48 protein-coding genes, 1 tRNA gene, 1 other RNA gene and 2 pseudogenes (2 of these 52 cut by a window edge) are annotated in these 57,320 nt (G+C 69.9%); 28 read left to right on the forward strand and 24 right to left on the reverse strand.

The annotated features are described in order from the left end of the window. The 5 genes from ACEYYH_RS15320 to ACEYYH_RS15340 all read right to left on the reverse strand — a co-directional run. A protein-coding gene (locus tag ACEYYH_RS15320) for an acetate/propionate family kinase (RefSeq protein ID WP_374975190.1) crosses the window boundary here: on the reverse strand, positions 1-945 show its 5' portion. The gene continues 303 nt to the left of window position 1, outside the view; only the first 945 of its 1,248 coding nucleotides appear in the window; the start codon lies at positions 943-945; the stop codon falls past the left edge of the window. Positions 946-977: 32 nt separating this feature from the next. Then, positions 978-3,152, reverse strand: a complete 2,175-nt coding sequence (pta, locus tag ACEYYH_RS15325) for a phosphate acetyltransferase (RefSeq protein ID WP_374975191.1) — start codon at positions 3,150-3,152, stop codon at positions 978-980. A gap of 139 nt (positions 3,153-3,291) precedes the next feature. Then, positions 3,292-3,388: signal recognition particle sRNA small type (gene ffs / locus ACEYYH_RS15330), an RNA gene on the reverse strand. 32 nt (positions 3,389-3,420) lie between these two features. Next, positions 3,421-4,119 (reverse strand): helix-turn-helix domain-containing protein, encoded by a 699-nt coding sequence (locus tag ACEYYH_RS15335; protein ID WP_374975192.1) that lies wholly within the window; start codon positions 4,117-4,119, stop codon positions 3,421-3,423. Then, positions 4,112-5,611 (reverse strand): APC family permease, encoded by a 1,500-nt coding sequence (locus ACEYYH_RS15340; protein WP_374975193.1) that lies wholly within the window; start codon positions 5,609-5,611, stop codon positions 4,112-4,114. The genes ACEYYH_RS15335 and ACEYYH_RS15340 overlap by 8 nt, the downstream gene beginning before the upstream one ends. Positions 5,612-5,820: 209 nt before the next feature. On the opposite strand from ACEYYH_RS15340, the gene ACEYYH_RS15345 reads away from it, so the two are divergent. The 9 genes from ACEYYH_RS15345 to ACEYYH_RS15385 all read left to right on the forward strand — a co-directional run bounded on the left by ACEYYH_RS15345 (position 5,821) and on the right by ACEYYH_RS15385 (position 16,149). Beyond that, a complete protein-coding gene (locus tag ACEYYH_RS15345) occupies positions 5,821-7,296 on the forward strand; it encodes an APC family permease (RefSeq protein WP_374975194.1) in 1,476 nt (491 codons plus the stop codon). A 44-nt stretch (positions 7,297-7,340) separates the two neighbouring features. Next, the gene (locus ACEYYH_RS15350) at positions 7,341-9,428 is read left to right on the forward strand and encodes a primary-amine oxidase (protein WP_374975195.1); all 2,088 of its coding nucleotides are present in this window, start codon (positions 7,341-7,343) and stop codon (positions 9,426-9,428) included. A 3-nt stretch (positions 9,429-9,431) separates the two neighbouring features. Next, on the forward strand, positions 9,432-9,965 hold the full coding sequence (locus tag ACEYYH_RS15355) for a hypothetical protein (protein WP_374975196.1): 534 nt from the start codon (positions 9,432-9,434) through the stop codon (positions 9,963-9,965). A gap of 147 nt (positions 9,966-10,112) precedes the next feature. Further along, positions 10,113-11,138, forward strand: a complete 1,026-nt coding sequence (locus tag ACEYYH_RS15360; RefSeq protein ID WP_374975197.1) for an AAA family ATPase — start codon at positions 10,113-10,115, stop codon at positions 11,136-11,138. 7 nt (positions 11,139-11,145) lie between these two features. Beyond that, complete coding sequence (locus tag ACEYYH_RS15365) at positions 11,146-12,405, forward strand: DUF58 domain-containing protein (RefSeq protein WP_374975198.1); 1,260 nt, start codon at positions 11,146-11,148, stop codon at positions 12,403-12,405. Continuing rightward, positions 12,392-14,671: a transglutaminaseTgpA domain-containing protein gene (locus tag ACEYYH_RS15370; protein WP_374975199.1), complete on the forward strand. Its 2,280-nt coding sequence runs from the start codon at positions 12,392-12,394 to the stop codon at positions 14,669-14,671. Before ACEYYH_RS15365 ends, ACEYYH_RS15370 begins: the two co-directional genes overlap by 14 nt. A 41-nt stretch (positions 14,672-14,712) precedes the next feature. Beyond that, positions 14,713-14,800, forward strand: a tRNA-Ser gene (locus ACEYYH_RS15375). Between the two features lie 332 nt (positions 14,801-15,132). After that, positions 15,133-15,726 carry a DUF433 domain-containing protein gene (locus tag ACEYYH_RS15380; protein ID WP_374975200.1) on the forward strand — a complete coding sequence of 198 codons (594 nt, stop codon included), beginning with the start codon at positions 15,133-15,135 and terminating at the stop codon, positions 15,724-15,726. Between the two features lie 3 nt (positions 15,727-15,729). Further along, the gene (locus ACEYYH_RS15385; protein WP_374975201.1) at positions 15,730-16,149 is read left to right on the forward strand and encodes a hypothetical protein; all 420 of its coding nucleotides are present in this window, start codon (positions 15,730-15,732) and stop codon (positions 16,147-16,149) included. Here ACEYYH_RS15385 and xerC read toward each other — a convergent pair. Beyond that, a complete protein-coding gene (xerC, locus tag ACEYYH_RS15390) occupies positions 16,146-17,402 on the reverse strand; it encodes a tyrosine recombinase XerC (protein WP_374975202.1) in 1,257 nt (418 codons plus the stop codon). The two genes, ACEYYH_RS15385 and xerC, sit on opposite strands and share 4 nt — an antisense overlap. An 11-nt stretch (positions 17,403-17,413) precedes the next feature. Continuing rightward, positions 17,414-17,995 carry a hypothetical protein gene (locus ACEYYH_RS15395; protein WP_374975203.1) on the reverse strand — a complete coding sequence of 194 codons (582 nt, stop codon included), beginning with the start codon at positions 17,993-17,995 and terminating at the stop codon, positions 17,414-17,416. 134 nt (positions 17,996-18,129) lie between these two features. Between ACEYYH_RS15395 and ACEYYH_RS15400 the strand changes: the two genes are divergently transcribed. Beyond that, positions 18,130-18,309 (forward strand): helix-turn-helix domain-containing protein, encoded by a 180-nt coding sequence (locus tag ACEYYH_RS15400; protein WP_349428261.1) that lies wholly within the window; start codon positions 18,130-18,132, stop codon positions 18,307-18,309. 18 nt (positions 18,310-18,327) lie between these two features. Further along, positions 18,328-19,008, forward strand: a complete 681-nt coding sequence (locus tag ACEYYH_RS15405) for a hypothetical protein (RefSeq protein ID WP_374975204.1) — start codon at positions 18,328-18,330, stop codon at positions 19,006-19,008. A gap of 957 nt (positions 19,009-19,965) precedes the next feature. Here ACEYYH_RS15405 and ACEYYH_RS15410 read toward each other — a convergent pair. Next, positions 19,966-21,474: a YdiU family protein gene (locus tag ACEYYH_RS15410; protein WP_374975205.1), complete on the reverse strand. Its 1,509-nt coding sequence runs from the start codon at positions 21,472-21,474 to the stop codon at positions 19,966-19,968. Positions 21,475-21,528: 54 nt separating this feature from the next. Beyond that, positions 21,529-22,053 carry an NADPH-dependent FMN reductase gene (locus ACEYYH_RS15415; protein WP_374975206.1) on the reverse strand — a complete coding sequence of 175 codons (525 nt, stop codon included), beginning with the start codon at positions 22,051-22,053 and terminating at the stop codon, positions 21,529-21,531. A gap of 130 nt (positions 22,054-22,183) precedes the next feature. Here ACEYYH_RS15415 and ACEYYH_RS15420 point away from each other — a divergent pair, with 130 nt between their 5' ends. The 12 genes from ACEYYH_RS15420 to ACEYYH_RS15475 all read left to right on the forward strand — a co-directional run bounded on the left by ACEYYH_RS15420 (position 22,184) and on the right by ACEYYH_RS15475 (position 37,739). Beyond that, positions 22,184-22,756 carry a flavin reductase family protein gene (locus ACEYYH_RS15420; RefSeq protein ID WP_374975207.1) on the forward strand — a complete coding sequence of 191 codons (573 nt, stop codon included), beginning with the start codon at positions 22,184-22,186 and terminating at the stop codon, positions 22,754-22,756. A 46-nt stretch (positions 22,757-22,802) separates the two neighbouring features. Then, the gene (locus ACEYYH_RS15425; protein ID WP_374975208.1) at positions 22,803-24,026 is read left to right on the forward strand and encodes an LLM class flavin-dependent oxidoreductase; all 1,224 of its coding nucleotides are present in this window, start codon (positions 22,803-22,805) and stop codon (positions 24,024-24,026) included. After that, positions 24,023-25,402, forward strand: a complete 1,380-nt coding sequence (locus ACEYYH_RS15430; protein ID WP_374975209.1) for an NtaA/DmoA family FMN-dependent monooxygenase — start codon at positions 24,023-24,025, stop codon at positions 25,400-25,402. Before ACEYYH_RS15425 ends, ACEYYH_RS15430 begins: the two co-directional genes overlap by 4 nt. Further along, a complete protein-coding gene (locus ACEYYH_RS15435; protein WP_374975210.1) occupies positions 25,399-27,282 on the forward strand; it encodes an FAD/NAD(P)-binding protein in 1,884 nt (627 codons plus the stop codon). The genes ACEYYH_RS15430 and ACEYYH_RS15435 overlap by 4 nt, the downstream gene beginning before the upstream one ends. Positions 27,283-27,622: 340 nt before the next feature. Then, entirely contained in the window at positions 27,623-29,239 is a 1,617-nt protein-coding gene (locus ACEYYH_RS15440; RefSeq protein ID WP_374975211.1) for an ABC transporter substrate-binding protein, read from the forward strand. 38 nt (positions 29,240-29,277) lie between these two features. Then, positions 29,278-30,234 (forward strand): ABC transporter permease, encoded by a 957-nt coding sequence (locus ACEYYH_RS15445; protein WP_374975212.1) that lies wholly within the window; start codon positions 29,278-29,280, stop codon positions 30,232-30,234. Positions 30,235-30,245: 11 nt separating this feature from the next. Continuing rightward, positions 30,246-31,223, forward strand: coding sequence for an ABC transporter permease (locus ACEYYH_RS15450; protein ID WP_374975213.1), 978 nt, complete (start codon positions 30,246-30,248; stop codon positions 31,221-31,223). Then, positions 31,220-32,863 (forward strand): dipeptide ABC transporter ATP-binding protein, encoded by a 1,644-nt coding sequence (locus tag ACEYYH_RS15455; protein WP_374975214.1) that lies wholly within the window; start codon positions 31,220-31,222, stop codon positions 32,861-32,863. Before ACEYYH_RS15450 ends, ACEYYH_RS15455 begins: the two co-directional genes overlap by 4 nt. Beyond that, complete coding sequence (locus ACEYYH_RS15460) at positions 32,860-34,239, forward strand: M20/M25/M40 family metallo-hydrolase (protein WP_374975215.1); 1,380 nt, start codon at positions 32,860-32,862, stop codon at positions 34,237-34,239. Before ACEYYH_RS15455 ends, ACEYYH_RS15460 begins: the two co-directional genes overlap by 4 nt. Positions 34,240-34,295: 56 nt before the next feature. After that, positions 34,296-35,168 (forward strand): DUF1684 domain-containing protein, encoded by an 873-nt coding sequence (locus ACEYYH_RS15465; protein ID WP_374975216.1) that lies wholly within the window; start codon positions 34,296-34,298, stop codon positions 35,166-35,168. Next, positions 35,165-36,250 carry an LLM class flavin-dependent oxidoreductase gene (locus ACEYYH_RS15470; RefSeq protein ID WP_374975217.1) on the forward strand — a complete coding sequence of 362 codons (1,086 nt, stop codon included), beginning with the start codon at positions 35,165-35,167 and terminating at the stop codon, positions 36,248-36,250. The genes ACEYYH_RS15465 and ACEYYH_RS15470 overlap by 4 nt, the downstream gene beginning before the upstream one ends. 13 nt (positions 36,251-36,263) lie before the next feature. Further along, positions 36,264-37,739, forward strand: a complete 1,476-nt coding sequence (locus tag ACEYYH_RS15475) for an MFS transporter (RefSeq protein WP_374975218.1) — start codon at positions 36,264-36,266, stop codon at positions 37,737-37,739. A gap of 15 nt (positions 37,740-37,754) precedes the next feature. Here ACEYYH_RS15475 and ACEYYH_RS15480 read toward each other — a convergent pair whose 3' ends face one another. From ACEYYH_RS15480 to ACEYYH_RS15500, 5 genes are all read right to left on the reverse strand, one after another. Then, positions 37,755-38,849: a GNAT family N-acetyltransferase gene (locus ACEYYH_RS15480; protein ID WP_374975219.1), complete on the reverse strand. Its 1,095-nt coding sequence runs from the start codon at positions 38,847-38,849 to the stop codon at positions 37,755-37,757. Continuing rightward, entirely contained in the window at positions 38,846-40,000 is a 1,155-nt protein-coding gene (locus tag ACEYYH_RS15485) for an LLM class flavin-dependent oxidoreductase (RefSeq protein ID WP_374975220.1), read from the reverse strand. Before ACEYYH_RS15485 ends, ACEYYH_RS15480 begins: the two co-directional genes overlap by 4 nt. Before the next feature lie 74 nt (positions 40,001-40,074). After that, positions 40,075-41,067: an ABC transporter substrate-binding protein gene (locus tag ACEYYH_RS15490; protein WP_374975221.1), complete on the reverse strand. Its 993-nt coding sequence runs from the start codon at positions 41,065-41,067 to the stop codon at positions 40,075-40,077. A 71-nt stretch (positions 41,068-41,138) separates the two neighbouring features. After that, complete coding sequence (locus tag ACEYYH_RS15495) at positions 41,139-41,927, reverse strand: amino acid ABC transporter ATP-binding protein (protein WP_374975222.1); 789 nt, start codon at positions 41,925-41,927, stop codon at positions 41,139-41,141. A gap of 1 nt (position 41,928) precedes the next feature. After that, entirely contained in the window at positions 41,929-43,011 is a 1,083-nt protein-coding gene (locus ACEYYH_RS15500) for an amino acid ABC transporter permease (RefSeq protein WP_374975223.1), read from the reverse strand. Between the two features lie 205 nt (positions 43,012-43,216). Here ACEYYH_RS15500 and ACEYYH_RS15505 point away from each other — a divergent pair, with 205 nt between their 5' ends. The 3 genes from ACEYYH_RS15505 to ACEYYH_RS15515 all read left to right on the forward strand — a co-directional run bounded on the left by ACEYYH_RS15505 (position 43,217) and on the right by ACEYYH_RS15515 (position 46,275). Next, complete coding sequence (locus ACEYYH_RS15505; RefSeq protein ID WP_374975224.1) at positions 43,217-44,278, forward strand: LLM class flavin-dependent oxidoreductase; 1,062 nt, start codon at positions 43,217-43,219, stop codon at positions 44,276-44,278. Beyond that, positions 44,275-45,588: an LLM class flavin-dependent oxidoreductase gene (locus ACEYYH_RS15510; protein ID WP_374975225.1), complete on the forward strand. Its 1,314-nt coding sequence runs from the start codon at positions 44,275-44,277 to the stop codon at positions 45,586-45,588. The genes ACEYYH_RS15505 and ACEYYH_RS15510 overlap by 4 nt, the downstream gene beginning before the upstream one ends. A 294-nt stretch (positions 45,589-45,882) precedes the next feature. Further along, the gene (locus ACEYYH_RS15515) at positions 45,883-46,275 is read left to right on the forward strand and encodes a rhodanese-like domain-containing protein (protein WP_116195874.1); all 393 of its coding nucleotides are present in this window, start codon (positions 45,883-45,885) and stop codon (positions 46,273-46,275) included. Between the two features lie 68 nt (positions 46,276-46,343). Here the strand turns inward: ACEYYH_RS15515 and ACEYYH_RS15520 are convergent. Next, positions 46,344-47,669: pseudogene (locus ACEYYH_RS15520) on the reverse strand (M20/M25/M40 family metallo-hydrolase); the annotation flags it as partial. A 209-nt stretch (positions 47,670-47,878) separates the two neighbouring features. On the opposite strand from ACEYYH_RS15520, the gene ACEYYH_RS15525 reads away from it, so the two are divergent. Continuing rightward, a complete protein-coding gene (locus ACEYYH_RS15525) occupies positions 47,879-48,643 on the forward strand; it encodes a GNAT family N-acetyltransferase (protein ID WP_374975226.1) in 765 nt (254 codons plus the stop codon). Positions 48,644-48,831: 188 nt separating this feature from the next. On the opposite strand, the gene ACEYYH_RS15530 is transcribed toward ACEYYH_RS15525, so the two are convergent. Then, positions 48,832-49,692 carry a sulfurtransferase gene (locus ACEYYH_RS15530; RefSeq protein WP_374975227.1) on the reverse strand — a complete coding sequence of 287 codons (861 nt, stop codon included), beginning with the start codon at positions 49,690-49,692 and terminating at the stop codon, positions 48,832-48,834. Between the two features lie 419 nt (positions 49,693-50,111). Between ACEYYH_RS15530 and ACEYYH_RS15535 the strand changes: the two genes are divergently transcribed. Next, the gene (locus ACEYYH_RS15535; protein WP_374975228.1) at positions 50,112-51,197 is read left to right on the forward strand and encodes an aliphatic sulfonate ABC transporter substrate-binding protein; all 1,086 of its coding nucleotides are present in this window, start codon (positions 50,112-50,114) and stop codon (positions 51,195-51,197) included. Between the two features lie 126 nt (positions 51,198-51,323). Here ACEYYH_RS15535 and ACEYYH_RS15540 read toward each other — a convergent pair. The 8 genes and pseudogenes from ACEYYH_RS15540 to ACEYYH_RS15575 all read right to left on the reverse strand — a co-directional run. Further along, positions 51,324-51,457, reverse strand: a pseudogene (locus ACEYYH_RS15540) (peptide ABC transporter ATP-binding protein); the annotation flags it as partial. Between the two features lie 378 nt (positions 51,458-51,835). Beyond that, a complete protein-coding gene (locus tag ACEYYH_RS15545) occupies positions 51,836-52,246 on the reverse strand; it encodes a low molecular weight phosphatase family protein (protein ID WP_374975229.1) in 411 nt (136 codons plus the stop codon). After that, positions 52,243-53,625 carry an FAD-dependent oxidoreductase gene (locus ACEYYH_RS15550; protein ID WP_374975230.1) on the reverse strand — a complete coding sequence of 461 codons (1,383 nt, stop codon included), beginning with the start codon at positions 53,623-53,625 and terminating at the stop codon, positions 52,243-52,245. The genes ACEYYH_RS15545 and ACEYYH_RS15550 overlap by 4 nt, the downstream gene beginning before the upstream one ends. A 30-nt stretch (positions 53,626-53,655) precedes the next feature. Further along, complete coding sequence (locus tag ACEYYH_RS15555) at positions 53,656-54,603, reverse strand: PstS family phosphate ABC transporter substrate-binding protein (protein ID WP_374975231.1); 948 nt, start codon at positions 54,601-54,603, stop codon at positions 53,656-53,658. Between the two features lie 3 nt (positions 54,604-54,606). Beyond that, positions 54,607-55,020, reverse strand: a complete 414-nt coding sequence (locus tag ACEYYH_RS15560) for an arsenate reductase ArsC (protein WP_374975232.1) — start codon at positions 55,018-55,020, stop codon at positions 54,607-54,609. Positions 55,021-55,069: 49 nt separating this feature from the next. After that, positions 55,070-55,963: a metalloregulator ArsR/SmtB family transcription factor gene (locus tag ACEYYH_RS15565; protein ID WP_374975233.1), complete on the reverse strand. Its 894-nt coding sequence runs from the start codon at positions 55,961-55,963 to the stop codon at positions 55,070-55,072. Positions 55,964-56,053: 90 nt separating this feature from the next. Beyond that, positions 56,054-56,566 carry a GNAT family N-acetyltransferase gene (locus ACEYYH_RS15570; protein WP_374975234.1) on the reverse strand — a complete coding sequence of 171 codons (513 nt, stop codon included), beginning with the start codon at positions 56,564-56,566 and terminating at the stop codon, positions 56,054-56,056. Then, positions 56,566-57,320, reverse strand: the 3' portion of a protein-coding gene (locus tag ACEYYH_RS15575; protein ID WP_374975235.1) for an FAD-dependent oxidoreductase. 559 nt of this gene lie beyond the right edge of the window; only the last 755 of its 1,314 coding nucleotides appear in the window; its start codon lies beyond the right edge, outside the window; the stop codon is at positions 56,566-56,568. Before ACEYYH_RS15575 ends, ACEYYH_RS15570 begins: the two co-directional genes overlap by 1 nt.

Here is a 57,320-nt window from a genome sequence, read left to right on the forward strand (position 1 = left end):
GATCGCGCGCTCCTCGCCGCGCTCGATGGCGGCGCGGATGTCGCGCAGATCGTTCGAGCCCGCGAGCCCTAGCAGACCGCTGCGCTTGTTGAGCAGCTCGTCGAGGTCGTCCACCGACATGCCGGCGCGCCGCTCGAGCTGGAACAGCACGGCGGGATCGATGTCGCCCGAGCGCGTCCCCATCACGAGCCCCTCGAGCGGCGTGAACCCCATCGACGTGTCGACCGAGCGGCCGCCGTCGATCGCGGTGACCGACGCCCCGTTGCCGAGGTGGAACACGATCTGCTTCAGCTCGGCGAGCGGACGCCCGACGAAGGCGGCGGCCGCTTCGCTCACGAACTTGTGCGACGTGCCGTGGAAGCCGTAGCGGCGGATCCGATGGGATGCTGCGACCTCCGCGTCGATCGCGTACGTATACGCCGCAGGCGCCAGGGTCTGATGGAACGCGGTGTCGAAGACCGCCACATGCGGTACGTCGGGGAACGCGTGCCTGGCGGCGACGATCCCGGCGAGGTTGGCGGGGTTGTGCAGTGGGGCGAGCACCGACAGCTCGTCGATGTTGATCTCGACGAGGGGTGTGATGAGCGTCGGCTCGAAGAAGCGCGCGCCGCCGTGCACGACGCGGTGGCCCACGGCGACCGGGGGCGTCTCGGCGAGCGACGGCCCGTCGGAGGCGAACGCGTCGAGCATCACCCCGAAGCCCGCGGTGTGATCCGGGATCGGAAGCTCGCGCGTGCGTGTCGCGTCCAGGAAGGTCGGCGTGCCGGTGACTTCGCCGGTCGCTGAGCCTGTCGAAGCGGTCGCGTACACGGTGTGGCGGGCGATGCCGATCGGGTCGCCGATGCGCTCGACGAGTCCGGACGCGAGCGTGCGCTCGGTGTCCATGTCGAGGAGCTGGTACTTGAACGACGACGAGCCGCTGTTGATCACGAGCACCGGTGTCATCGGACGTTCCCCTTCTTCCTCCGGTCGCCGTCTCAGCGACCGGCCTCCTGTGCCTGGATCGCGGTGATCGCGATCGTGTTGACGATGTCGTCGACCAGCGCGCCGCGCGACAGGTCGTTGATCGGCTTGTTGAGGCCCTGCAGCACCGGTCCGATCGCGACGGCGCCCGCGGAGCGCTGCACCGCCTTGTAGGTGTTGTTGCCGGTGTTGAGGTCGGGGAAGACGAACACCGTCGCACGTCCCGCGACCGCGGACCCGGGCATCTTCGCCGCGGCCACCGCGGCGTCGGCCGCCGCGTCGTACTGGATCGGCCCTTCCACGAGCAGCTCCGGAGCCCGCGAGCGGACGAGGGCGGTCGCATCCCTCACCTTCTCGACATCGGCACCCGATCCCGACTCTCCCGTCGAGTACGACAGCATCGCAACCCGCGGATCGATGCCGAACTGCGCCGCGGTCGCGGCCGACGAGATCGCGATGTCGGCGAGCTGCTCGCTCGTCGGGTCGGGGATGACGGCGCAGTCGCCGTAGACCAGCACGCGGTCGGCGAGGGCCATCAGGAACACGCTCGACACGACCGAGACGCCCGGCTTGGTCTTGATGATCTCGAACGCCGGGCGGATCGTGTGCGCCGTGGTGTGCGCGGCGCCCGACACCATGCCGTCGGCGAGACCCAGGTGCACCATCATCGTGCCGAAGTACGAGACGTCCGTGACGGTGTCGGCCGCCTGCCCCACTGTGACGCCCTTGTGGGCGCGCAGGCGCGCGTACTCCTCGGCGAACTTGTGCACGTGCACCGCGTCCAGGGGCGAGAGCACCTCGGCGCCCTGGATGTCGATGCCGAGCTCGATCGCTCGCGCACGCACCTCGAACGGCTCGCCCAGGATCACGAGGTCGGCGATGCCGCGCTTGAGCACCGTCGCCGCGGCGCGGAGCACCCGGTCGTCGTCGCCCTCGGGCAGCACGATGCGCTTGCGCTCGGCGCGCGCCCGCTCGATGAGCTGGAACTCGAACATGAGCGGCGTGACGACCGTTGCGCGCGCCAGGCCGAACGCGACCAGCAGCTCGTCGGTGTCGACGCTCTGTTCGAAGAGGGCGAGCGCTGTGTCGTAGCGGCGCTGGGAGTCGGCGGCGAGGCGACCGCGCGTGCCCATGATGCGCACCGCGGTCTCGTAGGTGCCGAGCTCGGTCGTGATGATGGGCACGCTCGAGCCGAGACCGTCGATCAGCCGCGTCACCGGCTCGGGAAGCTCGAAGCCGCCGTTGAGCACGATGCCGGAGATCGACGGGAAGGTGCCGGATGCGTTGGCGAGCAGGGTGGCCAGCAGCACTTCGGAGCGATCTGCGGGGATGATGACGACGGCGCCCTCGAGCAGGCGCGGCAGCACGTTCACCATCGACATGCCCGCGACCACCACCGCCAGCGCCTCGCGCGTGAGACGACCGGGATCGCCGGCGAGCATCTCGCCGTCGACGGAGCGCATGATGCCGCGGATCGACGGCGCGACGAGGAAGCGGTCCTCGGGGATCGCCCAGACCGGAACCGAGGCCTGCGGCCCGGAGGCCGGCACCGGCGCGGGCGGAGCGGCGCCGTCGAGGTGCGTCCGGATCGACCGCCGGATGGCCCGGATCGTCTCGTCGGCGCGCTCCGCGTCGGCGCGGTTGGCCACGACGGCGAACAGCTTCGCGCGGCCGTGTGCGAGTTCGGCGAGCGCGAGATCGGCGATCTGCCCCATCTCGGCCGGAGTGCGCGCGAGCGATGAGCCGAGCTGCTCGGGCTGCGTCTGGTTCTGCGCGGAGCGGCCGCCGAGCACCAGCAGCACCGGGGCCCCGAGGTTCGCCGCGATGCGGGCGTTGTAGGCGAGCTCGGCGGGACTGCCGACATCGGTGTAGTCGCTGCCGACGATGACGACGGCGTCGCACTGGGCCTCGACGGCCTTGTAGCGCTCGACGATCGTCGCGAGCGCAGCATCCGGATCATGCCTCACGTCGTCGTAGGTGACGCCGATGCAGTCGTCGTACGGGAGGTCGACGCCGTCGTGGTCGAGCAGCATCTCGAGCACGTAGTCGCGCTCCACGGTCGACCGCGCGATCGCCCGGAACACGCCCACCCGCGGGGTCGCGTGACTCAGCGCGTCGAGCACCCCGAGCGCGACCGTGGACTTCCCCGAATGACCCTCTGCCGACGTGATGTAGATGCTCTGCGCCACACGACCAGCCTATGGGCGGCACGGATGCTGCGGCCAGGCGTGCCACCGGAACACCATGGTCGGCGACGGACGGATCCAGGACGCGAAGACCATCATGCTGCTGCAGTGGGCGGTGCTGGAGGGCCCCTTCGCCCGGGAAAATTAAGACTCTCCGCGAACCCGGCAGAGCCTGGTTACCCTTGCTACGTTTCCGTCCTGGGGGAGTTGGCCTGGATGCCGCCTCGCGGAGAGCTGCGTCAAGTCTAACCCGTCGCGCGGAGACCGGACGTCACACCACCAGCGGACCCAGGCGCACGGCCAGAGGCTGCAGCACCGACAGCACCTGAGACGGGTCGTCGGCACGATGGCGGGGACCGGAGAATCCCACCGCGCCCGCCAGGCTGCCCGTGGCGTCGCGGATCGGCACCGCGACGCAGCCGTACCCCGGAACGAGCTCGCCGAGCTGGCGGGTCGCGCCGAGATCGGCGAGGTCCTGCCGCGCCGCGTCCTCCCCTCTCCCCTGCTCGATCCGCAGCAGGCGTCCGAGCGCGAACCGCTCGGGCTCGCGGGCGAGACGCACCTCGTCCGAGAAGGGGAAGTCGGGGTCGGCGTCGACCACAGAGACACGGCCGTCCACGAACAGCACCACGTGCACGCCGCCGCGCAGCGCCGTGCGGGCCTCGGCCACGACGCCGCGAGCCGCCGACGTCAGGCGCGCGGGTCCCGCCGCCACGGCGGCGAGCTGCACCACCTTCGCCCCGAGGGCGAACCCCGCGAGGTCGGGGGTGCGGACGAGGTACTCGTCCTGCACGAGGAGGTTGAGCAGACGATAGGCGGTCGCACGCGGGAGGCCGAGCTCGAGTGAGATCTCCCGCGCGGTGGCACCCGCACCGAGGTGCGCCACCGCCTCGAGCACCGTCAGCGCGCTGTGCACCGCCTTCGGCTGGCGCGCCGTCAGCGTCGGGCCTGACGCCGGCAGCTCACCCACCGCCGGTTCGCTCCCCGCGGGCGACGCCGCCCAGCACCTGCGACGCGACAGGTTCGTCGTACGAGCCGATGCCGGCGAGAGACGACGGGCCGCGACGAAGCCGACCGAGCACGGCGATCGCTGAGATCACGGCGATCCCCGCCGCGACCCAGACCGCGACGCCACCCGCGGCGGCGTCGACCGCGAAGAATGTGACCAGGGCGCCGGTGAGGACGACCGCCGACACCGTCGCCGCGACGGTCGACCCGAGAGTCAGCTCGCCGATGCGGCGGAGGAATACCGGTGCCGCCACGCACACCAGGGTGTACGCGACGATGTAGCCGGCGCCGCCCACGGCGATCGTGACGTGCATCGCGTCGCGGATGTCGAGCCCTGAGACGAGGAGCAGGAACGGCACTCCCGCGATGACAGGGAACGCCAGCGCCACCGCCCCGATCGGCGTCCCGAAGCGCGGATGGGCGCGACCGGCCGGAGCCGGCAGCACCCCGTCACGACCCATCGTGAACAGCACCCGTGTCAGGGCGGTCGTCGACCCGATGGCGCACGCGATGAAGGATGCCGCGATGCCGATGTCGGCGACGACCCCCCAGCCGCCCAGCCCGTACGCCGCCGCGAGCTCGTTGATCGGCGAGGCGCTTTCGCCGAGCGGCGCCCCGAGCGCATCGAATCCCGCGACCTGGGTCACTGCCGCCAGCACGTAGAGTCCGCCCGACAGCACCACCGTCCACACGATCGCGCGCGGGACGTTGCGCAGCGGCGCCCGCGCCTCGACACCGAGCGTCGAGGCGCTCTCGAACCCGACGAACGCGGTGAGGGCGATGACCGACCCGGCGGCGAGCGCCGCTGGATCGGCGTCCCCGACGCCGAGCACCCGCCACGGGTCGATCGGACCGATCCGGACCAGCAGCACCACCAGCAGCACCGCGATCAGCGCGACCGAGAGCACCTCGACGAGGAGCGCGATGCGCGATGAGATGCGGATGCCGCGCACCAGCACGACGGCCACGAACGCGGACTCGGCGGCCAGGACGCCGGCGAGGGTGCCGGGGCCGCCCGCCGCAGGCCACACGGACTCGAGCAGGAACGTGACGTAGTACGCGCCGCCGAGCAGCGCGAACATCGCGATGGCGCCGTAGCCGACGAGGATCGCGGCACCGGATGCGAGGCCGGCGCCCGAGCCGAGGCCGCGCGCCGTGTAGGTGTAGGTCGAGCCGGCCGCGGCGAGCCGGCGCGCGAACTGAGTGATCGTCCGGGCGACCAGAAGGCTGAGCACCGCCGCCAGGAGGATGGACAGCACGGTCGCCGACGGCGAGATGCCTGCCACGAGCAGCACGACGGTGGTCGCCGCGGCGGCGGGCGCGACCGCCGCCACGGACTGCGCGAGCACGTCGAAGAACCCGACGCTGCGGCGGTCGAGTCCGTCGAGCGGCGAACGCGCTCCGAAGTCGTGGACGGGGTCGGGTCGCGCGATCGCGCGCTCGAGTGCGGTCATGTCGCCTCCGGTGGTGCGAGCCAGACGATACGCGCGCGCGGTTGCCGCGCCGCTTCCCCCGTGTTTCGCCCGTGTGTCGCCCGAATGAGACACGTCTGCCCGCCGATCTCACTCGGCGTGCGCGAGGTTTCACAGGGGTGAAGCGGCCGTGCAATCCGCCGGAGCCAGGCTCGCAGCATCCCGTTCCCCATCCGTCCGGAGGTCCCGCCATGACCCAGCTCGAATCGAAGGGGGTCGAGGCGTCCGCCAAGCGGACGCTCACCGGCTCGCTCGGAGTCACCGCCATCGTCTTCATGGTGGTCGCCGCCGCATCCCCGCTCACCGTGATCGGCGGCGCCGCGCCGCTGGGCATGCTGCTGGGCAACGGGATCGGCTTCCCTGCGCTGTACGCGATCAGCGCGGTGATCCTGCTGCTGTTCTCGGTGGGCCTGGCGACGATGACCCGCCATGTGCCCAAGCCCGGCGCCTTCTTCACCTACGTCGGCTACGGCCTCGGCCGATCGACCGGCCTCGCCAGCGCATGGATCGCGATGCTCACCTACACGACCATCCAGGTGTCGGTGTACGGCTACATCGGCTACATCCTGTCGGTCACGCTGCAGTCCCTCGGCGGTCCCGCCCTGCCGTGGTGGCTCATGTCGCTGGCGACCATCGCCGTCGTCGGCGTGCTCGGCTACCGCCACATCGACCTGTCGAGCAAGGTGCTCGGCGTGCTCCTCGTCGCCGAGGTCGGGATCGTGGTCGCGATGGTGGTCGTGGTCGTCGCGACGGGAGGTGCCGAGGGGCTCAGCCTCGCGCCGTTCGAGCCGGCCAACGTCTCGAGCGGCTCCCCCGGTGTCGGGCTCATGTTCGCGATCGCCGCCTTCATCGGCTTCGAGGCGACGGCGATCTTCCGCGACGAGGCGAAGGATCCGAACCGCACGATCCCGCGCGCCACCTACGCCGCGGTCATCGGCATCGGCGTCTTCTACACGCTCGCCTCGTGGGGGCTCGTCATGGCGTGGGGCCCGAGCGGCGTCATCGACAAGATCGCCGAGGATCCCGGCACGTTCATCATCGCGACGATGGCCCGCTACCTCGGCCCGTTCGGCGAGGTCGCGGTCAACATCCTCCTCATCACCGCGATGTTCGCGTGCGTGCTGTCGTTCCACAACGTCGTCACCCGCTACCAGCACTCGATGGCGAACGCCGGCGTGCTGCCCGACACGCTCGGCGCGGTGCACGCCAAGCACCTCTCGCCGCACGTGTCGTCGCTCGTCCAGACGGCCACCGCCGTCGTCTTGATCGCGGCGTTCGCGGTGCTCGGCCTCGACCCCGTCCTGCAGGTGTTCACGTGGTTCGCCGGCGTGGCGACACTCGCCATCGCGATCCTGATGGCGGTGACGTCCGTGGCCGTGATGGTCTACTTCGTCAAGACGAAGAAGGACGGCCGAGTGTGGAACACGGTGGTCGCGCCCGCCCTCGGATTCATCGGGCTCGTGCTGTCGGCGGCGCTCATCGTCGCCTACTTCCCGATCATGGTCGGCGACGTCGACGCGGACGGCAACCCGGTGTTCGGCACCGTCAGCTGGTTCCTCCTGGGCCTCGTGGTGGTCGTGCCGGCCATCGGCTACGCGCAGGCTGCGTGGATCAAGAACCGGCGCCCCGCCGCCTACGCGAAGCTCACCGACTCGATCGCCGGCTGACGGCCGCCGATCCATCCCCGCAACACCCGCAACAAAGGAGAACCATGACCATCACCGATGTCGCCGCCGCTTCGGGCTTCGCCGCACCGCCGGCGCCGCAGCATCCGCTCGCCTCGCTCACGCCCGCCGAGATCCAGGCCGTGCGCGCGATCGTCCTCGGGCTCGACAGCACGACCGACGCCACGCGGTTCGCGTACGTCGGGCTCGAGGAGGCACCCAAGCCCGAGGTGCTCGCGTGGGAGGCCGGCACCGGCGCCCTGCCGGAGCGCCGCGCGCGTGTGCAGCTGCTCGACATGAAGACCGCACTGTCGCTGGACCTGGTCGTGTCGCTCGCCACCGGCGTGGTGCTGTCGAGCGTCGAGCTCGACGGCACCGCCGGTCAGCTGCCGATCCTCGACGCCGAGTTCGAGGAGGTCGGCGTCATCGCGAACGAGAGTGAGGAGTGGGTCGCCGCCCTCGCCGCTCGCGGTCTCGCGCCCGACGATGTCGTTCTCGTGCCGCTGTCGGCCGGCAACTACGGGTACGAGGACGAGGCCGGGCGCCGCATTCTGCGCACGTTCGCGTTCCAGCAGTTCCACGCCGCGGATCACCCGTGGGCGCACCCCGTCGACGGCCTGACCGCATACATCGACGTCGCCGCGCGGACGGTGATCAAGATCGTCGACAACCCCGGGTTCGACATCCCGCAGACGAGCGGCAACTACGACGACCCCGAGCTGCAGGGCGCGCCGCTCGAGGGACTCACGCCCATCGTGATCACCCAGCCCGAGGGGTCGAGCTTCCGCGTCGACGACGAGCACGTGACGTGGGGCGAGTGGGACTTCCGCATCGGCTTCGACACGCGCGAGGGCCTCATCCTGCGTCAGCTCTCGTTCGCCGGGCGCCCGGTGATGTACCGCGGGTCGATCAGCGAGATGGTGGTGCCCTACGCCGACCCGCAGCCGAACCGGTTCTGGCAGAACTACTTCGACACCGGCGAGTACCTCTTCGGCCGCTACACGAACGAGCTCGAGCTCGGCTGCGACTGCGTCGGCGACATCACGTACGTCGATGCGATCCTCGCGGACGAACTCGGGATGCCTCGCACCGTGCGCAACGGCGTGTGCATGCACGAGGAGGACTTCGGGTCGCTGTGGAAGCACACCGACCTCTTCACCGGAGCGTCCGAGGTGCGCCGGTCCCGGCGGCTCGTGATCTCGTTCTTCACCACCGTCGGCAACTACGACTACGGGTTCTTCTGGTACCTCTACCTCGACGGCACGATCGAGTGCGAGGCGAAGCTCACGGGCATCCTCTTCACGTCCGCCTATCCGGGTCTGAACGAGGACGGATCGCCGTACCCCTTCGCATCGGAGGTGGCCCCAGGACTCGGGGCGCCATACCACCAGCACCTGTTCTCGGCACGGCTCGACATGACCGTCGACGGTATCGCGAACGTGGTCAACGAGATCGACGCGGTGCGCGTGCCGATCTCGCCCGCGAACCCCGCCGGCAACGCCTTCACGAAGAGCGTCACGCCGATCGCGTCGGAGAAGGAGTCGGGCCGGCTCGCCGACGGCGCCCGCAACCGGGTGTGGCAGATCGCCTCGACCGACAAGACCACGTCGATGGGCCAGCCGACCTCGTATGTGCTGTTCCCGACCGAGACCCCCGTGCTGCTCGCCGACGACGAGTCCTCGATCGCCTCGCGCGCCGCGTTCGCCACGAAGAACCTCTTCGTCACCAAGTACGACCCCGCCGAGCGCTATGCGGCGGGCGACTTCGTGAACCAGCATCCGGGCGGCGGCGGCATCCCCGCCTTCATCGCCGGCGACGAGCCGCTGATCGGCGAGGACGTCGTGCTGTGGCACACGTTCGGACTCACACACTTCCCCCGCAACGAGGACTGGCCGGTCATGCCCATGGACTACGCCAAGTTCACGCTGAAGCCGTACAACTTCTTCGAGCGCAACCCCACGCTCAACGTGCCTGCCCCCGAGTCCGCGCACTGCTCGGCAGGGACCGGGCACGTGCACGGCGCGACCGGCGGCTACGGACCGACGGCTGGCGCGCACGCGCACGATTCGAGCACGCACGGGCATGACCCCGACGCGCACGGTCACGTGCACGGCGCGCATCACCACCACGGTTGATCCGTGACCGAACTGCTCCACGCCTGGGCCATCGCCCCGGCCGCGATCGGCGCCTGCTGTGTGGCAGCCGACCGCGGACGGGCGCGATGGCCCGACTCCGTCGCGTCGGCGCTCATGCTGATCGCGATGCTGGACGCGGCGCTCACCGGGCTGGTGGCACCGGTGTACTGGGCGGCGGTGCTCCTCGGCGCGGCGATGGCCCTCGCAGCCTGGCAGCGCCCCCGACGGTCGCCCGGCGGCAGCGAAGCGTCGACCCCAGGCCCGATGACGGTCCACACCGGGCTCGGGCTGGTCGCGATGGCCGCATTGCAGGTCGGCATGGTCCCCCAGCCCGCCGCGACGACCGCCGCGACGGCACACGCCCACGGGGGTGCCGGCGGCGGGCCGCTCCTCGCCGTGCTCCTGCTCGGCGGTGCTGTCGCATACGCCGCACTGTCGGCGCTCCTCGTTCTCCGCGCTCATCGGCGACTGGACCGCGCGCAGCTGATCTGCATGGGCGTCTCGGTGCTGCTCATGGCGGTGGGAGTGTCGGTGTAGCCGCGGACGGCGGGTCGCGGCATCCCAGTGTTCTCCCAGCACCATCGATACCGAACCGATATCTGCGCGGTTAGGATCGGTCGCGTGGGCGAGGGAGCCCGCGCCCACCCCCGACCCGCTCGTTCGAGGGCGGAACAGGAGCCCGCGATGGTCGATACCGCGATGACGGATGCTGCATCAGGAGGCTCGGGTGTGCTCGGCGCCCTCACGGCCGAGGGATTCGCCCGCGTCACCGATGCCATCCTGGACGCGGTCGGCAGTGTGATCGACGGCAAGCCGGACGCGGTGCGCAGCGCCCTGGTGTGCTTCCTGGCGGAAGGGCACCTCCTCATCGAGGACGTCCCCGGCGTCGGCAAGACCATGCTGGCGCGGGCACTCGCAACCTCCGTGGATGCCACGGTCCGCCGCATCCAGTTCACGCCCGATCTGCTTCCCGGCGACGTGACCGGTGTGAGCGTATTCAACCCGGTCGAGCGCGAATTCGAGTTCAAGCCCGGCGCGATCTTCGCCAACATCGTCATCGCCGACGAGATCAACCGCTCCTCCCCCAAGACGCAATCGGCCCTGCTCGAGGCGATGGAGGAGCGCCAGGTCACCGTCGACGGGCGCACGCACTTCGTGCCCGAGCCGTTCCTGGTCGTCGCGACGCAGAACCCGCTCGAGATGGAGGGCACATACGCCCTCCCCGAGGCGCAACGTGACCGGTTCATGATGCGCATCTCGATGGGCTACCCCGATGCGCGGTCGGAGGCGCTCATGCTGCGCCAGCGCGACACGGTGAACCCGCTCGACCAGCTCGCGCCGGTCGTCTCGGCGGACGAGGTCGCCGGTCTCGTCGCGTGGGCGCGGGCGGTGCACGTCGCGCCAGCCATCGAGGACTACGCCGTCGCCCTGGCACAGGCGACCCGCACGCACACCGACCTGCGCCTGGGTGCCAGCCCCCGCGCGACGCTCCAATTGGTGCGCGCGGCCAAGGTGTGGGCCGCGCTGGACGGGCGCGCGTTCGTCATCCCCGACGACATCACGGCGCTCCTCGCCCCGGTGTTCGCACACCGGCTCATCCCGACCCGCGCAGCGGGCGGCGCCCGCGCGTCGAGCGCCGCAGATGCGATCGCCACGATCCTCGAGCGCATCGCCGCGAGTGTGCGGGTGCCGATCGCCGCACGTCAGTGACAGAGCGATGAAACGCGTGTGGCCGCTGACAGTCCGGGGCACCGGAGCGTTGGTCCTCGCGATCACGTGCTTCATCGTCGCGAACGAGGCGAGCATCGTGGAGCTGATGTACTTCGGCATCCTGCTGCTGGCGGTCGTGGTCGCCAGCATCGCATCGCTGTACGTCGGGCGCCGCTCCGACGCGGTCAGCCGAGCGCTCGTTCCCGACGTCGTCCCGGTCGGACGCGAAGCGCGCGTGTCGGTGCGCGTCGAAGTGCGCACGGCGCTGCCCACCGCCCCGGGAACATGGCGCGACGCGCTGCCGAAGGGGCTGCGCGGCAAAGCCGAGGGCGCTTTCCCCGCGCTCGGTTCGGGATTGCGCGGCGGCGAGCGCGGCGGCGCGCGCAGCATCGACCTCGTGTACTCGGTCACCGGCGCGCGGCGTGGCGTCCACTCGCTCGGACCGCTCACCGTGCGCTCGTCCGATCCGTTCGGTCTCGCGCGGCGCACCGTCGTGTTCAGCCAGCGCACGCCCGTCACCGTGGCACCGGCGGTCATCGATCTGCCGCCGCTCGTCGACTACGCGGGCGCCACCGGCGGGATGCTGCACACCACGACCGACCAGCTCGGTCAGGGCGCCGACAACCTCGTCGCCCGGCCGTACGCCCCGGGCGACTCGATGCGGCGCATCCACTGGCGCGCGACCGCCCACCGCGACGAGCTCATGGTGCGCCAGGAGGAGCAGGAGTCCACGCCCGAAGCCGCGGTCGTGATCGACCGTGCCGCGCTGCGCTGGTCGCCCGAGGCGCTGCGTGGACCCGGAGCCGACCCCGGGTTCGAGGCCGGCATCTCGGCGTGCGTGTCGGCGGTCGCACGGCTCGTCCACGACGGATACGCCGTCGAGGTGCTCGACACCGAGGGCACCGTGCTCGTCGACCGCATCGACGGCGGCGACATGACCGAGGTCGACGCGATGCTGGTGCAGTTCGCGACCGTGACCGCGCACCGCGAAGACGCGCTCCCGCGCCTGTCACGGCTGTTCGCGGGGGCGTCGACGGGTCCGATCGTGCTCATCGTCGGGCGGCTCGACCCGGCAGACGCGGTGGCCATCGGCCCGGTCTCGCACCACAGCACGCTGCCCCTCCTGCTCTCCGCAGCACCGATCGGCGACGCGCTCGACATCGCCGCTGATCACGGCTGGCACGTGGCGGCTGTCGGCCCCGACCGCGACCTGGGTCTCGCGTGGGCGAATGCGATCGGCCGGGGGGTGCATCATGTCTTCGGCTGAATCGGGCCGACCGGTCCGCGCCCGCACCGGCGAGCGGCTACTGACGTTCGCGATCCTCGCCGCTCTGCTGGCGGCACTGCTGCCGGTCGTCCGGGTCGTCGAGCCCGGGTGGTGGCTCGTCGCCGCCCTGGTGCTGTCGGCGATGGTGCTCGCCGCAGGATACACCGCTCGCCTCTACCGCCTCCCCGCCGTCGCGGTGACCCTCATCGAGGTCGCGGTGTGGGTCGTGTTCATGACCCTGATCTTCCTGCGCGACACCGCCATCCTGTGGGCGATCCCCACGCTCGACACCTTCCAGGCGGTGCCGATGCTGGTCGAGGCCGCGATGGAGGAGATCACCGTCGGCGCGGCTCCGCTCGAGCCGACAGTGTCACTGGCGTTCGTCGTGGTGGGGTCGATGGGGCTCCTCACGATCATCGTCGACCACGTCGTCGTGACCGCACGGATGCCGCTGCTCGCCTCCGTCGGCATCGTCGCGGTCTCGCTCATCCCGGCGATCGCCGCGCCGAGCGAGGTGGACGTCATCGGGTTCGTGTTCCTCGCGGTGACGATCCTGTTCCTGCTGCGCTCCGAGACCCGTTCTCGGGAGAAGCCGGTCGAGCGGGAGGCGGAGCGCACCGCCGGAGTGCCGGCGACCGCGCTCGGCATCGGCGCGATCGCGATCGTCGTGGCCGTCGTCGCGACCCCCGTGCTGCCGCAGCCCGGTGTGCGGGCGGGGGCGGGCCTCGGCCCCGGACCGGGGATCGACGCGACGCTGCGGCTCGGCGAGGACCTTCGGCGCCCGCAGGAGACCGAGGTGCTCCGGCTGCGCACCAACGCCCCGTCGGTGCCGTACCTGCGCGTGACGACCGTGACCCGCCTGGACGGCGAAGCCTGGGAGTCCGATCGTTCGCAGACCGTGTCGCTCGACAGCGAGCGTGCGTTCGGGGTCGTCGAGTCCGGCGAGGACGTCCGTATCAGCGAGTACACGGCGAAGGTCGACGTCGTGCGTTTGGATTCCCAGTGGGCGCCAGTGCCCTACCCCGCCGTGGGGATCACAGGCCTCGGTGCAGGCCGGTGGGGCGCGGTTCCTTACAACCACACGGTCGCCACGACCGCTGGATCGACCCAGGGCCAGTCCTACGAGGTCGCCTACAACCTCCCGCGCCCGTCGCTCGAGCAGGTCCGAGCGGCAGTGTCGGTGGGTTCGCAGGTGCGGGAGGAGACGACAGAGCTGCCGGCCGACGTCCCGCCCATCATCGGAGAGCTCGCCCTCCAGGTCACGGCTGACGCCACCTCCGATTACGACAAGCTCGCCGCGCTGCAACGCTGGTTCCGAGGCACCGACTTCCGGTACTCGCTCGAGGCGCCGGTCGAGGACGGGTTCGACGGCACGGGGGCGGAGGCGGTCGCGCGATTCCTCGAGGTGCGCGAGGGGTACTGCATCCACTTCGCGGGAGCGTTCGCGCTCATGGCGCGAACGCTACACATGCCGACGCGCGTCGTTATCGGGTATCTGCCCGGAACCCCGACCACCGACAGCATCGACGACCAGCCGGTCTTCTCGGTGTCGAGCTCGCAGCTTCACGCCTGGCCCGAAGTCTTCTTCGACGGCATCGGCTGGATCGCGTTCGAACCCACCTCCGGGCTCGGCGTTCCGACCACCTTCTCGTCTGAGCTGACGCTGCCCGGCCAGACCACCGACCCCGGCGCGACGACTCCGCAGTCGACCCCCACTCCGACGGCGCGCGGCGACCAGGCCCAGATCGACCTCGAGGAGCAGCGGCAGAACGCGTCCGGCGCGTCTGCCGACGACGCCCTCGACCCGTTGCCGATCCTCGGCGTGGTGGCGGCGATGGTGGTCCTGCTCGCACTCCCGTTCCTCATCCGCGAGCTGCGCCGCCGGCAGCAGGATGCCGCCGCCCGAGGCGGTGATGCTGCCGCCGCGTGGCAGTCCGTCCAGGAGGCCGCGATCGACGTGGGCATCCCGGTGCCGGCCAGCGAGACGCCTCGCGCCTTCGCCGGCCGGCTTGTCGCCGAACACGGAGTCGGCGCATCGGAGATGAACACCGTCCTGCTCGCGATCGAGCGCGCCAGCTATTCGCGCGCCGGCACCCGCTCGTACTGGATGGGAGACGCGGCGGCCGATGCCGCAGCATCCGTCCGCACATCCCTGCTGGCTTCCGTGCCGCCCTCGCGGCGGATTCTCGCGCTGCTTGCGCCGCGTTCGCTCGTGATCCGGCCCGGCAGTGTGTACGCCGGCACCGCCCCGGTTCGAGCAGGGTAGCCGAGCAGGGTAGGATGGTCGGCGGCCCTCCGGGGCCTCCCGGAGGATTCGCCTAGTGGCCTATGGCGCACGCTTGGAAAGCGTGTTGGGTGCAAGCCCTCGGGGGTTCGAATCCCCCATCCTCCGCCACTGTTCTGCCTAGAAAACACTGGGATCGCGACCTCGCCCGATCTTGCGTGACACGCGTACTGGCACAGTTAACTGCCTCAGTGGGGTGTTCTCACCCCCGCCGTCGCTCAACCCTGCCTTCAAGGCGCATCGAAGCCCCGGCCGTGCCTGACCCGACAAGCCTCGCCCTTGCCCGCTTTCGGAGATGCGTCGTCGGGTAAAGCGGCAATCACAACACCGATCCACGTGCGCGGCACGACGCTGGCACGCCGAGGTCCGCGCAATCCGCGAAGATAAGGCAGTCGACTGACACAATTCGCTCGAGGGGGTGGGGCGCGATGTTTACGATTCCGTTGACGTCGAAGTTGAGCGGCACGACGATCGCGCAGCTCGCATACTGGCGCCGCACCGACGTGTTGGTGCCGGAGATCAAGTCGTCCGGGCGCCCGTTGCTGTACTCGTTCCGAGACATCTACGCGTTGCGAACCTTCGCCCGACTGCGGCAGGAACTCCCTCTGCAACAGATTCGCCGCGCCTTGCGCACGCTTCAGGAGCGGGGACCATTCGACCACCCCGCGGACTACAAATGGTTCGGCGACGGAGATTCGATCGTCCTATGGCGAGAGGGAGACAACGCGATGGACGCGGTGAAGCATCCGGGTCAGACGCTTCTCGCCACGTTCGAGGACGTCCTGAGCGAGTTCACCAATCGCGCCGGACAACACGTCGCCGACCTGCGACGCCCTGCCCCATTCCTCGAGGTCGAGCCTGCCAGACTCGGCGGGTGGCCGACGATTGAGGGCACACGCGTTCCGTTCGATGCGGTCGCGGACCTAGTCGCTGACGGTTCCGTACCGGTGGAGGACATCGGGGACTACTACCCCAGCGTCACGCCGGACGCGGCTCGGTCGGCGCTCCGATTTGCGCAAGGCCTCGAGGCAGCGTGACGCATGCGGTTTTACCTAGATGAGTGCCTCAGCCCCAAGGTCTTAGAACCGCTTCGCTCCGTCTTCAAGACCCATGATTTCCTCGATTACATGACCGAGGGTCTCAAGGGGACCAAAGACGTGCCGCTCCTTCGCGAGATCGCGACGCGCGACGTCGACGTATTCATTACGGTCGACCGCGCTCAACTCACCGTCCCCGACGAAGTCAGAGCAATCAAGGCGGGTTCATGCCACTGGGTCGGCCTGAGGCAGGCAACCGGCGGTGGCCTGTCGAAGCTGGCACGCACGGGAGCGACACTCCTGGAAACCGTGGCCTTCATCAGCGACAACGCACCGTCCGCGCCAACGGCTTTCCGCCCGAAGGCATCAGGGCGAGAACACCATCAGCTCTTCAGCGAGGTAGTCCCGATCAGCTCGCTCTAGTGCCCTACGAGGTGCGAGCCATCCGCGGAGTCTGCAGTAGGCGGTTTCCCGATCGGCGCCAGCAGCGTCCCAACCAGATCGGCGGCGCCGCGTTGCAGTGTGCGAACGGCGTGCGAGTAAGTGTTCAGCGTCGTCTGTATGTCGGCGTGCCCGAGCCGCTCGGAGACGATCTTGGGATGCACTCCTGCACGCAGCAGGAGAGTGGCGTGCGTGTGGCGCAGCTCATGCAGGTGCAAGGCATCGAGATCCGGGTGGGCCTCCGCGGCCTTGGCCATACGCTCGCGCCACTGGCGGGAGAACTGGGTCGGGTTGTGCGGCCGGCCGAATCGATTGCAGAAGATGAGCTGCTCGCCTCGCGCCAGTTCCGGCGCCACCGCGCGCAGCATGTCGCGCTTTGAGCGAAGCGTGGTCGCCAGACGCGCGTCGATGTCGACATTCCGCACGCGGCCGCTCTTAGTAGCGTGGAAATCGATGACCGGCTTCTTGCCTGACTCCTTCACGTACGACATCGCACGGGCGATCGTGATCACGTTGTTCTCGAGGTCCACATCCTTCCAACGCAACCCGAGCAACTCGCCCCGACGCATACCGGTGCCCAGCAGCGTGAGCCACGCCAGCCAGAGGTAGTCGCCGCTCGACTCCGACCAATCGAGGAACAGTCGGGCGTCCTCCGCTGACCAGGTCATCATCTCGGGTGGCGCCGCCTCCAGCTTGGTCGGCGGCGAGGCGCGCTTGGCGGCGTTGACCCGCACCAGCCCGTCTTCCAGCGCGTGCTGCAGCATCTGTGACACCAACACGTGGATGTGCCGGATAGTTGCCGCACCGAGGGGCTCGCCAACGTGTCCCCGGTCTCTCCTACCGTCGCGCTCCAACTGGCGGTAGTACCGGTTCAACTGATCCTTGGTGATCTCGCTCAGCGGCGTGCGCCCGAGCGCCGCCGGCTCGACATGAACGCGGTAGTGCTTCCGGTAGCCGGCGAGCGTCGTAGGCCGCACTCGAAGTCCGTCGAAGTACTTCGTGGAGTAGGAGTTGAGCGTCTCCCGCGTCTCCTCGACATGGACACCCCGCCGGATATCCACCTGCAGCGCTGCGACCTCCTCGCGCGCTGCACGCTCGGTCTCGAACCCCCGACGGAACCGCCGGACCATCTCCCCATCTGGACGCGCGACCCAGTATGCGATCCGATAGCGCGTCTCCCCTGACGGCGTCGTGTAAGCCGAGATAGTCCCTTCGTGGTTGACGCGCCGTGCCATGCTGCCGCTCCTCAGTTGATCGATGGCCCTCTGGTTCGAGACGGGCCGACAACGGGGCCGGTCGCATCTGCATCCGGGAGACGGATGCCAGCAGCCAAACCGTCGACCCGCGCTCGGTTCATCAACCGTGTTGCAGTGCTCTGACTCACGCCGAGGCAGTCCGACACGGTCTTCAGCGGCGGCAGGTTGACTGCCACCGCAAGCCGATACGTCGCTGCCGCGTCGACCACATTCTCGGCAGCTGATCTACCCGTCCGCTCCCGCATGCGCCTAACGTACGCCGCACCAGTGACGGGTGCCTTGGAACCGTCGGCAACTGTGGAAACTAGGAGGCCTGTCGCCTGCAGTGCGGCCTGCACGCGCACCTCTCGCAGGGTGAGGCTGGTGACTTCGTCACCCTCTCCCGCGCGGTCGACCGTCACCGACACCGCGGCGCTCCGCGCGAGCCGCGGATCGAACTCCACCCGCACACGGATGGCGCCGGGGACACCAGGCTCGTCTCGAACGATCGCCGTCCATGAACGCGGGACGCTCACGCCGTTGCCCACCTCCACGCGCTCCGGGCTCACGTCGGCGGTCTCCAGCTTCACCATGATCGTCATCATGACAGGTCGCGAAATGGTGAGCAAGGTGCGACATGCCGCATTCATGACACATATGGCTCACCCGCGTGCTACGGTGTGGGCACTCGCTGTCAAAGGTGGCTCACGAGAGGCTGGTACAGATCATGAACCGTTCGGAGAACTCGCTGGCGCTGACATACAAAGACGCCGCCGCGTTGGTCGGCGTCGAGTACCGCACGATCAAGGCCGGCGTCGAGCGCGGCACGATCCCGACGGTGCAGCTGGGACCTCGCCGGATGATCCCGCGCGCCGCCCTCTTGCGCGTCTTCGGCGTCGAGTCCTGACGTCGGCGCGCGATCATCATGGTCGACGCACGTCTCCCCGCCGAGTGGCTGGGGAGCATCCGCATCGACAACCTCAGCGACCGGGCATTCCGCATCCTCGCCGGCGCGTTGATGTGGTGCAACGGACAGGGAACCGACGGTGCGATCCCGGCCCGCTACACCAAGTACCTGCACCCCGACGGCGAAGACCAGAGCGCTTTCGATGAGCTCCAGGCCGCCGGCATCTGGCGCCGCACCGACGATGGCTACATCCTTCCCGGCTGGTCAGAGGACCTCCACCAGTCGACGGCCGAGGAGGTCGAGCGCTACCGCGACGGCGCCCGACGCCGCCAGAAGGCCTACCGCGATCGTCAGCGCGCGGCCGCACACTCCACCGAGATACCCGATGCCGTTACGCGTGACGTGACGATGAACGTAGGCACAGGCCAGTTGAAGAGTTTGAAGAGAGCGTCTGCCTACGCGACGGGTGACGACTCCCGTGACGTGACGCATAACGCGCCCTCCCCTCACTGCGCGAAGCATCCGGGCGGCACCCGACAGCCGTGCGGCGCGTGCGCTCGCGCCAGAGCGGCGTTTGAAGCCGGTCCCCGGCCAATCCCCAGCCGGGCGTGGGACTGCAACCTGGATGGCCACAAACTCGTCGCCGACGGAACCTGTGCCGTCTGCACCCATCGCCCCGGGAAGGCGTCGGTCGCCTAGACCCGGAAACCGGCCCACCGAGGCCGAGAGTCTAGCGGGCGCGCGCGGCGCCGTGCCGGGCTTTCGCGGCGTATCCTCGCCCCTCCGCTGGCGCTCCGGGGCTGCGGTACTCCACGGGTCCCGGCACTTCACCGCACCCGACCGCTGATCGGGCTGATGTCGGTGGAAGGCCGTGTGTGGCGCCGATGAAGCAGGGTTCGTAGTCCGCGACGGCGCCTCCGCGCGACCCGTGCGATCGGACATAGACGGTGGAGTCGTCGGCTGATTGCGTCGGTGTGTTCACTCATCCGATACCCCGCGCCGCATCGTGTTGCAGCGCAGCCATAATCGCGTGCCAGTCAGCCATCATCCAGTCTTCTCGCTTTCGCCGGTCAACGAAGAGAGGTCACACGCTCACCCCGTACCGCTTCCTCGCTCGAAGCACACGCCGACTGAACAGCAAGTCGCCCGGCGAGCTGCGATCCGAATCCGCACAGCTGACGAGCCCGCACTCGACCAGGACCAAACCGCGATGCACGCAGGCACTGTTCAGTGGCAGTCCGCGATGCCTTGCGATCACTGGGGTCGCCTGACAACCTGGTTACATGGCTCGCGGGCGCCGGAATTCCAAGCGGGAAGCCGCGCAAGCGCGGGAACTCGAGGCACTGGATCGCGCTGAGCGGGAACAGCGGGAGTTAGAACAACGAGCCGCTCTACACCGCCGACTGGACCGAAGGTTGGGCGACGCACGGGCAGGGCTTGATCGCTTGAGCGCTCTTAGCCGGAACCTGGAGAGGCTCCACCGTGATGAGGCACGGTTGTTAGAAGAACGTGATCAACTCGTGTCCTGGCTTAGGGATCGCGGGCAGAGCTGGGTCGCCCTGAGCGCTCGAACGAAGCTGAGCCGGCAGGCACTGATGAAGCGAGCTGGCCGCAGAGAATGACCTGGCCGACTAGCGACGGGCGCGGCGAGCCTCTTCATGTGCCGCAGAACGTGCGGTGCGGTGCGGTCCCTGTCGGGGCCGGCCGCGCGAACCGCAGGTACTCACTTCCCGGGCGCTCGGTGTAAGGGTTGCGAAGCAGCTCGAGCAGCTGCCCGAACGGCGTCAAGTCACCCTCGTTCGCCGCTTGCAGCGCCTCTTCGACGATGTGATTGCGGGCGATGTAGCGAGGATTAACCGCACGCATCATCGCGGCATCGGGCGCGAGCGCACGCCACCGCACCAGCCAGGCATCCAGCTCGGGAACCGGCCCGAGGAATCGCTCCCGCACCGCGCGGTCATCGCGCTCCACCGCCGTCGCGAGATCCCGCCAGAATCCCGTGAAGTCCACCCTGTGCTCGGCGAGCAGACTGAGCGCGTCGTGGACGAGCGCGGCGGCGTCGGCCGTTCTAACCCGCACATCCAAGCCGAGCTTCGTGCGGAAGGCCTCCGCCCAGCGTCGCTGGTACTGCGCATCGAATTCGGCGACGATCTCCGCCCCGACCGCCTCCCCCGCTGCCGTCTCATCCGCGAGGAGCGGCGACATCGCATCGCCGAGCCGCTCCAGGTTCCACCGCATGATCGACGGCTGCCGGTCGTACGCGTAGCGCCCGAACCGGTCGATCGAGCTGAAGTGCGCGCCCGGCTCATAGGCGTCCAGGAAGGCGCAGGGCCCGTAGTCGACGGTCTCGGCGGCCACGAGCACGTTGTCGGTGCTGAGCACGCCGTGCACGAAGCCGAGGCGCATCCAGTCTGCTGTGAGCGCGGCGACCGCACCGACGACCTCCTCGAGCAGGGCCCGATACGGATGCCGCGCCTCGGCCGCCTGCGGATAGTGTCGAGCTATGACGTGGTCGGCGAGGCGGCGCAGCAGCGCCATGTCTCCCTGCGCGCGCACGTACTCGAACGAGCCGAACCGCACGTGACTGGATGCCGTTCGCGCGAGAACAGCTCCGGGCAGGGCGGAGCCGTCGAGTTCTCGGGGTCTGCCCGTGGCGACCACCGCGAGCATGCGAGTCGTGGGAACTCCCAGGGCCTGCATGGCCTCGCCCATCAGGAATTCGCGCAGCATCGGGCCCACGACCGCGTACCCATCAATGCGCGAGAGCGGCGTCGGCCCGATGCCCTTGAGGTGCACATCGCGGAGGCGACCGTGGCTGTCGCGACGTTCCCCGAGAAGCGCGGCGCGCCCGTCGCCCAGGACCGGCTTGAAGACGCCCCATTGGTGCCCGGCGTACATCGGGGCGACGGGCGGCCGGTCGTGACGAAATGATTCGCCGGTGAGAAAACGCAGGCCTTCGGCGGAGCCGAGGTAAGCCGGGTCGAGGTCGAGGTCGCGCGCGACCTCCGCTCCCAGCACGAGAATCCGGGGGTCGGGGGGCCGCACCGGGGTGACGGGGCGGGACAGCTCGGGGAACGACTCGGCCCAGGTCTGCTCCAGCCGTGGCGGGCAGGCCGGCAGATCTAGCGTCGCGTTCGTCGCGGCGCGGGACGCAGCATCCGTCATCATGAGATCAGCCCCATCGCGCGCGCCGCCCTGCGCATCCCCGCCCCTCGGCCGTCACCGTGCGACGGTGGCGTCCGCGCCCAGCACGCGCTCCAGCGCGGGCCATTCCGTATCGAGCCACCCCTGGATGGCCTCTGCGCGGCGGTCGGTCTCGGAAGCGGGAAATGCGATGCCCCGCGTCGGTGTGGATGCTCCGAGTTCGACCAACAGCGGGCGCAGGCTGTGCTCGACCGCGAGCGCGTGGGTCGGCGCGCCGATCGTGAGCAGGGGAACCGCCGTCACGCCGTTCAGTTCGCCCGCGTCGAAGCGGTCCAGGAACGCCTTGAGCAGCCCCGTGTACGTCGCCTTGTAGGTCGGGCTTGCGACGACGACGAGGTCGGCCGCCGTGACCCGGCGCCGTAGGTCGTCGATCGTGTCGTCGGGGAAGCGGAAGAGTAGCGGTGCGACGTCGGCGAGGTCGATCGTCTCACTCACCTGAGCTCCGGATCGCGCGGCGATCCGCTCGGCGACTTCCTCGGCCACCAGGCGCGTGCGTGACGAGGGCTGAGGGTTTCCCACAAGAACGACGATGCTCGACATGCCCCCATGCAAGCCGATCGCGACGGGATCAGCACCTTCGACGACCTCATGCGCCGCCGTATGACGGCGCGTTTCCTCGTGTTTCACTCCGACCCCGCCCTGGCCGGGGAGCCGCGCCTACCGTCGTGCCATGACCGCTCTCCCCAGTGCTTCCGCGACCGACCAGCATCCCGCGACGCGTTCGATCCGCGGCGCGATCGCGCCGGCGGAGTTCCGCACGCTCTTCCGGGGGCACCCCAGCGGCGTCGCCGTCATCACGGCGACCGGCCCCGGCGGTCCGGTCGCGCTCACCGCGTCGTCCGTGTCGTCGGTCAGCGCCGATCCGCCCCTGCTGGTGTTCTCGGTGTCGTCGATCTCGTCGTCGACGCCGACGATCCTCGCGGCCGACTCCGTGGTCGTGCATCTGCTGGACGCCGACGATATCGACCTCGCACGCCTGGGAGCGACGAGCGGCGTCGACCGATTCGCCGACTCCGAGTCGTGGGCGCCGCTGCCCACCGGCGAGCCGGTCTTCCGCGGGGTGCGGGCGTGGGTGCGGTGCGCCGTGGTCAGTCGCATGGATGCCGGCGGCTCGACGGTCATCGCCGCACACGCGGTGCAGGCGCACATCGCCCGGGAGGAGTCCAACACCACCGGGGGCGGTGCCCTGGTCTATCACAACCGCCGCTGGCATCGGCTGGGCGACCACTCCCGCGTGGGCTGACGCCCGCGCATCAACATCAGAACCCGAGCGAGAGGAAAGAAGGACCGTGACCGAACAGGTGCATATCGCCATCGCCTTCGAGCGCGCCGGCTGGCATCCCGCCGCCTGGCGCGAGTCCACCGCGCGTCCCCACGAGCTGACCTCGCCTGCCTACTGGCGCGATCTGCTGCGCACCGCCGATGACAGCGGAGTCGCGCTGGCGACGATCGAGGACGCGTTGTCGCTGACCGACCGCTTCGAGCCGCTCGAGGGCCTGCGGCGTGACCGTGTCCGCGGCCGCCTCGACGCCGTCCTGATCGCTTCCTTCGTCGCACCGCTGACACGCCGGATCGGTCTCGTACCGACCGTGACGACGGCGCACACCGAGCCGTTCCATGTCGCGACGGGCATCCAGACTCTCGACTTCGCCAGCCGCGGCCGCGCCGGCGTGCGCCTGGTCGCGGGAGCTTCCGCCGCGGAGCGGGCGAACTTCGGGCGCCGCGCCGCGGGCGTGGACGCGATCCCCGCCTCCGGCCGGGTCGAGGACTCCCCCGAGATCCTCGCGGCGTTCCGCGAGGCCGGTGAGTTCGCCGACATCCTGTCGCGGCTGTGGGACTCCTGGCAGGACGACGCCATCATCCGGGATGCCGCGACGGGCCGCTTCCTCGACGCCGACCGGGTGCACAACATCGAGTTCGAAGGCGAGTTCTTCGCGGTCACCGGGGCATCGATCGTGCCGCGGTCGCCGCAGGGACGGCCACTGCTCACGGTCCTCGCGCACCAGACGGTGCCCTACCGGCTCGCCGCGGCGCATGCCGACCTCGTCTTCACCACGCCCCACGAGGCAGGCGGCCGCCCCGGCTTCGAGCTGGACGCCATCCGCGCGGAACTGGATGCCGCGGCCGACGATCTGCGCACGGGCGACGAACGCCTGCGGGTCTACGCCGACCTCGTCGTGCTGATCGAAGACACCGAGGCGGCAGCAGGGAGCGCCGTGGCTCGCCTGGACGAGTGGGACGGCGCGCCGCTCACCTCCGACGCGCGCATCGTGGTGGGCACAGCCGGCGACGTCGCCGACGCGGTGCGTGAACTGGCCGCCGCCGGTGTCGACGGGGTGCGCCTGCGGCCCGCCCGCCAGCCCGCCGACGTCGTGGCGATCGCCGAGAAGGTCGTGCCGCTGCTGCGGTCCATCCGCACGCTGCGCGAGGACGACGGCGCCGGCACGCTGCGTGCGCGCCTCGACCTCGCCCGCCCCGAGAGCCGCTACGTCCGAGAGAAGGTCGCGCTGTGAGCCGCAGCATCCGTCAGATCCACCTCGCCGCCCACTTCCCCGGCGTCAACAGCACCACCGTCTGGACCGACCCGACCGCGGGCAGCCAGATCGACTTCGCGTCGTTCGAGCACTTCGCCGCGACCGCCGAGCGCGGGCTGTTCGACTACGTCTTCCTCGCCGAGGGACTGCGCCTGCGCGAGCACAAAGGCCGAATCCACGAGCTCGACGTGCTGGGCCGCCCGAACACGTTGTCGATCCTCGCCGCGGTCGCCGCGATCACCCAGCACGTCGGGGTCGTCGGCACGCTCAACACGACGTTCAACGAGCCGTACGAGCTCGCGCGGCAGCTGGCGACCCTCGACCACCTGTCGGGCGGCCGTGCCGGCTGGAACGCGGTGACAAGCTCCGACGCCTTCCACGGCGCCAACTTCCGCCGCGGCGGATACCTCGACCACGCCGATCGTTACGAGCGGGCGCGTGAGTTCGCACAGCTCGCCAAGGAGCTCTGGGACTCCTGGCCTGAAGACGGCGTGCGGGCGGATGCCGCGACCGGCGTGTTCCTCGACGACGGCGTGCCCGCACGCGTGCGCCACCGCGGCGCGCAGTTCGATGTCGACGCGCTGTTCGATGTGCCCCGATCGCCGCAGGGGCGGCCCGTCATCGTGCAGGCCGGCGACTCCGCCGACGGCCGCACCTTCGGTGCCGAGCACGCCGAGGTCATCTTCTCGCTGCATCAGGAGTTCGAGGACGCGCGAGAGTTCTACGACGACGTCAAGGGCCGGCTCGCCCGGTACGGCCGCGGTGAGGACTCGCTCAAGATCCTGCCGGCGGCGACCTTCGCGATCGGCGACACCGAGAAGGAGGCCAGGGAGCGCTCGCGCGAGATCGCGCTGCAGCAGGTGCGACCCGAGGTCGCGCTCACGTACGTCGAGCAGGTGTGGGGCCGCGACCTGAGCGGATACGACCCCGATGGGCCGCTGCCCGACGTCGACCCCGACACCGGATCCGAGACAGCGCGCGGCTGGGCCAACCGGCACGCGGCGGTGCGGGCACGCATCGCGAAGCTCCGCGAGCTGTCGGAGGCCGAGGGTCTCAGCATCCGCGAGCTGGTCATCCGTCTCACCGCTCAGCACACCTTCGTCGGCACGCCCGCCCACATCGCGGCGGAGATCGATCGTTATGTGCAGGAGCGCGCGACCGACGGCTTCACCATCGTCGGCCACCTGACCCCCCACGGCCTGGACGAGTTCGCCGAGCGCGTCGTGCCGCTGCTGCAGGAGCGAGGTTCGTACCGCCAGTCGTACGAGCAGGGCGCGACGCTTCGTGACCTGCTCGGCCTCCCGGCGCCCCAAACAGCTCGAGCACAGTCCGCACCGGCTCTCGCTGCACGATGAGCGATCGCGCGCGCCTCCTGTTCGTCGGAGCCGGCCCCCGGGCGATCATGCTCCTCGAACGCGTGCTGGCGCGCGCGGACGACCACACTCAGATCGAGATCGACCTCGTCGACCCGCACCCTCCCGGTGCCGGCCGCATCTGGCGCCACGCGCAGTCGCCGCTGCTGAAACTCAACTCGATGACGCGCGACGTCACGGTGTTCACCGACGACAGCTGCACGATCGACGGGCCGGTGCATCCGGGTCCCTCGCTCAGCGAGTGGCTCGAGCTCTGGCGCGCGGGCGACCTTCCTGACGTCGACCTCGACGAGCTGTCGGCCGCCGAGGCACGCGCCCTGGCGCCGGAGGGCTTCCCGACGAGGCGCCTCCACAGTTACTACCTCGACTGGTTCTTCCGCCGCACTGCGGCGAACGCGCCACGGGGTGTGACGATCCGCCTGCACGCGGACACGGTGACGTCGGTGCGGCCGGCGCCGTCGGGGCGGCACACCGTCTCGCTCGCAAGCGGAGGCGAGATCGTGACGGATGCTGTGGCCTACTGCCTCGGCCACACCGAGCGGGAGCCCGATCCGGCGTCTGCAGCGCTTGCGGCGGCCGCGCTGCGCGAGGGACTCGTGTACGTGGGCCCGGCCTTCACCGCGGATGCGGACCTCTCCGTGCTGCCGGAGCAGGGCGACGTCATCGTGCGCGGAATGGGCCTCGCGGCCGTCGATCTCGTGGTGCTGCTCACCCAGGGACGCGGCGGCCGGTTCGACCGGGACGGCGACGGCGCCCTCCGCTACCTGGCATCGGGACGCGAGCCCCGGCTGCACATCGGCTCACGGCGCGGCGTGCCGTACCGCTCCAAGGTGACCTCAACGCTGCAGGGCGACGCGCCGCTGCGCGAGGTGCTCACGCCGGAGGCGATCGCCGACCTCCAGCGCGCGGCACGGCCCCTGGACTTCGACCGCGACGCCTGGCCGCTCATCGCCGGCGAGCTGCTGCACGGGCACTACCGCGAGCTCTTCACAGGGCACCCGGACCGGGTGGCCACCACCTGGGACGACTTCCGGTCAGTGCTGCAGACGCACGCGTGGGACGACCCGGCGCTTCGGGACGCCATCGCCGCCGTCGTGCCCGATCCCCTGGACCGGTTCGACGTCGCGGCATTCGATCGCCCCTTCGCCCGCGCGACGTTCGCGGACGCCGACGAGGTGCACCGCAGGGTGCGCGCCCACATCACGGAGGACTTGCTGCTGCGCACGAGCCAGGAGCGCAGCCCCTCCCAGGGCGTCTTCATGGCGGCACTGCTGTCGTTCATGGCGCTGTCGGAGATCCCGAAGGAACGCTGGAATGCGCGCACGCGCGCACACACGCTGCCGGTCCGCTGGCACACCTTCTTCAGCTACCTGGCGAGCGGACCGCCGCCGCATCGGCTCGAGGAACTGCTCGCCCTCGCCGATGCGGAGGTGGTGCGCTTCCTGGGACCCGAACTCACGGTCGCCGTCGAGCAACGCGGGTTCGCCGCATCCAGCGCCCGCGTTCCCGGCGAGACGGTCGCCGGTGCGCTCGTGGACGCGTGGCTTCCGGCTGCCGATGCGGCCCTCAGCACGAATGTCGCGCTGCGTGAGCTCGCGACCGTGCACGGCAGCGAGCTGCGGGTCGCCGATGAGGATTACGACGGCTCGCTCGGCCGCGTGCGCGTCGGCGAGGATGGGCGCGTGCTGCGACCCGACGGCTCGCCGCACGACACCCTCTTCGCGATCGGGCCGTTCACGTCGCAGACCGAGGCGGGAGCGTTCACCCGGCCCGGGGCGAACTCCCTGTCGCTGCGGCAGACCGACGCGGTCGCCGGTGCCATCGCGGCCTGCCTCGACCTCGCCGTGCCCGTCGCGCCGTAACTGGCCGCACACATTTTCCGGGCGTCCACCCTGCCCCAGCACCGGTCGTCGAGCGAAGGCCGCTCTAGCGCCGAAGACGAAGCGTATTCAGCCGACGACTACGCCGGGTGCGTGCGTTTCGTCGCTGCGTTGCGACTCGCGAGCTCGCTCAACGACCGCGTACCTCGCTCGCTCAACGACCGGGCCCTACATGACGCCGCGTGACGGCGTGTGACCGCGCGCAACCGACCTTCACGGCGTGTGACACGCGCCCTCGGGGTCCGCCCCGCAGTTCGGACACGCTGAGATCACGAGCCGGCACCCCCGCCGCGACTTCCCGCCACAGCTTCTGGAGACACCCATGTCGTTCACCCGAACCCGCACCGCCGCGCTCGCGGCGATCGGCGTCGTCGCGCTCACGCTGACCGCGTGCGCGACCGGCGCCGGCGACCCCGCCCCGACCGCATCCGCCGAGGCGGAGCCTGTCACGGGCGGCAACCTCACCTTCGCGATCTCGGTCGACAGCCAGTGCATCGACCCGCAGCAGGTGGGCAACAACGACGCGATCGCGATCGCTCGGCAGACCGTCGCTTCGCTCACGATCCAGGACCCCGAGACGGGCGAGATCCTGCCGTGGCTGGCAGACGAGTGGGAGGTGAACGGCGACGCGACGAGCTTCACGTTCACCCTCCAGGAGGGCCCCACATACGCCGACGGCGAGCCGATCGACGCAGCATCCGTCAAGACGAATTTCGAGGCGATCCAGGCGCTGGGGGCGAAGGCGACGCTCGGCTCGTCGTACCTCGCCGACCTCGAGAGCATCGACGTGGTCGACGACCAGACAGTGACCGTCAACTTCAGCGAGCCGAACGCGCAGTTCCTGCAGGCCACGTCGACCTTCACCCTCGGCCTGCTGTCGCCGGCGACCGCCGCGGTGAGCCAGGCCGACCGCTGCCTCGGCGACTACATCGGCTCGGGTCCGTTCTCGGTGCAGAGCTACACGCCGAACGAGGGCGCCGTGCTCGAGCGCCGCGAAGGGTACGAGTGGGGCCCGTCGACCGCCGGCCACACCGGCGAGGCGTACCTCGACACCGTCACGTACAAGGTCGTTCCCGAGTCGGGCAACCGTACGGGCAGCCTGCAGTCTGGGCAGATCGACGCGACCACCGGCATCGCGACGGCCGACGCCGTGTTGTTCGAGGGCGACGACTTCTGGTCGCTCAACCGCGCCAACCCCGGTTCGGTCTACAACCTGTACGCGAACCAGTCGACCGAGAAGCTCGCCGACGAGAACGTGCGCCTCGCGATCCAGAAGGGCATCGACCGCGAGCAGATCACCGCGACGCTGCTCGGTCCCGACGACCTGCCGGCCGTGTCGCCGCTCGCCTCGTCGACCCCTTACTTCACCGACCTGAGCGACGTGCTCGAGTACGACCCGGACGCCGCCGCCGAGCTGCTCGAGGAGTCGGGCTGGACCGAGGGCGAAGACGGCATCCGCGAGAAGGACGGCGAGAAGCTCAGCTTCCACGTCACCTACTGGCAGTCTCCGAAGGAGGTGCTCGAGCTCGTGCAGCAGCAGCTGCGCCAGATCGGCGTCGACCTGCAGCTGACCTTCGCGAGCATCGCCGACGTCACCGCCGCGAACGCCGACGGCACGTACGACTTCTCGTACGGCAACCTGACACGGGCCGATCCCGACGTGCTCCGCACGGTGTTCTCAGTGAGCGGCACAAGCAACGCCACGAAGCGCACCGAGCCCGCCGAAATCGACGAGCTGCTCGACGAGCAGGCGGCGATCATCGACCCTGCCGAGCGTCAGAAGGTCGTCGACGAGGCTGCCGGGCTGCTGATCACCGGCGGCTACTCGATCCCGATCTACCGGCTGTCGACCACGATCACGGCCGCGTCGAAGGTGCAGGGTCTCGGCTTCGAGGCATCCAGCCGCCTGGACTTCTACGACGCCTGGATCGCCGAGTAAGCCCGCACGGGCACAACGAAAGGGATGAGGGACGAGACATGTGGGGTCGATACATCGTCCGAAGGATCGGGCAGGGCGTGATCGTCCTGTGGGCCGCGTACACGATCTCGTTCCTCATCCTCTACCTCCTGCCGGGCGACGCCGCGACGCTGTTCGCGGGCGGCGGCGACCAGGAGGCCATCGACCCCGAGCTCGTGGCGCAGCTCCGCAGCGAGCTCGGGCTCGACCGCCCGTTGTACGAGCAGTACCTCGTCGCCCTCGGCAAGGCGCTGAGCGGAGACTTCGGGGTGTCGACGCAGACCGGGCGACCGGCATCCGATCTCCTCCTGGAATCCCTGCCCCCGACGCTCGCGCTCACCGCCTTCGCATTCGTGCTGTCGGTCGTGTTCGGCATCGTCCTCGCGCTGGCGGCATCGCTCGCCCGCGCCCAGTGGCTGCGCAACTTGCTGTCGTCGCTGCCGCCGCTGGGCGTCTCGATCCCGGTCTTCTGGATCGGACTTCTGCTGCTGCAGGCCTTCTCGTTCCGCCTCCGGCTCTTCCCGTCGATGGGCAACGAAGGATTCGAAAGCCTCGTGCTGCCCGCGGCCACGATCGCGATCCCCTCGGGCGCCTTCATCGCGCAGCTGCTGTCACGGAGCCTGCGGTCGACCCTCGCCCAGCCGTACGTCGAGATCGTGCGCGCCAAGGGAGCGAGTGAGCGCCGCGTGCAGCTCGGCCACGCGTTCCGCAACGCGGCGATTCCGTCCCTCACGATGGTCGGCGTGCTCATCGGGGGCCTGCTCTCGGGTGCCGTCGTGACTGAGACGGTGTTCTCGCGCCTCGGCATCGGCCGCCTCGTCGTGACCGCCGTCAACAACCGCGACGTGCCCGTCGTGCAGACCGTGGTCGTCTTCGCCGCCCTCGTCTTCGTGATCGCGAACCTCGTCGTCGACCTCGTCTACCCCCTCATCGACCGCCGCATCACGCTCGCCCGCACGGCGTTCGTCGCAGCCTGACAGGAGCAGTCATGACCGTCGAGAACGTGCTTTCCCCGCCCGCGCGCACCCAGGAGCCGCACGACCCGTTCGTCGCGTCGATCGTTCATTCCGACGCCGATTCGTCGGGCGGCCCGCTCGCGGCGGCCCTCGAGGAAGAGCGAACAGGTGCCGCCACCCGCCGCTCTGCGCTGAAGCCCATCGTCGCGCTGCTGAAGCAGCCGACCCTGGTCGCGTCGATCCTCGTGCTCGCCCTTGTGACGCTGTGGGCGCTGGTGCCGTCGTGGTTCACCGCCTGGGATCCCAACGTGGGAATCCCCCAGGATCGGCTACTTCCGCCGAGCCCCGAGCACGTCTTCGGGACCGACAACCTCGGTCGCGATCTCTACGCCCGCGTCGTCTATGGGGCGTCGACGTCGCTGGCCGCGACCTCCGTTGCCGTCATCGTCGGCCTCGCCGTCGGGTCGCTGTTCGGCCTGCTCGCCGGCTTCCTCCGCGGGTTCGTGGACGACGCGATCATGCGCTTCATGGATGTGCTGCTCGCGATCCCGAGCCTGCTCCTGTCGCTGGCGCTCATCACCGCGCTCGGCTTCGGCACGCTCAACGTCGCGATCGCGGTCGGACTCGCGAGCATCGCATCCTTCTCCCGGGTCATGCGCGCCGAGGTGCTGCAGATCGCCACCGCCGTCTACGTCGAGGCCGCCCGCGTCTCGGGCGTGCGCTGGTACACCGTGCTGCGCCGTCACGTGCTGCCCAACGCGTCCGGCCCGGTCGTGGCGCTGGCCGCCCTCGAGTTCGGCGTCATGGTGCTCGCGATCTCGTCGCTGTCGTTCCTCGGCTTCGGCGCGCCGCCGCCCACACCCGAGTGGGGATCACTCGTGGCGGGCGGACGCGACTACCTCGCCGTGGCGTGGTGGCTCACCACGCTGCCGGGCCTCGTGATCGTCGCCGTCGTGCTGTCGGCCAACCGCATCTCGCGCGCCCTCGAGCGCAATGGAGGTATCCGATGACGGCGCTCCTGGAGGTCTCGAACCTGTCGGTCTCGTACACGCTGGGCGGGCAGCCGCGCCCGGCCGTCCGCGACGTGAGTTTCACCGTCGACCGCGGCGAGGTCGTGGCGATCGTGGGCGAATCGGGCTCGGGCAAGAGTACGACCGCGCACGCCGTGATCCACCTGCTCGCCTCAAACGCCTCGGTCCACGCCGGCTCGATCGTCTTCGACGGCACCGACCTGACCGGCCTTTCGCGCCGGGCGTGGCGTGAGGTGCGCGGCCGCGCGATCGGGCTCATCCCGCAGGATCCGACGACGAGCCTCAACCCGGTCAAGCGCGTCGGACGCCAGGTGGGCGAGCCGCTCGTCATCCACGGGCTCGCCACCCGCCGCGGCGCCGACGCACGGGCCGTCGAGCTGCTGCGCCTCGCCGGGATCGGTGAGCCCGAAGCCCGCGCCAGGCAGTTCCCGCACCAGTTCTCGGGCGGCATGAAGCAGCGCGCGCTCATCGCGACGGCACTGGCGGCCGAGCCGCAGCTCGTGATCGCGGACGAGCCGACCAGCGCCCTCGACGTCACGGTGCAGAAGCAGATCCTCGATCACATCGACACCCTGGCGTCGACGCTCGGCACCGCCGTGCTGCTCATCACACACGACCTCGGCGTCGCCGCAGACCGCGCCGACCGCATCATCGTTATGCAGAACGGCGAGATCGTCGAGACGGGTCCGGCACGCCAGGTGCTCGAAGACCCGCAACATCCCTACACGCGCGCGCTCATCGCCGCGGCACCCGGGCTGCGCGGCGATGCTGCTCAGGTGAGCGAGCGACCCCTCCGGACGGAACAGGATGACGCGACCCCGGTGCTCCTCGAGGTCACGGGTCTGCGCAAGGAATTCTCTCTTCCGGGACGCGGGAAGCTCGTCGCGGTCGACGACGTGTCGTTCCGCGTGGACAGCGGCGAGACGCTTGCGATCGTGGGTGAGTCGGGATCGGGCAAGAGCACGACGGCGCGACTGGCGCTGCGCCTCGAGAAGCCCTCGGCGGGCAGCATCCGTTTCGACGGCGAGGACTTGGTCGCCGCGGGCCGCGAGGAGCTGCGTGCCCTGCGCCGGCGGTTCCAGCTCGTCTATCAGAGCCCGTTCGCCTCGCTCGACCCGCGGTTCACGATCGCTGAGGTGATCGACGAGCCGCTGCGCGCCTACGGCGTCGACAAGGCGGAGCGTGCGCGCCGCGTCCGCGAACTGATCGACCAGGTGGCGCTGCCCGGAGGCGCCGCGTCGCGGCGCCCGGCCGAGCTCTCAGGCGGTCAGCGGCAGCGCGTGGCGATCGCCCGCGCCCTCGCGCTGCGTCCGGACCTCGTGGTGCTCGACGAGGCCGTGTCGGCGCTCGATGTCTCTGTGCAGGCGCAGATCCTCGACCTGCTCGCAGCTGTGCAGCGCGACTCGGGGGTGTCGTACCTGTTCATCAGCCACGATCTCGCGGTGGTACGCGAGATCTCCGACCGCGTGGCGGTGATGCAACAGGGCCGGGTCGTCGAGCAGGGCAAGACCGCGCAGGTGCTCAGTGCGCCGCGCGAGGAGTACACGCGACGGCTGATCGAGGCGATCCCGGGGTCGACTCTGTCGCCGCCGGTGCTCGCGGAAGGGGCCGCGGCATGAGCGCCCAGGGCTCACCGGCGCAGCAGACGACCGAGCTGCTGCAGGAGCTGATCCGCAACGCGGCCGTCAACGACGGCACGCCCGACTCGGGCCACGAGCACCTGCAGGTGCGCACGCTGCAGCGGTTCTTCGAGGGGTCCGGGCTCGAAGGCGTCGTGGTGGAGCCGCATCCGGGCCGCGCGTCGCTCATCATCCGCATCGAGGGCACGGATCCGACCGCGCCGTCCCTCGCCCTCGTCGGCCACACCGATGTCGTGCCGGTCGAGCCGGGCGGCTGGTCGCGTGACCCGTTCGCGGGCGAGATCGTCGACGGCGTGCTGTGGGGCCGGGGCGCGATTGACATGCTCAACCTCACCGCCGCGTACGCCGTCGTGACCCGGGCCATCGCGACGGGTGGCTTCCGCCCACGCGGCGACCTCATTTTCGCCGCCGTCGCCGACGAGGAGAACGGCAGCCGCTTCGGCGTGGATTGGCTCACTGAACACCGTCTCGACCTCATCGACGCCGACTACGTGCTGACCGAGTCCGGCGGCGCGCACGCGGGCGCGCAGCCTCACCTCGGCGTCATGGTCGGTGAGAAGGGAGGCGCCGGACGGCTGCTGCGCGTGACCGGTGCGCCCGGTCACGGCTCGGCCCCCTGGGGATCCCGCAATGCCGCCGTCATCGCGGCCGAGGCCGTCACCCGCCTTGCGCGGCACCGCGGCACGACAGTCATCACGCCGCAATGGCGCGCGTATGCCGAGGCACTGGACATCGAACCCGCGACCCGCACCGCCCTGACCGACCCCGCGAGGTTCTACGACGGCCTGCCACACCTCGGCAGCCTCGGCGGGTTCGCGCACGCCTCGACGCACACGACGATCTCGCCGACCATCGTGCGCGCCGGCGAGAAGGGCAACGTCATTCCGGGCACTGCGACCGTGCAGCTCGACATCCGGATCCTGCCCGATGTCACCCGCGAGGACGTCGAGGGGCTCATCCGGGACGCGCTCGGCGACCTCATCGAGCACGTCGAGATCGAGGGCGACTGGTTCGGCGAGTCGACGGCCTCGCCGATCGACACTCCCCTGTTCGACGCACTCGGCAGCGCGGTGCGCCGCGCCTACCCGACGGCGGAGCTCCTGCCCATGCTCGGGGTGGGCGGCACCGATGGCCGGTTCTACCGTCGCCGCGGCATCCCGGCCTACGGCTTCGGCGTGCTCAGCGAACGCTGGGACTACGGCACCTTCCGCCGCCTGTTCCACGGCAACGACGAGCGCATCGACCTCGACTCGATCGCCCTCACGGTCGACGCACTCGACCACGCCGTGCGCTCGTTCCACGCCGACACGAGCACCGCCACGAAGACCCGCGTCACCGAGCCGGCAACCGCCTGACCGGGAACACCGCGAGGGTCGCGGCATCGTTCCCCATCATCCACCGAGGAGGACCCATGACCACCACGCTCAACACCGACATCGACCGCGCCCAGTTCGGACGCGAGTGGGAGGACTGGCACCGCACGCATGAGACGCGGCGCGCCGACTCCCTCGGCTTTCTTGCGATCACCGGCCTGCACTGGCTCGGTGCCGACCCGATCACGCTGCCCGGCGCTCCCGGCACCTGGCGTCTCGGCAGCGGCGGCGCGGTCGTCGAGCTCGCCGAGGGCGAGAGCCTGACGCTCGAGGGCGAGAAGATCACCGGCACGCACGCGTTCGGCGCGATCGCCGAGCGGGGCAGCGTCACCCCCACCTTCACGGACGGCGACGTCGCCGGCGCGGTCGAGATCGCGATCCGCGGCGGGCACACCATTCTGCGTCCGCGTCGCGCCGACCACCCGTTCCTCGCGGAGTACGCGGGTACCCCGACATACGTGCCGAACCCGCGCTGGCGGGTCGCCGCCCGCTTCCTCCCGTTCGACGCCCCGCGGCCGACCGAGGTCGGCGCCGCGGTCGACGGGCTCACTCATGTGTACGACGCCCCGGGTGTACTGGAGTTCTCGTGGCGCGGCGAGGAATTCGCGCTGACCGCCTTCGAGGGCAAGCCACCCGGCTCCCTCCTCGTCCTGTTCACCGACGCGACGAGCGGGATCACCACGTACGCAGCGAACCGTTCGCTGGCCGTGGACGCCCCGGACGCCGACGGCTGGACCACGATCGACTTCAACCGCGCCGTCAACCTGCCCTGCGCATACACCGACTTCGCGACGTGCCCGCTGCCGCCGCAGGGCAACCGCCTGCCGATCGGCATCGAGGCCGGCGAGAAGAAGCCGCTTGCCCGCGTCATCTCGAGCGCCGAGCTCGTCGCGCCGGGGGTCGCCGCATGAGGTTCCAGCTTCTCGACATCGTTCCCTACCGCGCCGATCCCATCACGGGGCGGCAGGTCTCGCCGTCCGAACGCTTCGCCGAGACCCTGCGGCAGGCGATCCGCGCCGAGGAGCTGGGCTTGGATGCTGTGGCCATCGGCGAACGCCATGCCGGCCACTTCATCTCCTCATCGCCGACGGTGCTGCTCGGGGCGATCGCCGCCCGGACTCGCACCATCCGTCTCAATTCCGGAGTGACCGTGCTCTCGGTGCTGGACCCGGTGCGCGTCGCTGAGGACTACGCGACCATCGACCAGCTCTCACGAGGCCGCCTCGACATCACGATCGGCAAGGGTAATGAGGTCGCTCAGTTCCCGCTGTTCGGGCTCGACATCGACGACCAGTGGGAGCTCCTAGCGGAGAAGTACGAGCTGCTGCGGACGCTCTGGCGGGAGGAGGACGTCACCTGGCCGGGCACCGAGTTCACGCGGCCGTTGTCGGGCGTGACGACGCTGCCGCGGCCGTTCGCCGGCGCGCCCCGCGTGTGGCACGGGTCGGCGACGACCCTTTTCTCGGCGGGGCTCGCGGCGAAGTTCGGCGACCCGCTGTTCAGCGCGAACGCGATCCAACCGCTCGAAAACTATGGCGTGCTCGTCGACCACTACCGCTCCGAGTATGCGCGGCACGGCCACGATCCGGCGGGCGCGTTCGTCGCCGCCGGTTCGGGGGCGCTCTTCATCGCCGACACGACGCAAGAGGCCATCGCCCAGTACGGGCCGGTGTACGACGCGATCGTCGCCGCCACCAACGTGCCCGGAAACAACACTCCGTTCCGCGACATCGAGCACGCCGTGGCCGAAGGTCCAGCACTCGTCGGCACGCCGCAGCAGGTGATCGACAAGATCGCCCGGTTCCATGGCCGGCTCGGGCACGACCTGCAGTCGATCAGCCTGCCCACGACGGTGCCGATCGCACAGCAGCTCGAGATCCTCGAGCGGTTCGCGCTGGAGGTCGCGCCGGTGCTGCGGCGGGAGTTCCCGACGGCGCTGTGGACGGATGCCGACCCGCTCGGTCAGCGGACGCCCGAGCTCGCCGCAGTCTGACTCCGGCGGGTTCATGACAATTCAGGGCGCGGGCTCCGCGCGGAGATCCCGCGCGCGGCCCGCGCTCTGGGCATGTCTGGCGGCGGGCTTCGCAACGCTGTTCGATGCCGTCGTCATCACGTACGCCGCGCCAGCCGTCAGTTCGTCGCTGGGCGGCTCGACGGCGGGTGTGCAGTGGCTGCTGGCCTCGTTCTCTCTGACGTTCGGGCTCGGGCTGATCCCATCGGGACGGCTCGGCGATGTGTACGGGCGCCGGCTGCTGTTCCTCGTGGGTCTCGGGACCTTCCTGGTTGGCGGCGTCGCCGCCGTGGTCGCGCCGACGATTGCGGTGCTGATCGGTGCGCGGTTCGTGCAGGGCCTCGGCGCCGGCGTCATCAGCGCGCAGGTGCTCGGCGCCATCCAGGACCTGTTCACCGGGACGTCGCGCCTGAGCGCCCTCGCCGCCTACACGGCGGTCGGCGGTCTCGCGGGCGTCCTCGGCCCCGTGCTCGCCGCCGCGCTGCTGGGGCTGTTCCCGGCCGACACCGCGTGGCGCCTCGTGCTGCTGACGCCGTTGCCTCTGGTGGTCGCGGCATTCGTGCTCGGATGGCGAGGGATGCCGGGGCCCCGCGCCCATGCGGCGACCTCGGGGCGCGTCTGGCTCGATCTGCCAGGCATCGTGCTGCTGTGCCTCGTAGTGGTGGCGCTGACGCTGCCCGTCGTGGAGCCCGGTCTTTCCGGGCTGGCCGGGCTGGCGGTCGCCGGCGCCGCGGTGGTGCTGGGGCTCGTGCTCCTCCAATGGGAGCGCCGCTATGCGCGGCGCGGGCGACTTCCGCTGTTCTCCCCGCCGCTAGTCCGGTCACGCGGGTTCGTCGTGGGAAACGTCGTCGCGCTGCTGTGGTTCGGCAGCGGCATGGCGGCGGGTTCGGCAGTGACCCTCTACTTCCTCCAGTCACCTGCGCTGTCGGCGCTGGTGATCGCGCTCGTGTTCGCGCCGGGCGCCCTGGCCCGGCTGGGCGGGTCGCTATTCAGCCTGCGGGTCGTGGAGCGTCTCGGGTCATCGGTGACGGTGGGGCTGGGTCTCGGGCTGCAGGCAGTGCTCTTCGCGGGACTCGCGGTGGCTGCGCCGCTCCTGCCGGGAGGTGTGCTGTTCGTCGTCGCCGCCGCGGCGCAGATCGGGCTGGGCGTCGGCGGCGGGCTCGTCGAGCCGGTGGTGCGCGCCACCACCCTCTCGTTTGCGCCGGCCGAGCTGCACGGCGTCGCCGCGTCGTTCCTCCAGCTCACGCAGCGACTGGCCGCGACATTTCTGGTGGCCCTGGCCACCGGCATCCTGCTCACCTCCTCTGGTGTGGCGACCGCCGCGACCTTGCATGCCGCGCTGGTGACGTGTTCGGTGGGCTCGGCGGTGGCCCTGGTCGTGTCTGCAGACCCTGTGTTCCGGCGGGCGGGCACTCGCGCCGAAGCGGCGGCGCCCCTGCGGGGCGGCTCGCGAACCACCGCCCGGATGTGAGCGACGGCTCCCGCCTCACACCGGCGGCGCGAGCTCCTTCGCGAAGCACTGCGAGAAGGCGAACGCCCTGTAGGGCTCGAAGATGGGGATCGGGCGGTACCCGATCCGTTCGTAGAGGACCACCGCGTCGTGCTGGCGGTCACCGGTCTGAAGGATCAGGCGGCTCGCGCCGCGATCCTGCGCGATGCGCTCGAGCTCGCCCATCAGTGCCCGGCTCGCGCCCGTGCCGCGTGCGCGCGGCTTCACGAACACGCGCTTCACCTCGAGGTCGCGCGTGCCGTCGTGGACGAGATCCCGCAGCGCCGCGTGACCGACCGCCGTGCCCGTCTCGTCGACGACGAGCACTGTCGCGACGATCGTGCCGGGATCGACTGCGAACGCGCGCTGGGCCTCCTCGGCGGCGGGTGCAGCGTCCGTCAGCCGATCCGCGTAGCGGGGCGAGATCTCGCCGTCCATCTCGGAGCGCAGGGCCTCAGCGCGCGGGTCGTCCCAGCGGACGGTCTCAAGCCTCCATGCTCGCTCGCCCGGCGAGGCCTCCGCGGGCTCGGGTGCCAGGTCGTAGCCGAACGTGTACAGCTCGATCCAGCGGGCGGGTTGCACCTCCCACGCACCCTCACGATCGGGCAGCCGTGTGAAGCCCAGCTTCGCGTAGAGCGCGTGTGCACCGGTCATCCCCGGACCGCTGTTCATCACGACGCGGTGCGAACCCCGCTCGCGCGCGAGGTCGATGACGTGGCGGGTGAGCGCCTCACCGACGCCTCGGCCGCGGGCGGCAGAAGCCACGGCAAGCTGCCGGAAGTCCGTCTCACCGGGTCGGGCGACCTCCGCGAGCGGCCGGTTCGGACGCGCGATCCACACCGTCCCGAGGATCTCGCCGCTCGGCTCGACGGCCACCCACACATCGCCGCCGCGCACGCGGGTCGCGACGTCACGAAGCGAGGCGACGTACTCATCGGAGAGCTCCCCGTAGCTCGACAGGTACGCCTCGGCCGTCACCTCGCCAGCGCGCTCGTACTCCTCGGTGCGCACCAGGCGGATGGTGATGTCAGCGGGGACGGATGCCGAAGCCACGGCCCCGTCGCCGGTCACGGCGACCGATCCCACGCTCACGCGAGCACCCCCGCCGGGGCAGCCCGCGGCTCGCGCTCGCCCGTCTCGCCGGTCCCCCACGCATCAGCGAGGAGGGCGTACGAGTGCTCGCGGTCATCGGGGTCGTGCGTGATCGTGGTGACCAGCAGCTCGTCGGCGTCCGTGACGCGCTGCAACGTCTCCAGCCGCTCGACGACGGTGTCGGTCGAGCCGACGAATTGCGTCTCGACGCGGTCGCGCACGACCTCGAATTCTTCGTGGGAGAGCGGGTTGACGCTGGCGTCGAGCGGCGACGGGAACGGGACGGCCCCTTGTCCGGCGCGGATGCTGTGCACCCATCGACCGTAACCCGCGGCGAGCCGGCGGGCTTCGGCATCCGTATCTGCGACGACCACGTCCACCGACACGATCACATGGGGCGCTGCGATGCGACCGGGACGGAACGACGCGCGGTACTCGGCGACGGCGTCGAGGATGAAGGCGGGGGCGACGTGGTAGTTCGCGCCGAACGGCAGCCCGAGTTCGCCGGCGAGCCGGGCGCTCGGCCCGGCCGTCGAGCCGTGGATCCAGACGCTCATGTCGGCTCCCTCGGCGGGAGTGGCGTGGATCGCCACCTTCTCCGGGGCGGTGTAGGTTCCGTCGATGAAGGCGAGGATGTCGGCCACGTCCTGCTCGAACCGGTCGGCGTCGTCGTCGGTGCGCCCGAGCAGACGCGCGTGGACGAGGAATCGCTCGGACTCGAATGCGAAGGGCCGCGGCCGCGGCAGGAGCAGCCCGTCCACCACCCGCTGCTCGGCCGGATCCTCGATCAGCGGACTCTGCGCCGCGCTGCGATTGCCGGAGCGGCCGATTCCCAGGTCGAAGCGTCCCGGGTGCAGCGCGGCCACGACGCCCGCGGCTTCGGCCACTTGCACGGTCGAGTAGTTGCCGATGATGGTCGCCGCCGTGCCGATGCGGATGCGCTCGGTCGCAGCGGCGATCGCCGCGAGCAGGACGTGCGGCGCGGAGCCCGACAGGCCGGGATTGAAGTGGTGCTCGGCGAGCCAGTAGCGGTGGTAGCCCAGCCGCTCGGTGTGTCGGGCGAGCGCGATCGAGGCGCGCAGCCCGTCGGCGGCCTTCTGTCCCGCTCCGAACGGCGACAGGTCGAGGACGGAGAGGGGGACGCGGGACATGAGGGGCTCCTGAGTGTGCGCGGAGGGAAAGAGGCCGGGCCCGCTCTCAGCGGGCCCGGCCGGGATTCGTGCGATCAGGACTTGGGCAGTCCTGCGGGGTTGATCTCGCTCGTCTCGACGCGCTCAGACTCCAGGTCCCAGATCTCCAGGACCTCGTCGTACTGCCCGTTCTCGATGAGGTGGTTGAGCGCGATGTTGACGGGCTCGATCAGGCCGTTGCCCTTGGCCGTCGCCGCGGCGATGTTGGCCGTCAGCGGCCAGCCGCCGGGCACGAGGCCCACCAGCTTGGTGTCGCCGGTCTCACGCGCGGACCACGCGGAGGTGGCGTTCGGGCCGAAGGTGGCGTCGATGCGGCCCGACTGCAGGGCGAGCACGGTCGCGGCGTTGTCGTCGAAGTACTGCAGCTCGGCCGGCTCCTCACCGGCATCCTCGAGCTCCTCGTTCCAGGCGAGCAGCACCTGCTCTTGGTTCGTGCCCGAGCCCACCGCGATCTTGAGGCCCGAGATGTCGGCGGCCTCCTCGATCTTCTCGATGTCGCTGTCGGACTTCACGTAGAACCCGAGCAGGTCCTCTCGGTAGCTCGCGAAGTCGTAGAGTTCCTTGCGCTCCTCGGTGACCGTGACGTTCGACGTGATGAGGTCGTACTTGCCAGACTGGATGCCGAGGGGCCAGTCCGCCCACGCCACCACGACCGGGTTGTACTCGAGGTCGAGCGCGTCGGCGATCAGCGCGCCGATGTTGGGCTCGGTGCCGGCGGCCTCGGTCTCCCCCTCGGGGATGTAGCCCAGCGGCGGGACGTACGCCGAGTGGGCCACCGTGAGCTTGCCCGGCTCAATCGGCTCGAAGCCGCTGGCCTCGAGCGCGGCGACCGCCTCTGCCACGGGCTCATCGAGGCGGACCCACTGGATGTCGTCGGTCGCGACGTTCGCCGACGACGCGGAGAGCGCCGGGGCTGCCGCCTCGGCCGGCGCGTTCTGGTTCACGCCCCAGACGATGCCGCCGGTGATCGCGGCCACCGCCACGACGCCGACGCCGATCGCGATGCCCTGCTTCTTGCTGACTGCCATGTGATTCTTCCTTCTTCTCGGGTGAGGTTCTTCGGGTGGTGTGAGGACTCGATGTGCGAGATCTCGGGGGGTCAGGCCAGGACCTTCGCGAGGAAGTCCTGGACGCGAGGATGCTTCGGCTTGACAAGCACCTCGGACGGCGGCCCCTGCTCGATGACGCGGCCGCCGTCGAGGAACACGACGCGATCGGCGACCTCCCGGGCGAATCCGACCTCGTGGGTGACGATGACGAGCGTCGTGCCGAGCTGCGCGAGGTCGCGGATGACGTCGAGCACCTCGCCGACGAGCTCCGGGTCGAGCGCGCTGGTCGGCTCGTCGAAGAGAATCACCTTGGGCTTCAGAGCGAGCGCGCGGGCGATCGCGACGCGCTGCTGCTGGCCACCCGACAGCTGGCGCGGGTAGTGCCCGGCCTTGTCGGCGAGCCCGACGCGGTCGAGGAGGCCGAGCGCGAGCTCGCGGGCGTCGTCCTTCGAGACCCGGCCGAGCGCGATCGGCGCCTCGGTGACGTTCTCAAGCGCCGTCAAGTGCGGGAACAGGTTGAAGTTCTGGAAGACGATGCCGATCTCCGTGCGGCGCTCCAGCACCTCGCGCTCGCGCAGCTCGTAGAGCTTGCCGTGGCGCAGTTCGTAGCCGATGAGTTGTCCGTCCACCGTGACCGAGCCACGGTCGACGCTCTCGAGGTGGTTGATGGTGCGCAGGAGCGTCGACTTGCCAGAGCCGCTGGGCCCGAGGATGGCGACGACTTCGCCCGGCTGAACCGTGAGGTCGATGCCGCGCAGCACCTCGACTCCGCCGTAGCTCTTGTGGACGTTGTGGATCTCGACGAGCCCTCTTGTGGGGTTCTCCGTGACGGTGCTCATGTCAGCGTCCCCCCGAGTAATTGGCGTCGTTGCTCGATCCCTGCTGAGCCGCAGTGGGCAGGGCCACAGCATCCGTCCCCGACAAGGGAGGAGGCGAGGAGTCGTCGTCGCCCAGACGGGCCCACTGCACGGCCACCCAGTGGCGGGCCTTCTGCAACGGCGTCGGCGGCAGCACGCGCACGGTGCCACGGGCGTAGTGCCGCTCGATGTAGTACTGCGCGATGCTCAGCGCCGTGGTGATGATCGTGTACCAGACCACCGCGACGAGCAGCAGAGGGATCACGCGGCTGTTGCGGTTGTAGATGACCTGAACGGCATAGAACACCTCGGGCAGGGCGATGACGAAGACCACGGACGCGCCTTTGACGAGGCCGATGACCTCATTGGTCGCGTTGGGCACGATCGAGCGCATCGCCTGCGGCAGGATGATGCGCGTCAGGCGTCGGCGGGGGGGGATGCCGAGGGCTGCAGCCGCCTCGAGCTGGCCCTGGTCGACCGATACCAGGCCCCCGCGGATGATCTCGGCCGAGTACGCGGCCTGGTGCAGGCTGAGTCCGAGGATCGCCGCCGCGAACGCGCTGATCAGCTGCACGGTGGGGAACTCGAGGATCCAGAAGTCGGTGGTGAACGGGGTGCCGAGGCCGAGCGTGGGATACAGGTAGCCGAGGTTGTACCAGACGATGATCTGCACGACGAGGGGCACCGAGCGGAAGAACCAGATGAACACCCAGGCGGCCGAGTTGAGCAGCGGCGACTTCGCGAGGCGGGCGAGCGCGAGCAGCGTGCCGAGGAAGAAGCCGATGGATGCCGAGATCACCGTGAGCAGCAGCGTGAGTCCCACGCCCTGCAGCACCGGCTCCGAGAGGAAATAATGCGCGAAAACATCCCACTCGTAGTTCTCGTTCGTGACCAGCGACCAGGCGAACTGGGCGACGACGAACAGCACGACGATGCCGATCGACCAGCGGAACCAGTGCCGGGTGTGCACCACGCGCAGGTCGCCGAGGTCAACGCGCGACGAGCGCGCCGACGACGGCGGCGCGGCCCCGGCGGCGCCTGCCTGGCGCGGGAGTGTGTCGGTCATGAGGTGCTCCTCGGTCGGCGGCGCGGAGGTTCGGGGTGCAGGAGGTGCGCCGGTACGGGGACGCTAGGCCGGTGAAGGCCCGATCGCCGAGCCGAGGGCGCCGTCGAGCGACACGGATCGTGACGATCTGACACGCAACGTCACACGGCGGAATCCGCCGACGCACGGAGACCCCGTGTGCCGGCGGGGACCTAGCTTGGCTCGCATGTCCGACACCCCGTTCGCCGTCGCGCTCGAGCTGGACGCCGACGGCGCCCACCCCGCGGCATCGCCTGTTTCCGCCGCCCTCTCGCCGCGCCGCCTCGCCGCCCGCGGCGCGGCCGCCGAGCGCTTCGGCTTCACCGCCGTGACGTTCGACGACTCGCCGCTGCCGGTCGCCGATGCGGTCGCGCGGCTCGATGCCGTCCAGCGCGCCGCGTTCCTCGCTCCGCTCACGTCGGCCATCGGGCTCGTGCCGGTCGCGCACGTCGCCTTCAGCGAGCCGTTCCACGTGGCAACGCAGCTCGCGAGCCTCGACTGGGCCTCGAACGGGCGCGCAGGCTGGATCGCCGCGGCCTCGGGAACCACGCGTGAAGCCGCCGCCTACGGTCGTGAGGCGCTCTCGGACGACGATCTCCGCCGCGAGCGCGACGACGTGATCGAGGTCGCTCGTCGGCTGTGGGACTCGTGGGAGGACGACGCCGTCATCCAGGACGCCGCGACCGGCCGCTACCTCGACGCCGAGAAGCTCCACTACGTCGACTTCGACGGCGAGAGCTTCTCGGTGAAGGGTCCGCTCATCACGCCCCGGCCCCCGCAAGGGCAGCTGGTCGTGGTGGCGCCCGCCGGCACCACGGGCGCGGACGTCGCGCTGGTCACGGGTAGCGATCCGGCGGAGATCACGGGTGCTGCATCCCGCGCGCATGCCGCGGGTGCGCCGCTCGTGTGGGCCGAGGTTGAGGTGGTGCTTGACGCGCGCGGCGTGTCCGCGGTGCGGCGGCTCGACGCCCTCGGGGGCTGGACGGACGCCGGGCGCCTGCGCTACGCGGGCGACGCGGACGGTCTGGTCGCGCTGATCGCCGGGCTGGCAGCATCCGTCGAGGGTGTACGTCTGCACGTCGCAGAGGTCGACATCGATCTCGAAGAGGTTGGGCGCGCAGTGCTGCCGGCGCTGCGAGAGCGGATCGGCTTCCGGTCGCCGCGGGCGGGCGAGACCCTCCGCGATGCCCTCGGCCTTGAACGCAGCCTGAGCCGCTACGCCACCACCGCCGTGAAGGAGTTCGCATGACCACGTCCCGCCGCATCCAGTTCGGTGTCTTTTTCCAGGGGGTCAACTTCGGGACCATCTGGTCGAGCGACCGCAGCGGTTCGCAGTACGACTTCGAGTCCTTCCGCCGCATCGCGCAGACCGCCGAGCGGGGGCTGTTCTCGGCCTTCTTCCTCGGCGAGGGACTGCGCCTTCGCGAGCATTTCGGCCGTATCCACGAACTCGACATCGCCGGTCGTCCCGACGCCCAGACGCAGCTCGCGGCGTTGGCGTCCGTCACCGAGCGCATCGGCCTCGTCGCGACGCAGAACACGACCTACAACGACCCGTACGACCTCGCGAAGCGCCTGAACTCGCTCGATCTCTTGAGCGAGGGCCGCGCAGGCTGGAACATCGTCACGACCGACAACGCGTGGACCGGCGCGAACTTCCGCCGCGGCGGGTACCTGGAGCACGCCGACCGTTACCGCCGCGCAGCGCAGTTCGTGACCGCCGCGCAGCGGCTGTGGGACGCCGGTGCCGATGGGGTCGGTACGACGGTGTCGGTCGCCGATCAGCTGGTCTCGTTGGAAGGACCCGCGCCCCTGCCGCCGAGCGCGCAGGGGCGGCCTGTGCTGTTCCAGGCAGGGGACTCCGACGAGGGCCGCGAGTTCGCGGCATCCGGTGCCGACGTCATCTTCTCAGCGCACCCGGGCCTGGAGGACGCGATCTCGTTCGCGGCCGACCTGCGCCGTCGCCTCCCCGCGCACGGGCGTGCTGTGGACGAGCTCAAGTTCTTCCCGGGGGCGCAGTTCATCCTCGCCGCCACCGACAGCGAGGCCCGTGAGAAGGCCGACTGGGTCACGCGCGCACAGGTGTCGCCGCAGACCGCCATCCGCTTCCTCGAGCCGATCTGGGGCCGAGACCTGTCGGAGTACGACGCCGACGGCCCGCTTCCCGACATCGACCCGGTGGTCGACGAGGTCGACGGGCAGCGCGGGTCGCTGTTCCAGGGCCGTCGCGCGCTCGAGACGGCGCGCGAGTGGCGCGAAAGCGCGGCCGCCAAGGGCCTCTCGATCCGCGAGTTCGTCATCAAGCGGTCGTCGCTGCGCACCTTCGTCGGCGGTTACTCGACGATCGCCGACCGCATCGTGCAGTACGTCGACGCGGGGGCGGTCGACGGGTTCAACGTCTCGCCGTACCTCGTGCCCGAAGGACTCGACGACATCGTCGACGGGCTCATCCCAGAGTTGCAGGAGCGCGGCGTCTACCCCACCAAGTACGTGGGATCGACGCTGCGCGAGAACCTCGGGCTTCCCGCGCTGGGCGAGCGGGCGGAGCTCGCCGCCTGACGGCCTCGGTCGCATTCGCACTCTACGGATCAGGAGATCTGGCGTAAACAGGACGATCCGCGCGGAACGTCCTAATTACGCCAGATCTCCTGATCCGAGCGAACGGCGGTCGGGCGCGGCTTTCCGGCCTGGATGGTCGCCGCGCCAGATCAGCGAGCCAAGCGACGGCGGGTGACGGATCGTGGCGTCGTATGACATCGCAGCAAGACCAGTCGCGCCGGATGCCCGTAGCGTGACGCCGAGGCGCGGCACCCGTCCGTCCCGACATCCGTCCGTCCGAAAGGATCACCCGCCATGACCGACACCACCGACACCGCGGCCGAGCCCACGTTCGACGCTCCGCTCATCACCGCCGAGGAGGCCGCCGGACGAGCCGCGGCGGGAGCGCTCGTCGTCGATGTTCGCAGCGACGCCGGCCGAGCGCGCGACGGCGTGATCCCCGGCTCCATCCGCGGCGACCGCAACAACCTCGACGCGCAGTTCCTCATCGACTCGCCGGAGAAGTTCGCCGAGATCACCGACTGGGACCAGGACATCGTCATCGTGTGCGGCACGATCAACGGCTCCGGCCCCGTCGCCGAGCAGCTCCGCGCGAAGGGCTTCACGAACGTCGCGCATGTCGACGGCGGCTTCCCCGCGTGGAAGGAGTCCGGCGGCCCGACCGCGGAGGCCCCGGCCGCCGAGTGACCATCGGGACACCGGAATGACGGATGCTTCGGCCCTCGCCGCACGGAAGGGCCGAAGCATCCGTCGTTCTAGGCGGTGCGAAGAATCCGTTGGGTGACGCGCGCCGAGAAGTGCAGCGCGTCGACGGGGATCCGCTCGTCGGCGGCGTGGAACTGCGCGAACACATCGAAGTCGCGGGGCACCCGCAGCGGCACGAACCCATAGCCGTGGATGCCGAGCTTGGCGAAGTGCTTGTTGTCTGTGCTCGCTGGCAGCAGATACGGCACCACCACGCCATCGGGGTCATCGATGGAGATAGCGGCCTGCAGCACGTCGATGATGGGCGCATCAACGGGCGCCTCGGTCGCCGACCACCAGCGGCCCTCGCGGATGTCGATGCCGTCGCCGACGAGCTCGCGCAGCCCGTCACGGAGGGCGTCGTCCTGTTTGGGCAGAATGCGGATATCGAGCCGCGCCGACGCCTCCGCCGGGATGATGTTCGTCTTGTCGCCGGCGTCGAGCACCGTCGGGGTCGCGGTGTTGCGCGTCGTCGCGCCGACGAGTGACGACACGAACCCGAGGCTCTCGAGGTCGTCAGCGAGCGACTCGTCGGTGAACGCGAGCCCACGGGCCGCTCCGAAGACATCCAGGAAGCGCTGCAGCGCGGGCGTGCGCACGACCGGGAACCGGTGCTCGCCGACGGCGGCCACCGCCCGGGCGAGTCGGACCACACTGTTGTCGTCAGTGGGGCGGGAGCCGTGGGCGGCGTGGCCGCGGGCGCGCAGCGTCGACCATGCGACGCCCTTCTCGCTCGTGGCCACCAGGTACGCGCGGCGTTCGTCAGCGGGGTCGGCGTACAGCGGTACGGAGAACCCGCCCACCTCGCTCAGCGCCTCGGTGACGCCGGCGAACAGTTCGGGGCGGTTCTCGACGAGCCATCCGGCGCCCCACACGCCGCCGCTCTCCTCGTCGGCGAGGAACGCCAACACCAGGTCGCGCCGCGGCACGATCCCTTCGCGCGCGAAGTGACGCGCCACGGCCAGGATCGTGCCCGCGTAATTCTTCATGTCGACGGCGCCGCGGCCGTAGAGGTAGCCGTCCTCGATATCGGCGCCGAAGGGCGGGTGAGTCCAGTCCTTCTCCTCGACCGGCACGACGTCGAGGTGCGCGTGGACCAGCAGGGCTCCGGCATCCCGATCGCTTCCGGGAATGCGAGCGATGAGCGACCCGCGTCCGGGACGCGACTCGACGAGTTCCGACGCGATGCCCACCTCGGCGAGACGCTCCTGCACCCAGATGGCGGCGCGTGTCTCGCCGTCGCCGATGGTGGCCGCCACCCCTGTGTTCACCGTCTCGATGCGGATCAGGTCGCGGACGAACTGCAGCGCCTCGTCTTCCAACTGGCTGGGCACGGGAGTCTCCTCGGTTGTAGAACTCGTTCAGGCGACTTCGCTGACACTGCTGCGATTCCGCCGTGCTGACCATAGACCGCGTCCCCTGAATGCCCCCATCGGCGGGGTCGCGCGGCGTCATAGATGGCGCGGTGCCGAACGATGCTCGGGCTCGTTGCGTGCGATGACGCCGGCGTTTGGCGACGTCGGCGCCGGTCGCGCACGCTTGACGCATGTCAGACACAGTCCTCGCCTCCACCGACGGCGCGACAGCCTCCGCCGGCGACAAGCCGGGCGGCGCCCTCGCCCCGCACGCGGACGCCACGGTGCTCGACAACCCTGCGTGGCACTCACTGACCGGCCCGCACGCCGGCTTCGCCGAGGGCAACGACCTGGTCCGGCGGTACCCCGAGGACGTCGCACCGTTCGTGGCAGTGCGCACGTGGTCCGACCCCGATATCTGGGACGCACTGCGCGATCTCGTCGGTCCTGGAGCGCCCGTCGGACTATCCGCAGCCGAACGCCCGTTCCCGGCCGGCTGGGAGGACCTGGGCGGCGGCGAGGGGGTGCAGCTCGTCGAGACCGACGCGCTGCGTCCGCGTCCGGATGCGGAAGCAGTCGTCCTGGGGCTGGATGACGTTGCCGACATGCTGGCCATCGTCGAACGCAACCAGCCGGGACCCTTCCGCCCACGCACCCATGAGCTGGGCCGGTATGTCGGCATCCGCCGGGACGGTCGCCTGGTTGCGATGGCCGGCGAGCGCCTGCACCCGCAGGGCTGGACCGAGATCAGTGCCGTCTCGACCGATAGTGCGTATCGACGCCAGGGTCTCGCATCTCGGCTCGTCCTCGACGTGGCGTTCCATATCCGGCAGCGCGGCGACCGAGCCCTGATGCACGCGGCAGCGTCGAACGTGAACGCGATCAGAGCGTACGAGCGTCTTGGGTTCGCGCTCCGGCGCCGGACGGTCTTCTCGTTCGGACGCGCGCCTCTGTGACACCGGGCGGGAGCCGTGGCTTGCAGGTCACTGCTGGGTCAGGCGCGTCCTGGTCGGCGTTCCCACCCAGACTGACGCAGCGACCCGGGATAGAGGCATCCGCCTACGGGTGTGTGGCGTGCGACCGGACGGCTGCAGCGTGACGAGGTCCCTCGGGTGCAGACCATCACCGACGATGACCGAGGCGGTCATAGAGACACCACGTCCAGCGAGGGCGCCGGACCGACGGCGACCAGCCGGCCGCGCGAGCGGGACCATTGGCTCCACGAGCCGGGATAGACCACCACATCGATGCCGGCGATCAGGCCGGCGAGGGCCGTGTGAGTCGCCGCGATGCCCGAGCCGCAGTATGCCGCCACGGCGACACCACCTCGCACGCCCGCGGCCGTGAACTCCGCGCGGATCTCGTCCGCCGAGCGGAACTTCCCGGCCGACAGGTGCACGGTCGTCGGCAGGTTCACGGCGCCCGGGATATGCCCGCCGACCGGGTCGAGCGGTTCGCTGTCGCCGCGATACCGCTCGGGCGCGCGCACGTCGAGTAGCAGGCCGTGGTCGGGCCATTCCTCGACGCCGTCGATGTCGGCCACGCCCTCGGTGATCTCGTCGAGCACGATGTCTCCCGGCGGCCGCGGCAGCACATCGCCGGTCTCGAGCGGGAGGCGCTCCGCGAGCCAGCCCCGCAGCCCACCATCGAGCACGCGCACGTCGGCGACTCCGGATCGTGTCAGCACCCACCAGGCGCGGGCGGCCGCGACCGAGTGCACGTCGTCGTAGGCCACGACCGTATCGCCGGCGCGGATCCCCCACCGCCGAGCGGCGGCCTGCAGCTGCTCCCGCGGCGGGAGCGGATGCCGCCCCTCAGCCGGGTCGCCGCGCCGCGCAAGCTCGTGGTCCAGGTCGACGTAGACCGCTCCCGGCAGGTGCCCGTCGAGGTAGTCGGGGCGGCCCTCGGGTCGATCCAGGCGCCAGCGCACGTCGAGGATGCGCGGCGGTGTGCCGCCGCGGATGAGATCGGCGAGCTGGGTCGGCGAGATGAGTGGGGTGACCATACGGTCATGCTGGTCGGGCCGCTGACCGGGTAAAACGTTCCGACGAAACATGCCGCGACAGGGCGACACGCGACGTCACGCAGGAACAAAGGGAGCCGCGCCAGCTCGCTTCCCTGGCACCTCACCCATCGTCGGTCCACGAGTCGCCCAGTCCGGATCTGCCCAGCGTGAGAATGGACAGCGCTGGTGCGGAAGACATACTCGCCATGCCTGCCACCCGCAATTCCGAATGCAACTCGGGTGACGGATGATGACGCTCGGTTTCTCGGTTTGACGACCGGCTAGGTCGGCAGCTTAGACGCTCCTACTGTCGCCGGTGGGTCCCTGTAGCGTCCCGGCCCGGCGACGCGAACCGCTGCCCGATAGTGCGCGACCGCGCGATTCCCCCAACCCGAGTAATGCCGACCGAAGGCGACACCGTGAACAAACTCCGTACTGCGACAGCAATCACCTCTCTCGGACTCGCTACGGCCATGATGGCCGGTTGCGCCTCCGCCGCTGGGGCACCCGCCGAGACCACTGCCGCGGCCGACGCCGGCCCGTCGGTGGGCGAGTTGCGCCTCGGCTACTTCGCGAACGTCACCCACGCGCCCGCCCTCGTCGGCCTCGAGGAGGGCCTGTTCGCCGACGCACTCGGTGGCGACGTGGAGGTCACCACCCAGGTCTTCAACGCCGGTCCGGCCGCGATCGAAGCGCTGTCTGCCGGCGCGATCGACGCGACCTACATCGGCCCGAACCCCTCGATCAACACCTTCATCCAGTCCGGCGGGGAATCCGCCCGCATCGTCGCGGGAGCAGCGACCGGCGGCGCGGCGCTCGTCGTGCGGGACGGCATCGACGACCCCGCCGACCTGGAGGGCACCACGATCGCGACGCCGCAGCTGGGCAACACGCAGGACGTCGCGGCCCGGGTGTGGCTGGCCGACGAGGGGTTCGAGACCGACACCTCCGGCGGTGGCGACGTGCAGATCACCCCCACCGAGAACGCGCAGACGCTGACCCTGTTCCAGGACGGCCAGCTGGACGGCGCGTGGCTGCCCGAACCGTGGGTGTCGCGGTTGATCGTCGACGCCGGCGCGCACGTGCTGCAGGACGAGGCCGACCTGTGGGAAGACGGCGAGTTCCCCACGACGGTGCTGCTGGTCCGCGCCGAGTTCCTCGACCAGCACCCCGACGTGGTCGCCGACCTGCTCAAGGGCCACGAAGCCGCCGTCAGCTGGATCGCGGACAACCCTGAGGACGCGCCAGCCGTGATCAACGGGGCGATCGAGAAGGAGACCGGTAAGCCGCTCGCGGACACAGTCATCGAAAGGGCCTTGGAGCACGTGAAGTTCTCCGTCGACCCGCATGCGGACACCTTCGAGACCCTGGTCGACAACGGCATCCAAGCTGGCACCCAAAAGGAGGGCTCCATCGACGGCCTGTTCGACCTCACCCTGCTCAACAAGCAGCTCGAGGCCGAAGGCGAAGACACCGTCTCCGCCGCAGGACTCGGCGAGGACTGACGCCATAGCCCGCGCCTCCGCCTCCGGAACTGCTCTTGTGGCTCCGGAGGCGGACGCGATGCGGCGCCCGACCGTCGCCGGATAACCGCCGCGTCACCGAGACATGCGCGAGGGGACTCACACCTGTCAGGAGGTGAAGCGGATGAGAAATTCGCGGGTGCGCTCCTCGCGGGCGCGCCGAACACCTCGGCTGGCCGCCGTCCGTCGTCGAGGAAGACCACGCGGTCGGCGACGTCACGCGCGAACGCCATCTCGTGCGTCGCCGCTCGAGCCAGTCTCTCCGAACGGCCACCCTCCGACCGGTTCAGCTGTCACGCCAACTCAACGCATGCGTCCGATGACAGTTGGCGGCAGGTCCCAACGCCACCTCGAGGTGCGCTCGACCAATTGAGCGAGCCGGATCGTCGACACATCTACTGGCACAGTTAAGCCCGACACGCCGTGCAGATTCGGGTCGGAGAACGCAGCTGAGCCCCGTCTTGGCGTTCCGCAAACCGCGGAATTGCGCGGCAAAACGCCTCATTCGCCCTTGCGAAAATGAGAGTTCGAATCCCCCATCCTCCGCACCGATGTCACTGGGGCGTTCTGTGCCCTCCGGCCGGATCGGTCGGTTGCGCGGTGTCCTGCCGAGCGGATCGCTATGCCGGCTGATCGGTGAGTTCTGCGGCGAGAAGTCGTACTCGGGCGGCGACGGCTTCGCGCATGGTACGGACTCCGTTCAGATCCCAATTCTCAGGGTTGGGAAACTCCCACTCCACGCGCTGGCCTGTGACAGGTGCGGGCAGCCGCAGACCAGGCTTCATCGTCACGACGACATCTGCGGTCGCCAGGTCGGCCTCGGTGACACGGCGTGGCCGTGCTGCTGAGGTGTCGGCGCCGACCTCGGCCAGCGACTCCGCCACGACGGGGTTGATCTCGTCTGCGGGGTTCAAGCCTGCACTGACGGAGATGAATTCGCCTGGCGCGATGACGTCGAGCAGGTGCGCGCCCAGCTGCGACCGGCCGGCGTTGTGCTGGCAGATGAAGAGAACGGTGGGAGGGGTGGTCACGCGGGGACTCCAAGCGGAAGGTGGGCTCGGGACCAGGCCTGAGTTGCCGTCTGCACGGCGTCCCAGGGCGACCCGAGCGGCGGGGTGTACGAGAGATCCAGGTCACTGACCTGGTCGATGGTGAGGCCGGCGAACAGGGCTGTCGCGTAGGTGTCTACGCGTTTCGCGGTCTCAGTGCCCAGCCGCCCGACAAGCTGCGCGCCCAGCAGGCGGCCGGTGTCGCGGTCGCCGGTGATGCGGAAGCTGATCGGCTGCGCACCTGGGTAGTAGCGCTTATGGTCGTCCGCCGCGGACTGCGTGGTCGCCGGCGCATAGCCGACGGCCGCTGCCTCGTGCTGACGGAGCCCAGTTCGGGCGGCGACGACGTCGAAGACCTTCACGACTTGCGTGCCGACCGATCCGGCGAACCGCGCCTCGCCGCCGAGCGCGTTCTCGCCAGCGATGCGGCCCTGCTTGTGCGCGGTGGTGCCGAGAGGCAGATAGGTGACGCCAAGCAGGCGGTGGTGGGTGACGACGCCGTCGCCGGCAGCGAAGACGTGCGGGATACCAGTGCGCATCTGATCGTCGACGACCACCGCCCGGCCAGCGCCGAGCTGCGCTCCGGCGTCCTCGAGGAGAGCGGTGTTCGGGCGGACGCCGACGACCGCCAGAAGGAGATCCGCGGTGTGAGACACCGGCTCGCCGAGGTGTTCGGCGCGCACGACAAGCCCGGTGGCGGTCTTCTCGACGGCTTTCACGGTGGTGTTCGTGTGAACGTCGACGCCGTGCTCGACCAGTTCGTCATGAACCAGGACCGCGAGTTCGGGGTCGAGCGTCGAGAGCACCTCGGGACCGCGCTGCAGCTGAGTCACTCGCATCCCGCGCGCCCGCAACCCTTCCGCCATCTCCACGCCGACGTAGCCGGCGCCGATGATCACCGCGCTGCTCGGCGCACGGCTGGCGAGGTGCGCGTCCAGCGCAAAGGTGTCGCCCATCGAGTGGATGACGTGGACGCCGTCCTCGGGGCCGAGATCGCCCAGTCCCGCGATGCCGGAGAAGGAGGGAAGGGCACCGGTGCCGACGATCAGCTCGTCGTACGAGATCTCGGATTCCCCGTCGCCATCGCGGATGGTGAGGCGGCGCTGCGCGGCGTCGATCCGCGTCGCAAGTGTGTTCAGCCGCAGGCCCATTCCGGTCGCTTCGAGGTCGGCGTGGGTGCGGTGTGCGAGCGACTGCCACGGCTTCACGTCACCGGAGAAGTAGTACGGAATGCCGCAGATCGAGTAGTTCGGATACTCGTCCGCGACGACCACGGTCACCTCGACGGTGGGGTCGAGCTCTCGGGCGCGAAGCGCGGCGGAGATCCCCGCGTCGCTGCCGCCGATGGCGACGATATGCATGTCTGAGGTCCTTCGGATTGTGCGGGGCGGTCAGCCGAGGCTGGCGAGTTCGTCCCGCGCGATGTCGGTCTGCTCGTCCGTGAGCGGGACGAACAGTGAGGACTGGGCGATCGCGTCGGCATTCTCGACGTAGTAGTCCACGAACGCCTTCACTGCCGCCTCATCCGTGTAAGAGGTGTTGTTGACGTAGATGAACAGCGGCCGGCCCAGCGGCGCGTACGTGCCGTCCTGGACGGTCTCGACGGACGGAGCGACGCAGCCGTCGCCGCCGTCGACCTCGAGGCCCTTGACGACCTCCGCGTTCTCTTCGAGGTAGGTGAACCCGAAGTAGCCCAGCGCACCCTCGTCTGTCTTGACGCCCTGAACGGTCACGTCGTCATCCTCGGAGCCGGTGTAGTCGCTGCGGCTGCTTCCCTCTTCACCGTTGATCGCTTCGGTGAAGTAGTCGAACGTGCCCGAGTCCGCGCCCGGACCGAAGAGGATGAGCGGAACGTCCGGGTATGAGGCGTCGACCTGGTTCCAGTTGGTGACCGATCCCTGGGAATCGGGAGCCCAGATCGTTTTCAGCTGGTCGACCGTGAGACAGTCCACCCAGTTGTTCTCGGGATTGACCACGACCGAGATTCCGTCATTGGCGATCACGATCTCGGTGTACTCGACGCCCGCAGCCTCGCACTTGGCGACCTCGTCGTCGTCGATCGGCCGGGAGGCGTTGGAGATGTCTGTTTCGCCGGAGCAGAAGGACCGGAACCCGCCACCGGTGCCGGTGATCTGGACCGTCACCGCCACGTCCGCCTGGACGCCCGCGAACTGGATCGATGCCGCCTTCGTAAGCGGACCGACCGTGGAGGAGCCGTCGCTGACGACGGTCCCGCTCAGGTTCTCGCCGGAGTCGCCGGCCGACTCGCCGGCGCATGCGCTGAGTGCGAGTGCGGCGATGAGGATCGTCGCCGCGGCGAGCGGCGCGGTGCGGTTCATCGCTTAGGCCACCCGCTCAGGGAGCAGGTCGTCGAGCAGCGCCTCGATGCGCCGGCGGATCTCGTCGCGGATGGGACGGACGGCTTCGATGCCCTGTCCGGCCGGGTCGTCGAGTTCCCAGTCCTCGTAGCGCTTGCCGGGGAAGATCGGGCACGCGTCGCCGCAGCCCATCGTGATGACGACATCCGATTCCTTCACAGCGTCGACGGTCAGCACCTTCGGGGTGTTACCGGCGATGTCGATGCCTTCCTCTGCCATCGCCTCGACCGCGACCGGATTGATGACGTCCTTGGGCGCGGATCCCGCGGAGAGCACCTCGACCTCGTCACCACCAAGGGTGCGAAGGTACCCGGCCGCCATCTGGGAACGGCCGGCGTTGTGCACGCAGACGAACAGGACGGTGGGCTTGTCGCTCATGGCGGTCTCGCTTTCTCTCACCAGAAAGCATAGACCGAGATCTATCTATCTACCGAGTCGGGGCAGATGAACTTTCGGGGAACAGCTCATCGAGCAGGCCGCGGACCCGCCCCTCGATGTCGTCCCTGATCGCACGAACTTGCTCAGGTGACTTGCCGACTGGGTCATCAAGTTCCCAGTCCAGGTACCGGCGGCCGGGGTAGACCGGGCATGCGTCGCCGCAGCCCATCGTGACGACGACGTCGGCCGCGCGGACGGCTTCATCGGTGAGCGGCTTCGGGAACTCGCCACCCAGCGAAACGCCGATCTCGTTCAACGCGGAGACGATGCTCTGGCGCACATCGCTGACCGGCTCCGAGCCGGCCGTTCGCACCGCCACTCGGTCACCGGCGAGCTGTCGGAGGATTCCCGCGGCGATCTGAGAGCGACCGGCGTTCTGCACGCAGACGAAGAGCACGGTGGGCACGGTCGGGGTGGGTGCGTCATCACGCTGGAGTGCGTCCAGCCTCGAGGCGGCGAACGTCGCCGTGCGGCTCGCCAACATCGGAGATTGCGAGTGACCGGCCAGGAGCTGGTGACTGTCCCGGACGATCGCGCGGACGGTCTCGCGGCTGAACACACCGCGGAAGCGCACGGAGAGGTCACCGGCGATACGATCCAGATCGGGCTCGTCCGCGGGCTCAGCGCCGCCGAGGATCGAGTCGACAAGATCGGCGTGGGCAGGCGCGATCGAGTACCAGACGCGGCGCCCGTCAGGCTCGCGCACGACGATGCCGTCGTCGTGCAGCGCCTTCATGTGGTGACTGACCGTCGGCTGCCGCAGCTCCAACGACTTCGCCAGCGCCCCGACGAGGGCCCGACCATCCTCCGAGTCGCGGATCAGCCGGAGGATGCGCACACGGGTCGGATCCCCCAATGAGGTGATGCTCACCGCAGGATTCATAGACGAAAGTCTATCGACGACTGTTGTCGGCGTCACACGAGCGCGGACGCCAGATCACGGGCATGGACCCCAAGACTCGCGTCCTCCCTGTCAGTCGCGCTCCACCTTGGCGCTACGGCGCTCGATAAGGAGTGTGTCCCGCCAGCAGCCGGCGTGCGGGCCGGCGCCCGATCGGGCGATGCGTTCGCGCCGCCCCACCACACGGAACCCTGCCGCTTCGTGGAGTCTGAGGCTCGCGGCGTTCTCCGGGAAGATGCTCGACTGGATCGTCCAGATCCCCGCTTCCTCGGCCGCGTCGATGAACACGTCCAGCAGGAGTCGGCCGATGCCTTGTCCCCGAGCACTGCGATCGATGTAGACCGAGTGCTCGACGACCCCGCTGTACGCCGGCCGGGCAGACACGGCCGACGCGGCGATCCAGCCGACGAGGGCACCGCCCGTGTCGACGGCGACGAACCGCAGCGCGGGCAGCTTCCCCGCATCGAACGACTGCCAGGCGGGGGTGGCGACCTCAAAGGTCGCCTCCCCGTCCTCGATGCCTTGTGCGTACACCTCCTCGACGGCCGGCCAATCGGCTGGCGTCATCTCGCGCACTTCCGTCATCAGCAGCAGCCACCGCCTTTGCCTGCGTCGGTGGAGCACACCCCGGTCGCGGGAAGCACGAGCTCAACGTTCGACGCGGATACGGTGTCGCCGGCGAGCCAGGCCGTCACCGAGCGCACCTGCTCGTAGCCGGTGGCAAGCAGGAAGGTCGGCGCGCGCCCGTACGACTTCATGCCGACGATGAAGAAGCCCTTCTCCGGGTGGGTGAGCTCGCGGAAGCCGTGAGGCTCGACCGTGCCGCAGGAGTGCACATTCGGGTCGATCAGCGGCGCGAGGCGCTTGGGCGCTTCGACGATCTCGTCCAGCTCGAGGCGGATCTCGCGGAGGATGTCGAGATTCGGCCGGAAACCCGTCGCATTGACCACGATGTCCGTCTCGTGGGTGACCACCTCTGCATGGCGGTGGCCGACCAGCTCGACCGCGTCGCCTGCTCGGCGCGCACGGATGATCTCGAAGCCGTCGATCAGGGCGATGTCGCCACGCTCCACCGCCCGGTCGACACGGCTGCCGAGGTTCGCCCGACCGATCAGCTCATCATCGGACGAGGACGAGACGCGCACCGCCTTGGCGTTGCGGATCAGCCAGGTCACCGTGGTGCCGGGCTCCTCGCGGGCGAGCTTCACAAGAGCCAGCAAAGTGTTGGCCGCGGAGTGCCCGGCTCCGACTACCGTGACCCGGCGACCGGCGAACTCGGCACGGTCCGTTCCGAGCACATCGGGAAGCGCCAGGGTGACACGGTCAGCGATGTCCGCCA

This window comes from Microbacterium trichothecenolyticum (genome assembly GCF_041938625.1).
GTDB classification, from domain to species: domain Bacteria; phylum Actinomycetota; class Actinomycetes; order Actinomycetales; family Microbacteriaceae; genus Microbacterium; species Microbacterium trichothecenolyticum_D.

Bases quoted from the DNA above. Each gene is read 5' to 3' on its own strand.
- ACEYYH_RS15500 (WP_374975223.1), bottom strand. From the start codon at position 43,011: ATGACCGACACACTCCCGCGCCAGGCAGGCGCCGCCGGGGCCGCGCCG.
- ACEYYH_RS15345 (WP_374975194.1), top strand. From the start codon at position 5,821: ATGACCCAGCTCGAATCGAAGGGGGTCGAGGCGTCCGCCAAGCGGACG.
- ACEYYH_RS15450 (WP_374975213.1), top strand. From the start codon at position 30,246: ATGACCGTCGAGAACGTGCTTTCCCCGCCCGCGCGCACCCAGGAGCCG.
- ACEYYH_RS15445 (WP_374975212.1), top strand. From the start codon at position 29,278: ATGTGGGGTCGATACATCGTCCGAAGGATCGGGCAGGGCGTGATCGTC.
- ACEYYH_RS15495 (WP_374975222.1), bottom strand. From the start codon at position 41,927: ATGAGCACCGTCACGGAGAACCCCACAAGAGGGCTCGTCGAGATCCAC.
- ACEYYH_RS15440 (WP_374975211.1), top strand. From the start codon at position 27,623: ATGTCGTTCACCCGAACCCGCACCGCCGCGCTCGCGGCGATCGGCGTC.
- ACEYYH_RS15360 (WP_374975197.1), top strand. From the start codon at position 10,113: ATGGTCGATACCGCGATGACGGATGCTGCATCAGGAGGCTCGGGTGTG.
- ACEYYH_RS15490 (WP_374975221.1), bottom strand. From the start codon at position 41,067: ATGGCAGTCAGCAAGAAGCAGGGCATCGCGATCGGCGTCGGCGTCGTG.
- xerC (WP_374975202.1), bottom strand. From the start codon at position 17,402: ATGGCACGGCGCGTCAACCACGAAGGGACTATCTCGGCTTACACGACG.
- ACEYYH_RS15435 (WP_374975210.1), top strand. From the start codon at position 25,399: ATGAGCGATCGCGCGCGCCTCCTGTTCGTCGGAGCCGGCCCCCGGGCG.
- ACEYYH_RS15455 (WP_374975214.1), top strand. From the start codon at position 31,220: ATGACGGCGCTCCTGGAGGTCTCGAACCTGTCGGTCTCGTACACGCTG.
- ACEYYH_RS15365 (WP_374975198.1), top strand. From the start codon at position 11,146: ATGAAACGCGTGTGGCCGCTGACAGTCCGGGGCACCGGAGCGTTGGTC.
- ACEYYH_RS15410 (WP_374975205.1), bottom strand. From the start codon at position 21,474: ATGACGGATGCTGCGTCCCGCGCCGCGACGAACGCGACGCTAGATCTG.
- ACEYYH_RS15530 (WP_374975227.1), bottom strand. From the start codon at position 49,692: ATGGTCACCCCACTCATCTCGCCGACCCAGCTCGCCGATCTCATCCGC.
- ACEYYH_RS15420 (WP_374975207.1), top strand. From the start codon at position 22,184: ATGACCGCTCTCCCCAGTGCTTCCGCGACCGACCAGCATCCCGCGACG.
- ACEYYH_RS15515 (WP_116195874.1), top strand. From the start codon at position 45,883: ATGACCGACACCACCGACACCGCGGCCGAGCCCACGTTCGACGCTCCG.
- ACEYYH_RS15385 (WP_374975201.1), top strand. From the start codon at position 15,730: ATGCGGTTTTACCTAGATGAGTGCCTCAGCCCCAAGGTCTTAGAACCG.
- ACEYYH_RS15560 (WP_374975232.1), bottom strand. From the start codon at position 55,020: ATGAGCGACAAGCCCACCGTCCTGTTCGTCTGCGTGCACAACGCCGGC.
- ACEYYH_RS15465 (WP_374975216.1), top strand. From the start codon at position 34,296: ATGACCACCACGCTCAACACCGACATCGACCGCGCCCAGTTCGGACGC.
- ACEYYH_RS15370 (WP_374975199.1), top strand. From the start codon at position 12,392: ATGTCTTCGGCTGAATCGGGCCGACCGGTCCGCGCCCGCACCGGCGAG.
- ACEYYH_RS15340 (WP_374975193.1), bottom strand. From the start codon at position 5,611: ATGACCGCACTCGAGCGCGCGATCGCGCGACCCGACCCCGTCCACGAC.
- ACEYYH_RS15405 (WP_374975204.1), top strand. From the start codon at position 18,328: ATGGTCGACGCACGTCTCCCCGCCGAGTGGCTGGGGAGCATCCGCATC.
- ACEYYH_RS15550 (WP_374975230.1), bottom strand. From the start codon at position 53,625: ATGCATATCGTCGCCATCGGCGGCAGCGACGCGGGGATCTCCGCCGCG.
- ACEYYH_RS15485 (WP_374975220.1), bottom strand. From the start codon at position 40,000: ATGTCCCGCGTCCCCCTCTCCGTCCTCGACCTGTCGCCGTTCGGAGCG.
- ACEYYH_RS15350 (WP_374975195.1), top strand. From the start codon at position 7,341: ATGACCATCACCGATGTCGCCGCCGCTTCGGGCTTCGCCGCACCGCCG.
- ACEYYH_RS15565 (WP_374975233.1), bottom strand. From the start codon at position 55,963: ATGAATCCTGCGGTGAGCATCACCTCATTGGGGGATCCGACCCGTGTG.
- ACEYYH_RS15555 (WP_374975231.1), bottom strand. From the start codon at position 54,603: ATGAACCGCACCGCGCCGCTCGCCGCGGCGACGATCCTCATCGCCGCA.
- ACEYYH_RS15415 (WP_374975206.1), bottom strand. From the start codon at position 22,053: ATGTCGAGCATCGTCGTTCTTGTGGGAAACCCTCAGCCCTCGTCACGC.
- ACEYYH_RS15525 (WP_374975226.1), top strand. From the start codon at position 47,879: ATGTCAGACACAGTCCTCGCCTCCACCGACGGCGCGACAGCCTCCGCC.
- ACEYYH_RS15510 (WP_374975225.1), top strand. From the start codon at position 44,275: ATGACCACGTCCCGCCGCATCCAGTTCGGTGTCTTTTTCCAGGGGGTC.
- ACEYYH_RS15475 (WP_374975218.1), top strand. From the start codon at position 36,264: ATGACAATTCAGGGCGCGGGCTCCGCGCGGAGATCCCGCGCGCGGCCC.
- ACEYYH_RS15505 (WP_374975224.1), top strand. From the start codon at position 43,217: ATGTCCGACACCCCGTTCGCCGTCGCGCTCGAGCTGGACGCCGACGGC.
- ACEYYH_RS15570 (WP_374975234.1), bottom strand. From the start codon at position 56,566: ATGACGGAAGTGCGCGAGATGACGCCAGCCGATTGGCCGGCCGTCGAG.
- ACEYYH_RS15470 (WP_374975217.1), top strand. From the start codon at position 35,165: ATGAGGTTCCAGCTTCTCGACATCGTTCCCTACCGCGCCGATCCCATC.
- ACEYYH_RS15460 (WP_374975215.1), top strand. From the start codon at position 32,860: ATGAGCGCCCAGGGCTCACCGGCGCAGCAGACGACCGAGCTGCTGCAG.
- ACEYYH_RS15400 (WP_349428261.1), top strand. From the start codon at position 18,130: ATGAACCGTTCGGAGAACTCGCTGGCGCTGACATACAAAGACGCCGCC.
- ACEYYH_RS15395 (WP_374975203.1), bottom strand. From the start codon at position 17,995: ATGGTGAAGCTGGAGACCGCCGACGTGAGCCCGGAGCGCGTGGAGGTG.